Source organism: Roseburia porci (assembly GCF_009695765.1).
Taxonomy (GTDB): Bacteria; Bacillota; Clostridia; order Lachnospirales; family Lachnospiraceae; genus Roseburia; species Roseburia porci.
This window is the reverse complement of sequence record NZ_VUNI01000003.1, coordinates 114,931-172,601: the sequence shown is the minus strand read 5'-3', so window position 1 is coordinate 172,601 and position 57,671 is coordinate 114,931. Positions and strand designations below refer to the sequence as shown.

The 57,671-nt window shown below is 40.7% G+C and carries 55 protein-coding genes, 1 tRNA gene and 1 other annotated feature (1 of these 57 running past the window's edge); of the genes, 50 read left to right on the top strand and 6 right to left on the bottom strand.

Annotated features, from left to right (window positions below; translation table 11 throughout):
- Positions 1-54 precede the first annotated feature (54 nt).
- The 8 genes from FYJ75_RS03395 (at position 55) to FYJ75_RS03365 (ending at position 5,262) form a co-directional block, all read left to right on the top strand.
- On the top strand, positions 55-255 hold the full coding sequence (locus FYJ75_RS03395) for a hypothetical protein (protein ID WP_154428854.1): 201 nt from the start codon (positions 55-57) through the stop codon (positions 253-255).
- Between the two features lie 38 nt (positions 256-293).
- Positions 294-473, top strand: coding sequence for a hypothetical protein (locus FYJ75_RS03390; RefSeq protein WP_154428852.1), 180 nt, complete (start codon positions 294-296; stop codon positions 471-473).
- A gap of 2 nt (positions 474-475) precedes the next feature.
- Positions 476-691 carry a hypothetical protein gene (locus tag FYJ75_RS03385; RefSeq protein WP_154428850.1) on the top strand — a complete coding sequence of 72 codons (216 nt, stop codon included), beginning with the start codon at positions 476-478 and terminating at the stop codon, positions 689-691.
- Positions 692-707: 16 nt separating this feature from the next.
- Positions 708-899 carry a hypothetical protein gene (locus FYJ75_RS03380; RefSeq protein ID WP_154428848.1) on the top strand — a complete coding sequence of 64 codons (192 nt, stop codon included), beginning with the start codon at positions 708-710 and terminating at the stop codon, positions 897-899.
- Positions 900-905: 6 nt separating this feature from the next.
- Positions 906-1,121 carry a hypothetical protein gene (locus FYJ75_RS03375; protein WP_154428846.1) on the top strand — a complete coding sequence of 72 codons (216 nt, stop codon included), beginning with the start codon at positions 906-908 and terminating at the stop codon, positions 1,119-1,121.
- Positions 1,122-1,398: 277 nt separating this feature from the next.
- Entirely contained in the window at positions 1,399-1,530 is a 132-nt protein-coding gene (locus tag FYJ75_RS14585; protein WP_268878577.1) for a hypothetical protein, read from the top strand.
- Between the two features lie 1,257 nt (positions 1,531-2,787).
- Positions 2,788-3,939 (top strand): plasmid recombination protein, encoded by a 1,152-nt coding sequence (locus FYJ75_RS03370; RefSeq protein ID WP_154428844.1) that lies wholly within the window; start codon positions 2,788-2,790, stop codon positions 3,937-3,939.
- Between the two features lie 60 nt (positions 3,940-3,999).
- A complete protein-coding gene (locus FYJ75_RS03365) occupies positions 4,000-5,262 on the top strand; it encodes a tyrosine-type recombinase/integrase (RefSeq protein ID WP_235906993.1) in 1,263 nt (420 codons plus the stop codon).
- 130 nt (positions 5,263-5,392) lie between these two features.
- On the opposite strand, the gene FYJ75_RS03360 is transcribed toward FYJ75_RS03365, so the two are convergent.
- Positions 5,393-5,464 (bottom strand) — tRNA-Glu (locus FYJ75_RS03360).
- A gap of 192 nt (positions 5,465-5,656) precedes the next feature.
- Between FYJ75_RS03360 and rimP the strand changes: the two genes are divergently transcribed.
- From rimP to cls, 15 genes are all read left to right on the top strand, one after another.
- Positions 5,657-6,124 carry a ribosome maturation factor RimP gene (gene rimP, locus FYJ75_RS03355; protein WP_154428842.1) on the top strand — a complete coding sequence of 156 codons (468 nt, stop codon included), beginning with the start codon at positions 5,657-5,659 and terminating at the stop codon, positions 6,122-6,124.
- A 30-nt stretch (positions 6,125-6,154) separates the two neighbouring features.
- Positions 6,155-7,327: a transcription termination factor NusA gene (nusA, locus tag FYJ75_RS03350; RefSeq protein ID WP_154428840.1), complete on the top strand. Its 1,173-nt coding sequence runs from the start codon at positions 6,155-6,157 to the stop codon at positions 7,325-7,327.
- A gap of 2 nt (positions 7,328-7,329) precedes the next feature.
- Complete coding sequence (gene rnpM / locus FYJ75_RS03345; protein WP_154428838.1) at positions 7,330-7,602, top strand: RNase P modulator RnpM; 273 nt, start codon at positions 7,330-7,332, stop codon at positions 7,600-7,602.
- Positions 7,603-7,612: 10 nt separating this feature from the next.
- The gene (locus FYJ75_RS03340; RefSeq protein ID WP_154428897.1) at positions 7,613-7,906 is read left to right on the top strand and encodes a L7Ae/L30e/S12e/Gadd45 family ribosomal protein; all 294 of its coding nucleotides are present in this window, start codon (positions 7,613-7,615) and stop codon (positions 7,904-7,906) included.
- Between the two features lie 17 nt (positions 7,907-7,923).
- Positions 7,924-10,668 (top strand): translation initiation factor IF-2, encoded by a 2,745-nt coding sequence (infB, locus tag FYJ75_RS03335; protein ID WP_154428836.1) that lies wholly within the window; start codon positions 7,924-7,926, stop codon positions 10,666-10,668.
- Positions 10,669-10,682: 14 nt separating this feature from the next.
- A complete protein-coding gene (rbfA, locus tag FYJ75_RS03330; RefSeq protein ID WP_154428835.1) occupies positions 10,683-11,048 on the top strand; it encodes a 30S ribosome-binding factor RbfA in 366 nt (121 codons plus the stop codon).
- A 3-nt stretch (positions 11,049-11,051) separates the two neighbouring features.
- Positions 11,052-11,999, top strand: coding sequence for a DHH family phosphoesterase (locus FYJ75_RS03325; RefSeq protein WP_154428833.1), 948 nt, complete (start codon positions 11,052-11,054; stop codon positions 11,997-11,999).
- A 9-nt stretch (positions 12,000-12,008) separates the two neighbouring features.
- Positions 12,009-12,941, top strand: a complete 933-nt coding sequence (gene truB / locus FYJ75_RS03320) for a tRNA pseudouridine(55) synthase TruB (RefSeq protein WP_154428831.1) — start codon at positions 12,009-12,011, stop codon at positions 12,939-12,941.
- A 1-nt stretch (position 12,942) separates the two neighbouring features.
- Positions 12,943-13,869: a bifunctional riboflavin kinase/FAD synthetase gene (locus FYJ75_RS03315; protein ID WP_154428830.1), complete on the top strand. Its 927-nt coding sequence runs from the start codon at positions 12,943-12,945 to the stop codon at positions 13,867-13,869.
- Positions 13,870-13,871: 2 nt separating this feature from the next.
- Positions 13,872-15,512, top strand: coding sequence for a Na/Pi cotransporter family protein (locus FYJ75_RS03310; protein WP_154428828.1), 1,641 nt, complete (start codon positions 13,872-13,874; stop codon positions 15,510-15,512).
- 89 nt (positions 15,513-15,601) lie between these two features.
- Entirely contained in the window at positions 15,602-16,744 is a 1,143-nt protein-coding gene (locus FYJ75_RS03305) for a C40 family peptidase (protein WP_235906992.1), read from the top strand.
- Between the two features lie 135 nt (positions 16,745-16,879).
- On the top strand, positions 16,880-17,146 hold the full coding sequence (gene rpsO, locus FYJ75_RS03300) for a 30S ribosomal protein S15 (protein ID WP_154428826.1): 267 nt from the start codon (positions 16,880-16,882) through the stop codon (positions 17,144-17,146).
- A 206-nt stretch (positions 17,147-17,352) separates the two neighbouring features.
- Complete coding sequence (locus FYJ75_RS03295) at positions 17,353-19,446, top strand: polyribonucleotide nucleotidyltransferase (RefSeq protein WP_154428824.1); 2,094 nt, start codon at positions 17,353-17,355, stop codon at positions 19,444-19,446.
- Between the two features lie 88 nt (positions 19,447-19,534).
- A complete protein-coding gene (locus FYJ75_RS03290; protein WP_154428823.1) occupies positions 19,535-20,425 on the top strand; it encodes a S8 family peptidase in 891 nt (296 codons plus the stop codon).
- 25 nt (positions 20,426-20,450) lie between these two features.
- Positions 20,451-21,986: a cardiolipin synthase gene (gene cls / locus FYJ75_RS03285; RefSeq protein WP_154428821.1), complete on the top strand. Its 1,536-nt coding sequence runs from the start codon at positions 20,451-20,453 to the stop codon at positions 21,984-21,986.
- On the opposite strand, the gene FYJ75_RS03280 is transcribed toward cls, so the two are convergent.
- The gene (locus tag FYJ75_RS03280; RefSeq protein WP_154428819.1) at positions 21,978-23,177 is read right to left on the bottom strand and encodes a D-alanyl-D-alanine carboxypeptidase family protein; all 1,200 of its coding nucleotides are present in this window, start codon (positions 23,175-23,177) and stop codon (positions 21,978-21,980) included. The two genes, cls and FYJ75_RS03280, sit on opposite strands and share 9 nt — an antisense overlap.
- Positions 23,178-23,327: 150 nt before the next feature.
- Between FYJ75_RS03280 and FYJ75_RS03275 the strand changes: the two genes are divergently transcribed.
- The 14 genes from FYJ75_RS03275 (at position 23,328) to FYJ75_RS03210 (ending at position 37,027) form a co-directional block, all read left to right on the top strand.
- The gene (locus FYJ75_RS03275; protein WP_154428817.1) at positions 23,328-24,077 is read left to right on the top strand and encodes a segregation and condensation protein A; all 750 of its coding nucleotides are present in this window, start codon (positions 23,328-23,330) and stop codon (positions 24,075-24,077) included.
- 20 nt (positions 24,078-24,097) lie between these two features.
- Positions 24,098-24,667 (top strand): SMC-Scp complex subunit ScpB, encoded by a 570-nt coding sequence (gene scpB / locus FYJ75_RS03270; protein ID WP_154428815.1) that lies wholly within the window; start codon positions 24,098-24,100, stop codon positions 24,665-24,667.
- Positions 24,668-24,737: 70 nt separating this feature from the next.
- On the top strand, positions 24,738-25,964 hold the full coding sequence (locus FYJ75_RS03265) for a D-alanyl-D-alanine carboxypeptidase family protein (RefSeq protein ID WP_154428813.1): 1,227 nt from the start codon (positions 24,738-24,740) through the stop codon (positions 25,962-25,964).
- Positions 25,965-26,051: 87 nt separating this feature from the next.
- Positions 26,052-27,488 (top strand): acyl-CoA carboxylase subunit beta, encoded by a 1,437-nt coding sequence (locus FYJ75_RS03260; protein ID WP_154428811.1) that lies wholly within the window; start codon positions 26,052-26,054, stop codon positions 27,486-27,488.
- Between the two features lie 13 nt (positions 27,489-27,501).
- Complete coding sequence (locus FYJ75_RS03255) at positions 27,502-28,224, top strand: OadG family protein (RefSeq protein WP_154428809.1); 723 nt, start codon at positions 27,502-27,504, stop codon at positions 28,222-28,224.
- 17 nt (positions 28,225-28,241) lie between these two features.
- Complete coding sequence (locus FYJ75_RS03250) at positions 28,242-28,613, top strand: biotin/lipoyl-containing protein (RefSeq protein ID WP_154428807.1); 372 nt, start codon at positions 28,242-28,244, stop codon at positions 28,611-28,613.
- Between the two features lie 18 nt (positions 28,614-28,631).
- Positions 28,632-29,780, top strand: coding sequence for a sodium ion-translocating decarboxylase subunit beta (locus FYJ75_RS03245; protein ID WP_328596849.1), 1,149 nt, complete (start codon positions 28,632-28,634; stop codon positions 29,778-29,780).
- A gap of 53 nt (positions 29,781-29,833) precedes the next feature.
- The gene (locus FYJ75_RS03240) at positions 29,834-31,255 is read left to right on the top strand and encodes an oxaloacetate decarboxylase subunit alpha (RefSeq protein WP_154428805.1); all 1,422 of its coding nucleotides are present in this window, start codon (positions 29,834-29,836) and stop codon (positions 31,253-31,255) included.
- A 129-nt stretch (positions 31,256-31,384) separates the two neighbouring features.
- Complete coding sequence (locus FYJ75_RS03235; protein WP_154428803.1) at positions 31,385-32,314, top strand: MurR/RpiR family transcriptional regulator; 930 nt, start codon at positions 31,385-31,387, stop codon at positions 32,312-32,314.
- Positions 32,307-33,536, top strand: a complete 1,230-nt coding sequence (locus FYJ75_RS03230) for a BaiN/RdsA family NAD(P)/FAD-dependent oxidoreductase (RefSeq protein WP_154428801.1) — start codon at positions 32,307-32,309, stop codon at positions 33,534-33,536. Before FYJ75_RS03235 ends, FYJ75_RS03230 begins: the two co-directional genes overlap by 8 nt.
- Before the next feature lie 25 nt (positions 33,537-33,561).
- Positions 33,562-34,233 (top strand): (d)CMP kinase, encoded by a 672-nt coding sequence (gene cmk, locus FYJ75_RS03225; protein ID WP_154428799.1) that lies wholly within the window; start codon positions 33,562-33,564, stop codon positions 34,231-34,233.
- Positions 34,234-34,236: 3 nt separating this feature from the next.
- Positions 34,237-35,091, top strand: a complete 855-nt coding sequence (ispH, locus tag FYJ75_RS03220) for a 4-hydroxy-3-methylbut-2-enyl diphosphate reductase (protein WP_154428797.1) — start codon at positions 34,237-34,239, stop codon at positions 35,089-35,091.
- The gene (gene rpsA / locus FYJ75_RS03215; protein WP_154428795.1) at positions 35,072-36,190 is read left to right on the top strand and encodes a 30S ribosomal protein S1; all 1,119 of its coding nucleotides are present in this window, start codon (positions 35,072-35,074) and stop codon (positions 36,188-36,190) included. Before ispH ends, rpsA begins: the two co-directional genes overlap by 20 nt.
- Before the next feature lie 63 nt (positions 36,191-36,253).
- A complete protein-coding gene (locus tag FYJ75_RS03210; protein WP_154428793.1) occupies positions 36,254-37,027 on the top strand; it encodes a CheR family methyltransferase in 774 nt (257 codons plus the stop codon).
- A gap of 104 nt (positions 37,028-37,131) precedes the next feature.
- Here the strand turns inward: FYJ75_RS03210 and FYJ75_RS03205 are convergent, their stop codons facing one another.
- The gene (locus FYJ75_RS03205; protein ID WP_195838931.1) at positions 37,132-38,223 is read right to left on the bottom strand and encodes a ribonuclease H-like domain-containing protein; all 1,092 of its coding nucleotides are present in this window, start codon (positions 38,221-38,223) and stop codon (positions 37,132-37,134) included.
- Between the two features lie 228 nt (positions 38,224-38,451).
- Here FYJ75_RS03205 and rsxC point away from each other — a divergent pair, with 228 nt between their 5' ends.
- The 7 genes from rsxC to FYJ75_RS03170 all read left to right on the top strand — a co-directional run bounded on the left by rsxC (position 38,452) and on the right by FYJ75_RS03170 (position 45,052).
- Complete coding sequence (gene rsxC / locus FYJ75_RS03200; protein WP_154428789.1) at positions 38,452-39,774, top strand: electron transport complex subunit RsxC; 1,323 nt, start codon at positions 38,452-38,454, stop codon at positions 39,772-39,774.
- Between the two features lie 25 nt (positions 39,775-39,799).
- Entirely contained in the window at positions 39,800-40,747 is a 948-nt protein-coding gene (locus FYJ75_RS03195) for an RnfABCDGE type electron transport complex subunit D (RefSeq protein ID WP_328596848.1), read from the top strand.
- Positions 40,740-41,348 (top strand): RnfABCDGE type electron transport complex subunit G, encoded by a 609-nt coding sequence (locus FYJ75_RS03190; RefSeq protein WP_154428787.1) that lies wholly within the window; start codon positions 40,740-40,742, stop codon positions 41,346-41,348. Before FYJ75_RS03195 ends, FYJ75_RS03190 begins: the two co-directional genes overlap by 8 nt.
- Positions 41,348-42,055: an electron transport complex subunit RsxE gene (gene rsxE, locus FYJ75_RS03185; protein ID WP_154428785.1), complete on the top strand. Its 708-nt coding sequence runs from the start codon at positions 41,348-41,350 to the stop codon at positions 42,053-42,055. Before FYJ75_RS03190 ends, rsxE begins: the two co-directional genes overlap by 1 nt.
- A gap of 14 nt (positions 42,056-42,069) precedes the next feature.
- The gene (locus FYJ75_RS03180) at positions 42,070-42,666 is read left to right on the top strand and encodes an RnfABCDGE type electron transport complex subunit A (protein WP_328596847.1); all 597 of its coding nucleotides are present in this window, start codon (positions 42,070-42,072) and stop codon (positions 42,664-42,666) included.
- A gap of 13 nt (positions 42,667-42,679) precedes the next feature.
- The gene (locus FYJ75_RS03175) at positions 42,680-43,471 is read left to right on the top strand and encodes an RnfABCDGE type electron transport complex subunit B (protein ID WP_154428783.1); all 792 of its coding nucleotides are present in this window, start codon (positions 42,680-42,682) and stop codon (positions 43,469-43,471) included.
- Positions 43,472-43,603: 132 nt separating this feature from the next.
- Positions 43,604-45,052: a CapA family protein gene (locus FYJ75_RS03170; protein WP_195838930.1), complete on the top strand. Its 1,449-nt coding sequence runs from the start codon at positions 43,604-43,606 to the stop codon at positions 45,050-45,052.
- Between the two features lie 8 nt (positions 45,053-45,060).
- Here FYJ75_RS03170 and FYJ75_RS03165 read toward each other — a convergent pair whose 3' ends face one another.
- Positions 45,061-46,110: an FAD:protein FMN transferase gene (locus tag FYJ75_RS03165; protein WP_154428779.1), complete on the bottom strand. Its 1,050-nt coding sequence runs from the start codon at positions 46,108-46,110 to the stop codon at positions 45,061-45,063.
- Between the two features lie 198 nt (positions 46,111-46,308).
- On the opposite strand from FYJ75_RS03165, the gene FYJ75_RS03160 reads away from it, so the two are divergent.
- The 5 genes from FYJ75_RS03160 to leuS all read left to right on the top strand — a co-directional run bounded on the left by FYJ75_RS03160 (position 46,309) and on the right by leuS (position 54,493).
- Complete coding sequence (locus FYJ75_RS03160; RefSeq protein ID WP_195838929.1) at positions 46,309-47,751, top strand: IS110 family RNA-guided transposase; 1,443 nt, start codon at positions 46,309-46,311, stop codon at positions 47,749-47,751.
- Between the two features lie 548 nt (positions 47,752-48,299).
- Entirely contained in the window at positions 48,300-49,826 is a 1,527-nt protein-coding gene (locus FYJ75_RS03155; RefSeq protein ID WP_154428777.1) for a Y-family DNA polymerase, read from the top strand.
- A 222-nt stretch (positions 49,827-50,048) separates the two neighbouring features.
- Positions 50,049-50,549: an acetolactate synthase small subunit gene (gene ilvN, locus FYJ75_RS03150; protein ID WP_154428775.1), complete on the top strand. Its 501-nt coding sequence runs from the start codon at positions 50,049-50,051 to the stop codon at positions 50,547-50,549.
- A 29-nt stretch (positions 50,550-50,578) separates the two neighbouring features.
- The gene (gene ilvC, locus FYJ75_RS03145) at positions 50,579-51,604 is read left to right on the top strand and encodes a ketol-acid reductoisomerase (RefSeq protein WP_154428773.1); all 1,026 of its coding nucleotides are present in this window, start codon (positions 50,579-50,581) and stop codon (positions 51,602-51,604) included.
- 131 nt (positions 51,605-51,735) lie between these two features.
- Positions 51,736-51,979 (top strand) — a binding site (T-box leader).
- Positions 51,980-52,075: 96 nt separating this feature from the next.
- A complete protein-coding gene (gene leuS, locus FYJ75_RS03140) occupies positions 52,076-54,493 on the top strand; it encodes a leucine--tRNA ligase (RefSeq protein ID WP_154428771.1) in 2,418 nt (805 codons plus the stop codon).
- Between the two features lie 61 nt (positions 54,494-54,554).
- Here the strand turns inward: leuS and FYJ75_RS03135 are convergent, their stop codons facing one another.
- Both FYJ75_RS03135 and FYJ75_RS03130 read right to left on the bottom strand, forming a co-directional pair.
- The gene (locus tag FYJ75_RS03135; protein ID WP_195838928.1) at positions 54,555-55,328 is read right to left on the bottom strand and encodes a DUF6062 family protein; all 774 of its coding nucleotides are present in this window, start codon (positions 55,326-55,328) and stop codon (positions 54,555-54,557) included.
- Positions 55,329-56,234 carry a LysR family transcriptional regulator gene (locus FYJ75_RS03130; protein WP_154428769.1) on the bottom strand — a complete coding sequence of 302 codons (906 nt, stop codon included), beginning with the start codon at positions 56,232-56,234 and terminating at the stop codon, positions 55,329-55,331. It abuts the gene before it with no gap.
- A gap of 228 nt (positions 56,235-56,462) precedes the next feature.
- Here FYJ75_RS03130 and leuC point away from each other — a divergent pair, with 228 nt between their 5' ends.
- Positions 56,463-57,671, top strand: partial view of a 3-isopropylmalate dehydratase large subunit gene (gene leuC, locus FYJ75_RS03125; protein WP_154428767.1) — the 5' portion only. It continues 54 nt past the right edge of the window; only the first 1,209 of its 1,263 coding nucleotides appear in the window; the start codon lies at positions 56,463-56,465; the stop codon falls past the right edge of the window.

Sequence of the window (57,671 nt, the reverse complement as noted above, 5' to 3'; positions counted from 1 at the left end):
AATTTAGCAAGTAAATGCGTGTTTCATTTGAATTAGAAAGGTAGGTAAAAATATATGAACGGAATGCAAATTTGGGAAGTAAATGGAATTGATGACTTAAAAGGCACTTGTTTTGCACAGTGTTCTACTAAAGAAAAGGCAGAAAAGGCAATGCAAATTCTTGAAGAAAACGGTTTTGAAGATATACTTGTGGTTGAACAAAGTAGCTTACGATTAGACCAGTTATTGATTGAAGATAAATTAATTCAACTGTAAAAGAAATTCGCATTTCTTTAGAAGATTGGAGGAATAAAATGAAATTTAATAAAGACGACAGAGTATTTCATAGAGGATTAAAAAGATATGGAATATATGTAGATGATGATTGGGCTTCCGATGATAGTTGTTATGTTAAGTTTGACAACGAGGATAATCCGGATGATGTATTGTGTGTATCGAAAAATTGGTTAGATAATAAAGTAAAGGAGAAATAAAAATGGGATTAGAAGAGATTTTAAAAGAACTTGGAGCAGACATTCCCTTTGATGAGAAAGGAGATCTAACTTCAAATGGAGCTGACGCATATGAGAAGTTAATCAATGTAGTAACAGGATTAAATAGTATTGGTGCTATTCAAGAGAAACCAGATGACATTGAAAGTTATTGTGATGAAATAGTGAGATTGGGATCTAATGAATCTAAGATTTCTTAGGAAGGAGTGAAGGGAAATGGCAAAATATACATGTAGCAAGACAAAGGATGAAATTCTTGAAATTATTGCAGAGGAATTTAGAAAAGTAAATAAAGATTATGACAATGCAATGCAGAACGACAATGATAAACTCAAAGAACGGAATCAGGGTAGATATGTAGCAATGTTTGATTTGTTACATAAGTTAGAAATTTATGAAAAGGAGTGAAGCGAAATGACAAGTATTGAAAAGTCAAAAGATGACGCACGGAACTTAAATGAACTCACGGATCACTTGATTAAGCTGATTGAATCGAATGACAAGCGGTTCTCATTTGAATTTTGTGCAGGTGGTACAATGGAGATTTACGACAAAGAAAAAGAAATCGGTTATGCAGTTCACATTGCACCGATTGAATATGATGAAGATGGAAATGCAATAAATTTATAGTAACCGCAAAGGCAGTTAGGAGTATAAATACCTAGCTGCCAATTTATTGCAAGAAACTGCTGTATAATGCCGGAATCTGATGATGACAAAGAAAAGCTGATCATGGCATGGAATAAAAGACCGAGGGACTGAATAATTCAGTCCCTTTTACTACTTTATTCAGCAACATTCTGTCCTGGAATAGTATTCTTTTCTGAAATATTCATTTATTTTTCAAAAATTATCATTTTTGCCCATTATAGATATAGTCAGATTATAAAGCACAGGAGGAAAGATGATGAATGCACTGGAAAGCGATTTTACAGTTGGATCCAGAGTGATGGTATACAATCCATATGGTTCATATGAATACGAATCGGAAGTAACAGGTATTACTCCTGCTGGAAAATATATAAAAGTAGGAAATTAGAGCATCTCCCTTATGACGATGACGGAGACAGTTACCTTCCAGGCGGATGTGCCGACAATCCAAATATATCTGATTTTACACTGTAGGTACAAGGCGGGCTTCGCCCGCCGGAAAAGGTCAGAAAAGTTGAGAAAAAGTTTTTATTTGTGTCAATGGAGTAATGGAGTGCGACCGTTTTGCTCCGGAATGAATATGATCTTATTGATCAAACAGGTATCACTCTAGCTGGGTGATATTTTTTTTATTCTCTTTATCTGTCTCCGCCGCACACAAACCGTATCACCTAGATGATATATCGTGCGGCGTTCGTCACTACCTTTCCTGATATTTTCCAGTTTTCCCATCCTTTCCTTGCAGGCTTATATGCGGTTTGTATCACCTAGCTGGTATGCCTGCAACACTCTGGGGCGGATATCCGTATCACCTAGTTGATATATTCCTCCGCCCCAGCACGGGGAGAACCCACCTATGATACGAATATGTATCACTTAGATGATACGGTTTTGCAGATTCCTGTTTCTCAGATAGTATCACTAAGATGATACATTCTGTACTGGGCGGAATATAGTAACAGTATCACTAAGGTGATACCGCCCAGTGTGCACGCAGATGCTTTTCGTATCACTAAGATGATATGATTTTGCGTGCGGGTGTATCTATATTCGTATCAGCAAGGTGGTACGTTTCGGTATCGGCAAGATGATACAGATAAGAAAAATGGAGAAAAGAATGGTATCAGTAAGATGATACTATCTTTTACACTGGTATCACCTTAATGGTACTGTTTCCTACGGTGTCCGTATCACCTAAATGATACAAGTACAGAAAAGGCAGGTAAAGTCGGTATCCAGCTCATGTGGTGATACCATACCCACACGGCGCGTGAGCTGGCGTGTGATACGGGGCGAAGCAACGGAAACTGCAGAAAATACGAGGAAAGGGATGCGGAGACGTGCGCCCACAGACGTTGATTCCTCTTATGCCATTACAGGGGCGCAAGGGAAACGAAGATAAGAAATGCGAAGGCAAGATAAACGCTGAAAAGGAATGCGAAGCACGTGCGTGCCGACTGGATTGCGGAGGGAAAGGAACTACGGGGAGGCACGGTTTATGGAAACCGAAGAAAAGAAGTGCGAGAATGTGTAACGTAACTACCGTTCGTTTAAACGGTATCGTTTTGAGTGGTATGTATTTTCTTTTTTCTTTTCTATTTTTTATGCCATATTAAAAGTGAAATTTCAGAAAGAGGTATTAATTATGGCAGAGAGAAATTGCTTCCGGGTGGTTCCGATCCGAACAAAAAGTACAATTATAAAAACAATGAAACATAATGAGAGAAAAGAAGGGGAGCAGACTGGAAAACATATTGATCAGAATCTTTCCCAATATAATAAAACTTTATATGGGACTGAAACCTGCGATCTATGGAGAGAGGTTGTAGAAGCAATTCAGGACAAAAGAGTAGATGAAGAAGAATGGCAGGACGTAAAAGATACTATTTACAAAAATGATCTGCGGTTTAAAGATGGGGATAAGATTCGAAAAGATGCGGTTCTTGCAGCAGAGATTGAGGTCCATTATCCAGGAGAAACAAAGAAAGATGAAAATGGCGTTTCCAGGCCAATAGATGAAAAACGATTTGCAGAGTGGGAAAAGGAAACGATTAAATTTATTAATGACAGGTTTGGGGGACCGCAGAAAACAAATGTAAAACAGATTGTAGAGCATATGGATGAAACCGGAAAGCCGCATTTGCATGCGGTATTTATCCCTATGTATACGGATAAAAAGGGACAGCAGCGCCTCAGTTATCACCAGTATATAAACGGCCCAAGGGATCTGGCAAATGTCCAGACAGATTATGCAAAATATGTAGAACACCTTGGCTTTGAACGTGGTTTGGAAAGTTCTGGTTATCAACGTGTTGAATCTTTAAAAAGAGCGAGATCTATTATGACTCAGAATGTCAATGCAACACTTCCTGCTCCGGAAAAAGGCGAATCTGCAAGAGATTATTGGGCGCGTGCAAATTCAGAATATGAAAAAGTCCTGGTGCAAAGAGATATTACAGAAATGAATAATAAGCATTTGTATAAAGAGCGAGAAAAATCAGCACAAAAGGATAAGAAAGTTCATGAACTGGAAGATCAGCTTCAGGAAACAATGAAAAATAATGTAGATATGCAGCAGCAGATCCGTGACCTTCAGCTTGAGCTTATGGAAAGTAAACGCGAAAAGGAGATGGAACGGATTGGAATGGAGTTATACGATGATAAGCAGATTCTTACAGAAGTGTACCAGCCACTAAAAGAACGTTTTATCAGGGAAGGCGAAGCTTATGCTATAGCACATGGTCTTATTTTGGATAAAGATAGGGAAGAAGAGAAAGAGATTAATTTGCAAAAATAAAAGCCATATTTTCTGAGGAGGTTTTTGAAATCTATCACAGAAATATGGGAGGTATCACTGTTGGATATCAGTAGTAATCAGGTTAGTGTGGATTTATTGCAATACGCAGTATCTGAGGGTATAATTGACGTATCATCTGTACTGACGAAGATTGAAAAAATGAAAAGACAGGAAATCTTAAACAAACATACTTACAAGATTTGGCAAGGAAAGGATGGCAGTTGGAAGACTCATTTACCAGATGGGAAAGGAGGGCGTAAACTTGTTAGCAAACGGAAAAGGGAAAAATTAGAAGAGACGATTATTGCATATTATAAGGAAGAAGCAGAGAATCCGACAGTAAAAGAAGTTTTTGACGAATGGAATGATCGGAGGTTGGAACTAAAAAAGATATCTCCGTCAACACATCTCAGAACGGTACAGTTTTTTGAACGTCATTTTATTCGTGATAAGGAAAAGATGGCAAATCAAAAAATAAAAGCTATATCAGCGATGGAATGGCAGGAATTTTTAGAAAAGCAGCTTGCACGGTATGACTTGACTGCTAAGGCCTTTTCCAGTCTTAAAGGAATTGTGAGAGGATTTTTAAAACGTGCTAAAAAGCGAGAACTGATACATTTTAGTGTTGATGAGATGCTGGAGGATCTGGATGTTTCGGAGCGAGAATTTAAAAGAGTGATTCATGAAGATTACGAAGAAGTGTACGACGAAGATGAGACGGAAAAGATGGTAACATATCTAAAAGATAATCTGGATGTACATAATATGGCAATATTGCTTATGTTTGCGACTGGTATGCGGATCGGTGAAATTGTTGCATTAAAACACGAAGATGTCGAAGATGGTTATATTAAGGTGCGTAGGACTGAAACACGTTATAAAGATGCAACTGGACATTATGTTACTACAATCAAAGATTATCCTAAAACAAAAGCAGGAGTACGAAATATTGTAATACCAGACGAAACAGGATGGATAGAGACAAAACTAAAGCTCCTGAACCCGTTTGGCGAATACATCTTCATCCAACCAAAAAATGGCGAACGAATGAAAGCGCAGGCTGTTCGCAGAAGATTGCAGCAATTATGTACAAAGCTTAAAATCTATCAAAAGTCTCCTCATAAAGTAAGGAAAACCTATGGTACGATTCTCATGGATGCGAATGCAGATGATAATCTTTTGTTGCAGCAGATGGGGCATGTGGATCGAAATGTATCGGAACGACATTATCATCGTAATCGAAAGAGTATTGAACAAAAACGAAAAATTTTAGAAAAAATCCCAGATTTAAGGGCAATTGCGAATGAAACAAAAGAAGCATAACCGGAAGCATGGTTAAACTTTTGGTTAAACTTTTTTTAAGCTATTAAAAGATAAGAATTCTGGCAATAAAAAAACACCGCAAAATGCGATGTTTCCTCGGGTTGGGCTGTTTATTAAAAATAACAGTCAGCAGTTCGTACGGGAATCGAACCCGTGATTCCGCCGTGAGAGGGCGGCGTCTTAACCGCTTGACCAACGAACCGTGTATTATAATATCATGTACAAATGAAAAAAGCAAGAGCTTTTTTATATATTTTTCAAGAAATCCTTGCAATGCGTATCGGATAGTGATATTATACTAATTGATAACACGATGACAAGATTGAGAGAGGGCAAAAGTCCTCTCTCAATTCATGTTTTGGCGAATTTATTTAGAAAAGAGGTGCTAGAGAATATGTCAAATGCAAGAGTATATGAAGCAAAAACAGAAGCTTTGATCACTCCGATCATTGAGCGGATGAAGTTTGAACTGGTGGATGTTGAGTATGTGAAGGAAGGAAGTACCTGGTATTTAAGGGCATACATTGATAAAGAAGGCGGAATTACAGTGAATGAATGTGCGGATGTCGCCAGAGAGATGAATGTTCTTTTGGATGAGGAAGATTTTATTCCGGATTCTTATGTGTTTGAAGTGAGTTCTCCAGGACTTGGACGCCCACTGAAAAAAGAGAAGGATTATGTCCGCAACATGGGAAAAGAAGTTGAAATCAGGACATATCGTGCAATTAACCGGAGTAAAGAGTTTTATGGACTGTTAAGAGCATACGATGAGCAGACAGTTACCATTGAGACAGAAGACGGCGAAGAGATGAGTTTCGATAAATCGGACATTGCGTTAATTCGTCAGGCAATACATTTTTAGCGTAAGATAACAATATAGGAGGATAAGATAATGAATAATGAGTTATTAGAAGCGTTAAATATACTAGAACAGGAAAAGAACATCAGCAAGGATACTCTGTTAGAAGCAATTGAGAACTCTCTTGTTACAGCCTGCAAAAACAATTTCGGAAAATCCGATAATGTTAAGGTTGTCATTGATCCTGAAACATGTGAGTTCCATTGCTATCAGGAGAAGACAGTTGTAGAGAATGTGGAAGATCCTGTAATGGAGATTTCGCTTCCAAATGCACAGATGATCAATTCAAAGTACGAATTAGGTGATGTCGTACAGGTTGAAGTAAAATCCAAAGAGTTTGGAAGAATTGCAACACAGAATGCCAAAAACGTAATTCTTCAGAAGATCAGGGAAGAAGAACGTAAAGTGATCTATGATGAGTATTACAGTAAAGAAAAAGACGTTGTTACCGGTGTTGTTCAGCGTTATGTTGGCAAAAATGTAAGCATTAACCTCGGTAAGGCTGACGCTTTGCTTACAGAGAGCGAGCAGATCAAAGGAGAGGTATTCCAGCCGACCGAGCGTATCAAGGTTTATATTGTTGAAGTGAAATCCACTCCGAAGGGACCAAAGATTCTTGTTTCCAGAACACATCCGGAACTTGTAAAACGCCTTTTTGAATCTGAAGTGACAGAAGTAAAAGACGGAATCGTTGAGATCAAGGCAATTTCCCGTGAAGCAGGAAGCAGAACCAAGATCGCAGTATGGTCCAATGACCCGGATGTTGATCCGGTCGGTGCATGTGTCGGTATGAACGGAGCACGTGTAAACGCGATCGTTAATGAGCTTCGTGGTGAGAAAATTGATATTATTACATGGGATGAGAATCCTGCAATTCTGATCCAGAATGCATTAAGTCCTGCAAAAGTAATTTCAGTTATTGCTGACGCAGATGAAAAATCAGCAAAAGTTGTTGTCCCGGATTATCAGCTTTCACTTGCAATCGGTAAGGAAGGTCAGAATGCACGTCTTGCTGCACGTCTTACCGGATTTAAGATCGACATCAAGAGTGAGTCAAAAGCCCGTGAGGATGGAGATTTCATGGACTATGAGAATGACTACGAAGATGAAGAGTATTACGAAGACGAGGAATACAGCGAGGATGCTCAGGCAGATGAAGAAACATTTGCAGAAAATGAGACAGCTGCAGGTAGTGAAGAGGAATAAAAATGAACAGTAAAAAGATTCCTATGCGTCAATGTGTTGGATGCGGTGAGATGAAAGCAAAGAAGGAACTGATTCGTGTGATCAAGACTCCGGAAGAAGATGTTGTACTGGATACAACAGGCCGGAAGAACGGACGTGGTGCGTATATCTGTCCGGATCCGGAATGCTTAAAGAAAGCACGTAAGTCCAAGGGACTGGAAAGATCCCTTAAGACCGCAATTCCGGCAGAAGTGTATGAGAATCTCGAAAAGGAGATGGAAACACTTGCAAAATAAGGCATTATCCATGCTGGGACTTGCAGCAAAATCGGGACATGTGGCCAGCGGAGAATTTTCTACGGAGAAGGCAGTAAAGAGTGGGAAGGCATTTTTGGTAATTGTTTCAGAAGAAGCATCTGAAAATACAAGAAAAATGTTCCGGAATATGACGGATTTTTATTATGTTCCAATGTATATATTTGGAACGAAAGAAGAACTGGGACATTACATTGGCAAAGAATTTCGTGCTTCTCTTGCAATTACAGATGAAAATCTTGCAAAAGCAGTAGAAAAGAAATTGGAAACCTATAAAACTGAATAACGGAGGAAACGTAATATATGGCAAAGATCAGAGTTCATGAACTTGCAAAAGAATTAGATATAAAATCACAGGATATTATAGACATGCTCAGTACAACGGAATATGCAGTAAAAGGAGCAACCAGCGGTGTGGAAGATGCAGCTGCAGCTATGGTACGTAAAAAGTACACAAAAGCTCCGGTAAAAAGCAAAACAGCAGCTCCGGCAAAAACTACTGAAAAAGAGCAGAAAACAACAGAAAAAGACGGAGTAGAACGTCCAAAGAAGAAATCAAGCATTTCTGCAGTATTTAATGCGCAGTACAGTAAGCAGCAGAGACGCCCTGGACAGAATAATAACCAGCAGAGAAATGGCAATCGTAACAACGACCGAAATAATGACCGCAACGGAGAGCGCGGAGGAAGAAGAGATAATTCCAATACGTACTCCAATCCGGCAAGTCATATTATCCGTCCGCGTCCGGTTGGAGAACGTGCAATGAGACCAATCAGTGAAAGAACCGCTGGCAATAATGACAATCAGGCAGAGACACGTCCGGTACGCACTCAGGAGGAAAGAGGCCAAAGACCTCAGAATGACAGAGGAAACGGCAGACCTCAGAACGACAGAAATAATAACCGCGGTGATCGCAACAATGGATATAATAACCGTAATAATGATCGTAATAACGACAGAGGAAATGGTTATAATAATAACCGCGGCAATGACCGTGGAAACGGCAATTATAATAACCGCAATAACGGTTCAGGCAATCGTTTCAACAATAATGACCGCAACAATTCGCGTGGACGTTTCGATAAGGAAATGGATAAATTCAACAAGGAGGCAGCTTCTGTTGAAGATGTAAGAGGCAAGGAAAGCCGTGATCGTGGAAACAACCGCAACAATAACAAACATCAGGATCATGATAAACTCGGTAAACGTCAGGAAAATTATGTAAATCTTGAAAAGCACGGCGGAAGAAAGAAACCTCAGCAGCAGCCACAGCAGCCAAAAGAGGATGAAGATGTAATCAAGACAATTACGCTTCCGGAAAAACTGATGATCCGTGAACTTGCTGACAAGATGAAGATCCAGCCTTCGGTTATCGTTAAGAAACTGTTCTTAAAAGGACAGATGGTAACGGTAAACCAGGAAGTGGATTTTGAAACAGCAGAAGAGATTGCACTGGAGTTTAATTACATCTGTGAGCCGGAAGTAAAAGTTGATGTGATCGCAGAACTTCTGAAAGAGGATGAAGAACCGGAAGACAAAATGGTTCCACGTCCACCGGTTGTCTGTGTTATGGGTCATGTTGACCATGGTAAAACATCTCTGTTGGATGCAATCCGCTCGACAAGAGTGACAGACCGCGAGGCTGGTGGTATTACACAGCACATCGGTGCATCAGTTGTTGAGATCAATGGTCAGACGATCACATTCTTAGACACTCCTGGACATGAAGCGTTTACCGCAATGCGTATGCGTGGTGCAAATGCAACAGATATTGCAATCCTGGTTGTTGCAGCAGACGATGGTGTTATGCCACAGACAGTTGAGGCAATTAACCATGCCAAGGCTGCAGGGGTTGAGATTATTGTTGCTGTAAACAAGATTGATAAGCCAAGTGCGAATATTGATAAAGTAAAACAGGAACTTTCCGAGTATGAACTGATTCCGGAAGACTGGGGTGGAAGCACAATCTTCTGTCCGGTATCTGCACATACACATGAAGGTATCGAGAATCTGTTAGAGATGATTCTGTTAACAGCAGAAGTACTGGAGTTAAAAGCCAATCCAGACCGTAATGCAAGAGGTCTTGTTGTTGAGGCCCAGCTTGATAAGGGACGTGGTTCTGTTGCAACTGTTCTTGTACAGAAAGGTACATTGCATGTAGGAGATCCAATTGCATGTGGAAGCAGCTATGGTAAAGTACGTGCGATGATCGATGATAAGGGAAGAAGAGTAAAAGAAGCTGGCCCATCTACTCCGGTAGAGATCCTTGGACTGAATAATGTTCCGGATGCCGGTGAGACATTCGTAGCAACCGATTCAGATAAAGAAGCAAAAGCCTTTGCTGATACCTATATTGCTGAAGGCAAGAATCGACTGATTGAAGAGACAAAATCCAAGATGTCTCTGGATGACCTGTTCTCTCAGATCCAGTCTGGTAATATGAAAGAACTTGACATTATTGTAAAAGCGGATGTACAGGGATCTGTTGAGGCCGTAAAACAGTCACTTGTAAAACTTTCCAATGACGAAGTTGTTGTCAAGGTAATCCATGGTGGAGTTGGTGCAATCAACGAATCCGACGTTATTCTTGCTTCTGCATCTAATGCAATCATTATCGGATTTAATGTTCGTCCGGATCCGGTTGCAAAAGTTACTGCAGACAGAGAAGGCGTAGATGTAAGATTATACAAAGTTATCTACAACGCAATCGAAGATGTGGAAGCTGCCATGAAGGGTATGTTAGATCCGATCTTCGAGGAGCAGGTAATCGGTCATGCTGAGATCAGACAGATCTTCAAAGCTTCCGGAGTTGGTAATATTGCCGGTTCCTATGTTCTGGATGGTAAATTCGAAAGAGGATGCAGCGTACGTATCAGCAGAGAAGGAACACAGATCTTTGAAGGCGCTTTAGCATCATTAAAGAGATTTAAAGATGACGTTAAGGAAGTAAAAGCCGGATTTGAGTGTGGTCTTGTATTCGAAGGATTTAACGATATCCAGGAACTTGATGTTGTAGAAGCTTATAAGATGGTAGAAGTACCAAGATAGAAAGCAGGAATCAGATGAGAAAAAACAGCATTAAAAATATTCGTGTAAACGAAGAAGTACACCGCGAACTGAGTAATATCATTCGCGGTGAGATCAAGGATCCACGGATCAACCCGATGACAAGCGTGGTTGCAGTGGAAGTCGCTCCGGATTTGAAGACGGCAAAAGCATATATCAGTGTCCTTGGAGATGAACAGTCTCAGAAAGATACACTTGCCGGACTTCGTTCCGCAGAGGGATTTATCCGTGTGAAACTGGCGAAATCCATTAATTTAAGAAATACGCCGGAAATCAAATTTATCCTTGATCAGTCAATTGAATATGGTGTAAACATGTCGAAAAAAATTGATGATGTTACAAAAGATATCAAAGAGGACTAGAAAATGACAAATCTTGATGAAGTGATTCAGGGAATGCATTCGATTGGAATCGCAGGACATGTAAGACCGGACGGGGACTGTGTTGGTTCCTGTCTGGGAGTATATAATTATATCCGAACATATTATCCGGATATTGATGTGTGTATTTATCTTGAGCCAATTCCGAATATTTTTAAATTTATGAATGATTCATTCCAAATACGCAGTGAATATACAGATGAGATTATATTTGATCTTTTTATTGCGCTGGACTGCGGGGATGCCGGAAGACTGGGAGAAGCCAATAAGTACTTTGAATCTGCACGTCATACCGTATGTATCGATCATCATTTGAGTAATCAGTCTTTTGCGGAACAGAATTACATTTTCCCGGAGGCAAGCTCGGCAAGTGAACTTGTGTTTGAACTGCTCGATCCTGAGAAGATTACAAAAGAGATTGCAGAATGCCTTTACACAGGCATTGTGCATGATACCGGAGTATTCCAGTATTCCTGTACTTCGGCAAAGACCATGAATATTGCCGGAATTCTTATGGATAAGGGAATTGATTATTCCAGAATTATCGATGAGACTTTTTATGCGAAAACATTTGAACAGAATCAGGTGCTTGGGTATGCATTGTTAAACAGCCGGCTTTATCTGGATGGAAAGGTGATTGCAAGCTGTGTGACAGATGAGGTAATGCACACATATCATGTGCTTCCAAAACATCTGGACGGAATTGTCAGCCAGCTGCGCGTAACCAAAGGGGTTGAAGTTGCCATTTTCCTTTATCAGACTGGTGACAACAGCTTTAAAGTGAGCACAAGGGCAAGTGGCGATGTGAATCTTGCAGAGATTGCCATGAAATTTGGAGGCGGCGGTCATGCAAAAGCTGCCGGATTTTCAATGGATGGTGATCCGGAACAGATCATTGGACTTATCAATGAAGAAATTAAAAAACAACTATAGGAATGAAAAATGGTTAGCGGAATCATAAATGTATATAAAGAAAAAGGATTTACATCCTTTGACGTTGTGGCAAAGATGCGTGGTATTTTTCATCAGAAAAAAATCGGACACACAGGCACGCTTGACCCGGATGCGGAAGGGGTTCTTCCTGTCTGCCTGGGAAAAGCGACCAAAGTGTGTGATCTGCTCACCGAAAAGGACAAGGTGTATGAGACAGTTCTTTTACTTGGAACAGACACGGATACACAGGATATTTCGGGAACAATCCTGAATTCTTCGAGCGTAGATGTGACAGAGGAACAGGTGAGAAAAGTAATTGCTTCTTACATCGGAGCGTATGATCAGATACCACCAATGTATTCTGCCCTTAAAATAAATGGACAGAAGTTGTGTGATCTTGCCAGAAAAGGAATTACGGTTGAACGTAAAGCGAGACCTGTAACCATATATGAAATTGAGATTCTGGGTATGGATCTTCCAGAAGTACATATGCGCGTGCATTGTTCCAAGGGAACTTATATAAGGACACTTTGCCATGATATTGGACAGACACTTGGCTGTTATGGCTGTATGAAGTCTTTAATACGGACAAAAGTAGCTGGATTTACGCTGGATAAGGCGTTGCATTTATCAGAAGTGGAGAAAGCAGTGAAAAAATTGTCGGCTGCGGCACCACCTGAAACATGGAACTATGAAACATTTCGGGAATTACTTTATCCGGTAGATTATGTGTTTGACCGATATCCTGAGATAACCGTGTTAAAAGAGGCAGAAAAACCATTGATCAATGGCAACCGGATATCTGCGGAATTTGTCAAAGAACAACCGGAACATACTGCAGAATTATACAGACTTTATGATTGGAATCAGAAATTTATCGGCTTATATGAATGGCAGAAAATGACGAATGAATATAAACCGGTAAAATTGTTTATGGAATAATATGAAATATATAAGAGATACGCTTGATTTTAGTGTGAAAGAGCCATCCGCGATCACACTCGGAAAGTTTGACGGACTTCACAGAGGACACGAGCTTCTGATGGAAAATCTGCTGAATCAGAGTGCCGAGAACGGATATCGCTCCATTGTCTTTACCTTTGACATTCCACCGACTCGAAAAACGGGAAAAGTGGAAGCACAGGTCCTTACAACAAATGAAGAAAAATATCATATTTTTGAAGAGACAGGAGTCGATTATCTGATTGAATGTCCCTTTACAAACGAAGTGATGTGCATGGAACCTGAGAAGTTTGTGCGCTGGATTGTATCGGCGCTTCATGTAAAATGCATGATCGTCGGAAAAGATTTTCATTTCGGACACAACAGAGGCGGCGATTACAGACTTCTGGAAAAGCTTTCAGGGGAGTTGGGATATCGTGTTATCGTTTTAGAGAAAATACAGGAAGATGGACGGGATATCAGCAGCACATTTGTGAGGGAAGAAATAAAAAAAGGTGCAATTGAAAAAGCAAATCATCTGCTCGGATATGAATTTTTTGTAAAATCCAGGGTGATTCATGGAAAACAGATTGGACGAACCATAGGAATTCCAACGATTAACATGACACTTCCACCGGAGAAGATCCTCCCGCCAAACGGAGTGTACATAACCCGGGTGATTATTGGGGAACAGTGGTATCAGGGAGTCTCCAATGTCGGGTGTAAACCAACAATTGCAGGAAACAATCCGATCGGAATAGAAACCTATATTATTGACTTTTGTCAGAACTTGTATGATAAAATTGTGACGATACAGTTTCTTCACTATATCAGACCAGAAATGAAATTTGATTCAATTGATGATTTAAAGCATCAGATGAATTGTGACATTGCCAAAGCAGAGAACTATTTCTCTAAAAAGGAGTAGACATGGACTTGTTTTTTAATTTAGTAGCTGGATTAGGATTATTTTTATTTGGAATGAACTTCATGAGTCAGGGTATGCAAAAGGCCGCCGGAACAAAAATGCGTGGTCTGATTGATGCCATGACAAAGAACAAATTTATTGCTGTTGTATTTGGTGCGATATTTACTGCTGTGATTCAGTCATCCGGAGCAACAACGGTTATGGTTGTCAGTTTTGTAAATGCCGGATTAATGTCTCTGGAACAGTCAGTTGGAATTATTTTTGGTGCCAATATCGGTACAACGATCACTGCACAACTTGTTTCGTTAAAACTCACAGCGATTGCACCGTATATCTTGCTGATCGGTTCCGTTATGATGGTATTTTTCAAAAAACCGGAAGTGAAGAAGATTGGTGAGATCGTTCTTGGATTTGGATGTCTGTTTCTGGGTATTTTCCTGATGACAGCCGCGATGGATTCTTTGAAAGAATTCCCAAGTGTTTTAGACACACTTGCCAAACTAAGTAACCCATTCCTTGGAATTCTTTTAGGATTCGTGATCACTGCAATCCTTCAGAGTTCTTCTGTTACGGTCAGCATTATTCTTATGATGGCAGGACAGGGGTTAATCGGACTTCCAATCTGTCTGTTTTTTATTCTGGGATGTAATATTGGTTCCTGTACACCGGCGGTGCTTGCGAGTCTGAGTGGAAATAAGGATTCTAAGAGAGCAGCACTCATTCATGTGATGTTCAATGTGTTTGGTATGATTATTCTTGGAATTATTCTGCTCCTGGGAATGGATGCGGTATTAAAGCTTCTTTATGCTATTTCCGGAAGCAGCATCAACCGTTGTGTGGCCAATGCGGATACATTGTTTAAAGTGTTCCAGACGGTCATCTTTTTCCCGGTTTCCCATTGGTTTATTAAACTGGCCAATATGATTATTCCTGGTGATGACAAAGTGGACAGCGAGTATCATTTACAGTACATCGGCATGAAAAAGACTTTCGTGCCGGCAACAGCTGCTGTAGAAGCAATTCATGAGATCAATCGTATGGGTAATCTTGCAATCGATAATTTAAATCATGCAATGGAAGCGTTCTTTGAAGAAGATGAAGAAAAACTGGCAGGTGTTTATGAACAGGAACATCTGATTGACTTCTTAAATGACGAGATCACCAATTATCTGGTGCGGCTTGTTCAGTATGAACTGCCAACAGAAGATTCTGAACGTATCGGAAGTCTTTTCCATGTGGTAAGCGACATTGAGCGAATCGGTGATCATGCCGAGAACATTGCAGATGCTGCAACACAGCGTTACCGGGATAAGATTGAATTCTCCAAAAAGGCAGACCGGGAACTTCTGGAAATGTATACCGAGGTCGTAGATCTTCTGAAAAAGGCATTAGCGATGTTTACAACGGGAAATGCATCTGCGCTGGATGAAATTGTCAGTGAAGAAAATGATATTGACCATATGGAAAGAACACTCCAGAAAAATCATGTCAAGAGAATGGCAAAAGGAAAATGTTCTCCGGTTGCAGGCATGATGTTTACGGATCTGATTTCCGGACTTGAGAGAATTGGAGATCATTCTACGAACATTGCATATTCTATTCTGGAAAGTGATCCGGATGAGGATGAAGAAACTGTATCATAAATATTACAAAGATGTTACGAATGTGTTGACAATGTGAGACGCGATTGTTATACTGACAAAATGTGAACTGAAGTACTTAGGAGGATAATATGAGGCACATAAAGAAAATCAGAGCAGGCGCAGTAATTCTTTTTGCTTCTGCAATCACGATCTGTGGTACCATTCAGAACCATATGCAGGTTGAACAAAGTGAGCCGGTCTTTGCAGTTGGAGCAGCAAAGGCACTTAGCGTTGAAAATACAGAGCCGTTAACATTGACTTCCGGAGTCGCAAATGTATTGAGTGACTATGAAGGAGAAAAAAGTGTGGGAGAGATTGCTGTGGCGAAGAGCCAGACAAATATGGTTACAGCAGGTCAGCAGGAAGAACCACAGGAGGAAGATACAGATATCTGCGGATACAGTAATCTTGGAATCGCAGTTGTAGATGACACATTGAATATTCGTGAGAATGCTTCAACAGACAGTGACATTGTTGGAAAGATGACACCGAATGCGGCTTGCGAGATCGTAGGCACAGAAGGTGAGTGGACACAGATTACATCCGGAAACGTAACCGGTTATGTAAAGAGTGAGTATATTGTTTCGGGAGATGAGGCCCGCACAATAGCAGAAGGAGAGAAAAAACTGATTGCTACTGTGAATACAGATACATTAAGAGTCCGTACACAGGCAACAACAGATGCGGAAATTCTTGCGCTCGTTGGAAACGGAGAGCAGATCACCGCGTTATCACAGGCTCAGGATGGATGGGTACAGGTTGAGGTTGATGATGTGCAGGGATATGTTTCCGCTGAATTTGTTGATCTGAGCGAGACACTTCCGACGGCACAGTCCATGACGGAATTAAAATATGGATCCGGTGTATCGGATGCAAGGGTTTCACTTGTCGCATATGCATGTCAGTTTGTCGGAAATCCTTATGTATGGGGTGGAACCAGCCTGACGAATGGCGCAGATTGTTCCGGATTTACATTATCAATCTTTGCAAAATATGGAATCTATCTTCCACATTCTTCGCGGGCACAACCGAATTGTGGAACAATCATCAGCGCGTCGGATGCACAGCCGGGAGATCTGTTCTTCTACGGAAGTGGAAACAGTATCAGCCATGTGGCAATTTACATCGGAAATGGACAGATTGTACATGCAAGTAATGAGACGACTGGTATTATCATTTCAAATGCATTTTACCGGACACCAATCTGTGTTTCGAATGTCCTTGGAAACTAATAAAAAAACAACTTTACAATACATAAGGACTATGTTACACTAGTCAAGTATGAGTTAGCCCATATTCGGTCGATGGACACTCCGACCTTCCGCTGAGTATACAGGGCGATTAGAAAATTAAAGGAGGATCACAACATGATCGCAAAAGAAAAGAAACAGGCAATTATCGCTGAATACGGAAGAACACCGAACGATACTGGATCACCAGAAGTTCAGGTTGCAATCTTAACAGCAAGAATTCAGGAGTTAACAGAGCATTTAAAAGTTAACCCAAAAGATCATCATTCAAGAAGAGGTATGTTAAAGATGATCGGACAGAGACGTGGATTATTAGCATACTTAAAAGAGCTTGATATCGAGAGATATCGTTCTCTGATCGAGCGTTTAGGTCTTAGAAAATAATTGCTATATGAATAGAGCGGGGTTTTTATTCCGCTCTATTTTTTTTTGAACATTTACTTGCAAGCAGGAAAGTGTTCGTTTAAACTTATCTATTGACAGAAGAACTTGCCGGGACCACTGAAGAATATATGGAATTCCGTATACTGTTCAGTAGTTTCGGACCTTCTGCAATAATTTAGGCTATCAGGCATGAAAAGGAGAACAATATGTACAAAAGTTATTCTATGGAACTTGCCGGCAGAACACTCACGGTAGATATCGGAAGAGTGTGTGCTCAGGCAAATGGCGCAGCGTTATTAAAATATGGTGAAACAACCGTGTTATCTACTGCAACAGCATCAGAAAAACCAAGGGATGGAATTGATTTCTTCCCATTGAGTGTGGAATATGAAGAGAAAATGTATTCTGTTGGTAAGATCCCGGGTGGATTTAACAAACGTGAGGGAAAAGCATCTGAAAATGCAATCCTTACATCCCGTGTTATCGACAGACCAATGAGACCGTTATTCCCGAAAGATTACAGAAATGACGTCACCTTAAACAACATGGTAATGTCTGTTGATCCGGAGTGCCGTCCAGAGATCGTTGCAATGATCGGAGCAGCCCTTGCTACAACAATTTCCGATATTCCATTTGATGGTCCATGTGCAATGACACAGATGGGACTGGTAGATGGTGAATTTGTTGTTAACCCATCTCAGAAAGACTGGGATGAAGGAGACCTTCAGCTGACCGTTGCTTCTACAAGAGAAAAAGTAATCATGATCGAGGCTGGCGCAAATGAAGTACCAGAAGCCAAGATGATTGAAGCAATTTATAAATGTCATGATATCAACCAGACAATCATTGCTTTTATTGATAAGATTACAGCAGAAGTAGGAAAAGCAAAACACGAGTATACAAGCTGCGCAATTCCGGAAGAAATGTTTGCAGCCATGAAAGAGATCGTTACACCAGAACAGATGGAAGAAGCTGTTTTCACAGACGAGAAACAGGTACGTGAAGAGAACATCCGTCAGATTACAGAGAAGCTGGAAGAGGCGTTTGCTGAGAATGAAGAGTGGCTTGCAGTACTTGGAGAGGCTGTTTATCAGTATCAGAAAAAGACTGTCCGTAAGATGATCTTAAAGGATCATAAACGTCCGGATGGAAGAGCAATCAATCAGATCCGCCCATTAGCAGCTGAAGTTGATCTGATCCCTAGAGTACATGGTTCTGCAATGTTTACACGTGGACAGACACAGATCTGTGATGTTGTTACACTTGCTCCGTTATCTGAGGTTCAGAAGATTGACGGACTGGATGCAAATATAACAACCAAGAGATATTTACATCAGTATAATTTCCCGGCATACTCAGTTGGTGAGACAAAAGTTTCCAGAGGACCAGGAAGACGTGAGATCGGTCATGGAGCACTTGCTGAGAAAGCACTTGTTCCGGTATTGCCTTCCGTAGAAGAGTTCCCATATGCAATCCGTGCAGTGTCTGAGACTTTTGAGTCCAACGGATCAACATCCATGGCTTCTACCTGTGCATCCTGTATGTCACTTATGGCAGCTGGTGTTCCAATCAAGAAGATGGTCGCTGGTATTTCCTGCGGTCTTGTAACCGGTGATACAGATGATGATTATGTTGTTCTGACTGATATCCAGGGACTTGAAGATTTCTTCGGAGACATGGACTTTAAAGTTACCGGTACACATGATGGTATTACTGCAATCCAGATGGATATCAAGATTCATGGTCTTACAAGACCGATTGTAGAAGAAGCAATCGCAAGAACAAGAGAAGCCCGTCTGTATATTATGGATGAGGTTATGAGCAAAGCAATCTCAGAGCCTAGAAAAGAAGTAAATGAATGGGCTCCAAAGATTGAACAGATCCAGATCGATCCTTCCAAGATCGGCGATGTCGTTGGTCAGAAAGGTAAGACAATCAATGAAATCATTGCAAGAACAGAAGTTAAGATCGATATTACAGATGATGGTTCAGTTTCGGTATGTGGAACAGATAAAGACAAAATCCAGAAAGCAATCGACATGATCAAAATCATCACAACGGATTTCGCAGAAGGACAGATTCTTACCGGTACGGTTGTAAGCATCAAAGAATTTGGCGCTTTCATCGAATTTGCTCCTGGTAAAGAGGGAATGGTTCATATTTCCAAGATTGCAAAAGAAAGAATTAACCATGTGGAGGATGTACTGACACTTGGAGATAAGGTTACGGTTGTGTGCCTTGGAAAAGACAAGATGGGAAGAATCAGTTTCTCAATGAAAGATGTTCCGGAAAATAAATAATTTTTTTAAAAGGGCAGGCGGTTTCGCCTGTCTTTTTTAGTGCAATTCCCTGTTTTTCTGCATAAGATAGAAAAAAACATATTTTGAAATGAAGCGAGTAAAAGAGATTGTTCATGCAGGAAAGGTATATCAGGCTGGATATACGGGAAAGAATATAAAGATTGCGGTATTAGACACAGGAATTGCAAAACACCCGGATCTGACGCACCGGGATATTTATTTTTTGGATATGGTGAATCACAAACACAGCATGTACGATGACAATGGACATGGAACGCATGTAGCCGGGATTCTTTGCGGAGATGGAAGAATGAATCGGCAACGGATCAGCGGAATGGCACCAGGTGCGGATCTGGTTGTGATCAAAGTCCTGGACAAAAACGGAAACGGGGAGACAGAAGATGTGCTTCGCGCACTGGAATGGGTCATTCATAATTATCGAATTTATAATATACGGTTATTGAATTTTTCCGTTGGATTCCTTCCGGGAGCAGATATGGAAGAACAGAGAAAAATACTGGATGCTGTGGAAGAATTGTGGGATCTTGGAGTTATGGTTGTAAGCGCTGCAGGAAATAACGGACCATCCGGGAACTCAATCACGGTGCCTGGTATTTCAAGAAAAATCCTTACGGTCGGAGCAAGTGATGATCTGACCGCAAATACGATCTCAACGCCGAGAGGATACAGCGGAAAAGGACCTACCGGCTGCTGTATTGTAAAACCTGAAGTGCTGGCTCCTGGAACACGTATCATAAGCTGTGATAACAGGAGCAACGGATATTCCATAAAAAGCGGTACGTCAATGTCGGCACCGGTTGTTTGTGGTGCACTTGCGCTTGGAATGGAAAAAAATCCATATTTTTATCCGGAGGACTGGAAGCTGATGCTTTATGATTCGGTCTGGCCAAGAGGAACAGAGATTCATCAGAAATCATGGGGAATCCTCCATGTTGATAATCTTTTGCAAATGAATTAAAATAGAATGACGGAGGCTGGAACGAATGAAAAGAGTAACTCATGGAATTTTTAGTAAACTTGCAATCGGAGCATGTGCGATCATTCTTCAGTTTGTCTGGCTGATTATGATCATGTATGCAGCCAGTGAAAGATTTTCGGAAATTAACTTTGTTTTTCATATTATCTCGGTCATTCTGGCACTGTATCTGGTTGACCGCGATATCAAACCATATAATAAATTATCGTGGATTTTTATTATCTTATGGATGCCGATCATCGGCGTAACCTGTTATTTTTTACTTGGAAGATCAGAACTGACAAGAGGAAACAGGCGGAGACTATCTGAAGTGATCCGTCATACGGAAAAATATGTGACGCAGGATCCAGATATTGCAGAACAGTTAAAAACAGACAATTATGAGGCATATAAGCAGTCACGGTATCTTACCGATTATGCAGGTTATCCTTTATGCCATGAGGAGGATACGGAATATTTCTCCTGCGGGGAAAAGGTGTTTGCACGCCTTCTGGAAGATTTAAAGAGCGCAGAAAATTTTATTTTTCTGGAGTTTTTTATCATAGAACCAGGTTATATGTTCGATACGATTGTTGATATTCTTGAACAGAAGGCAGCGGAAGGCGTTAAGATCCGTCTGATCTATGACGATGTCGGATGTATTAATACACTTCCTTCAAAATACTACCGGAGATTACAGAAAAAAGGAATCCGATGTGCATCGTTTAATCCATTCCGCCCGTTTCTGTCGGTGGTTATGAATAATCGTGATCACAGAAAAGTGGTTGTGATCGACGGAAAGATCGCATATACCGGTGGCTTTAATCTTGCTGACGAGTACATCAACCGTGTGAAGAGATTTGGCTATTGGAAAGATGCCGGAATCCGGATTACCGGAGAAGGTGTCTGGAATTTTACGGTAATGTTTATGCAGATGTGGAATTATATCGTGCGTGGAGATGAGCCGTGCGATCCGTATCGTGTGTCATATGACAACAAACAGAAAAAAGATAGTACCGGAATGATCCAGCCTTATGCAGATTCGCCGTTGGATCATGAGAATGTAGGAGAAACGGTATATTTAAATATCATTAACAGAGCAAGGAAGTATGTATACATTTTCACGCCTTATCTGATCATTGATTCCGAAATGTCCACTGCACTGATCAATGCAGCAAAAAGCGGTGTCGATGTCCGGATTGTAACACCTGGAATACCGGATAAAAAGCTGGTTTATTTGCTGACACAGTCTTATTATGAGCAGCTGATCCGTGGCGGCGTGCGCATTTTCCAGTACACACCTGGGTTTATTCATTCGAAATGCTTTGTATCGGATGATGAATACGCAGTTGTCGGCACGGTAAATCTGGATTACCGCAGTCTGTATCTGCATTTTGAATGTGGAGTATGGATGTACCGGGCAAAAGCAGTTGCAGGAGTAAAGGAGGATGCGCTGCGGACATTTGATGAATGTCAGGAGATTTCCCTGGAATTCTGCACACAGCGCAATTTTATTGTGCGTCTGATTCAAAGCGTTTTACTCTTGTTTGCTCCATTACTTTAATAACAGCATGGAGAGACAGTCCAGATAGCAATCAGCGAGAGTTGCTGCAGGGACTGTTTCTTTTGCTATGATATCGACACTGCCGAGCAGACGTTTTCCAATATGAAATTCGATGCATCCAACGGTGTCTCCTTTTTTGACAGGGGCCTCTAACGAATCCGGGATGTGAAGTTCTTTTGTGATTTCTTCCGAAGAGCTTCCATCTGTGATCACGTATTGAAAAGGTGAAGCATAGGCGAGACCGATGGAATCCTGCTTTCCTCTGGAAACAGTCAGGTCCGGTAATTTTGAATCCAGAGGATCGGAATAGACCTGACAATGGGCAAATCCGTAGTCGAGAAGGGAAACGGCTTCTTTGTTGCGGATTTTGGAATTTTCTTCGGCCATGACAACCGCTATCAGATTTATATGATCACGTGTTGCTGTAGCCGAAAGACAAAAACCGGACTGGCTGGTATAGCCGGTTTTTAAACCTGTGCAATAGCTGTATTGCCGCAGTAATTTATTGGTATTGGTGAGTCCGAAGTCGGAAGTTCCTTTTCGCGTTGTGTGGGTAATGTGATCCATCCAGATCGTGCAGTAATCGTGTATTTGTGGATGATTATTGGATAATTCCCTGGACATAAGGGCAATATCATGGGCACTGGTAAGATGACCGTCGGCTTCCAGACCACAGCAGTTGACAAATGTGGTGTCATTCATATTCAGGGTTTTGGCTTTCTCGTTCATGTGAGCAACAAAGGCTTCTTCGGTTCCATCTATGTATTCTGCCATCGCAACGGCTGCGTCATTTGCACTTGCAATACTGATACATTTGATCAGATCATTTACAGTCTGGGTTTCACCAGTTTCCAGATAGACCTGGGATCCGCCCATCTCTGAGGCATGCTCAGATACGGTAACGGTATCGTCGGAATGAATCTGTCCTTTTTCAAGTGCCTCAAAGATAAGAAGAAGCGTCATGATCTTTGTTACACTGGCGGGGCGAAGACGTTCATGGGAATTTTTTTCGTAGAGAATCGTACCGGTATCTGCTTCCATTAAAATCGCAGAAGGGGCTGCAAGGGAAAGTGCGTCTTCGGAATCAGCGGTATTTTCAGAACCGGCTTCTGCTGCAAAGCAGGTGGCAGCATTGCAGGTAAGCAGCGAAAGTATTAGAAACAAGGCTAATAAGGCTGAAATATATTTCATATTTGTCTCCTCCAATCAATACAATATATAGGATAGGCTCATCCAATATGTGACTAAATATGGAAAATTGCTTGAAATTTGAGAACCTACAAGTTAAAATATTATGTGGCATATCTGCCTTTTGATAAACATATGGGGTAAAGAGAAGATATGGAATTAAATGTAAAACTGCAGGTGTTTGAGGGACCGCTTGACCTTCTTTTACATTTGCTGGAAAAGAATAAAGTAAATATATATGATATTCCGATCGTTGAGATTACAAGCCAGTATATGGAATATATTGAAGAGATGAAAAGACAGGATCTGAATGTCATGAGCGAGTTTCTTGTAATGGCTGCGACACTGATTGATATCAAGTCTAAAATGCTCCTTCCCAAAGATCCAAAACAGGAGGAAGAGGAAGAAGATCCGCGTGCGGAACTTGTCCAGCAGCTTCTGGAATATAAAATGTATAAATGTATGGCTTTTGAATTAAAGGACAGGCAGATCGATGCGGAAAAGATCATGTATAAAGCACCTACGATTCCAAAAGAGGTAATGGCGTATGAAGAGCCGGTTGATTTACAGGAACTGATGTCGGATGTGACGCTGGCAAGACTGAATGAGATCTATAAAAGCATCATGAAAAAACAGGCGGACAAGATTGATCCGGTGCGTTCCAAATTTGGAAAAATCGAGAAAGAAGAGGTCTCACTGGAAGATAAGATGGTATATCTGGAAGAATATGCAATGAATCATGAGCATTTCAGTTTCCGCAATCTTCTTGAAGCGCAGGCTGGAAAGATCGAGATCATTGTTACATTTCTGGCAATCCTTGAACTTATGAAAACCGGGAAAATCATAATCTCCCAGGAATATATATTTGATGATATTAAAATAAAATCCAAAATTGCGGCATAACACCGTATGACAGGGGTAATATGAGTAATGTAAATTATGAAGCAGCAATCGAGGCAATCCTTTTTACAATGGGCAATTCCGTTGAACTGGAGCAGATTGCAGATGCACTGGAACTTGATAAAAAGAAAACAAAAAAGATTATAGAAAACATGATGGAACAGTATAAGGATGACAACAGGGGAATCCAGATCGTGGAATTAGATGGTTCCTATCAGATGTGTACCAAGACAGAGATGTATGAGTATCTGATCCGTATTGCAAAACAGCCGAAAAAGAGGGTTCTTACGGATGTTTTGCTTGAAACGCTTTCCATCATTGCGTACAAGCAGCCGGTTACGAGAATGGAAGTAGAAAAGATCCGTGGAGTTTCGTGTGGACATGCAATCAGCCGTCTGATCGATTATAATCTGGTCTGTGAACTTGGAAGACTGGATGCACCTGGGAAACCATTACTTTTCGGAACAACAGAAGAATTTCTAAGAAGCTTCGGAGTGAATTCGATTGAGGATCTTCCGGTTTTGAATCCGGTACAGATTGAAGAATTTAAACAGGAAGCGGAAGAAGAGATGCATGTTAAGATGGACATCTGACCGCCGGATCAGTAATTATGAATAACGGACATACCGTAAGTCATATATATTTCAAAAAAACGGAATATATATGGCTTCTTTTTATAAATGTAAACAAAAGGTTGCATTGCTGTTATCGTTTCTGCTTTTATTATCTATTGTGCCCAAAGAACATATTTACGCAGAACCGATCGGGGAATCGGAATTGTATTCAAAATCGTGTGTCCTTATGGATGGGGACAGTGGAAGAATTCTTTATGGGAAAAACGCGGATCAGCCACTTGCAAATGCGAGTACGACCAAAATACTGACGTGCATTGTAGCACTTGAATATGGGGATATGGATGGAACGGTTACCATATCGGAAAATGCGTGTGGACAGCCAAAGGTACATCTTGGAATGCACAAAGGCCAGCAATTCCGGATCAAAGATCTGCTCTATGGCCTGATGCTGGAATCATTCAATGACTGTGCAGTTGCTATCGCTGAATACATATCTGGTTCTGTAGAAGATTTTGCAGCTTTGATGAATACAAAAGCAGAAGAAATAGGCTGCAAAGACAGCTATTTTATAACACCGAACGGACTGGATGCCAAAAATGACAATGGGTTTCATCATACTACGGCAGAGGATCTTGGACGGATCATGAGATACTGTGCATGGGAATCTGATAAATCCGGGGAATTTCGGGAGATTACGCAGACGGCAAATTACAGTTTCTGTGACCTGGATGGCAAAAACTATCAGTGTACGAACCATAATGCATTTTTAAATATGATGAACGGTGTCGTTTCTGGAAAGACCGGTTTTACCGGAAATGCCGGGTATTGTTATGTGGCAGCACTCGAATTGGATGGGAAAAAGCTGTGTATTGCGCTTCTTGCATGTGGCTGGCCCAATAACAAAACATATAAGTGGAGTGATGCAAAAAAGCTTTTTCAGTATGGACTTGATCATTACGAAAAAAAGAATATTATCAGTATTCCGGAACTGGATTCTGTCGTTGTGAAAAATGGATTTGAACCGTCTGCCAGTCTGGAAAAATGGGGGACAGATATAGAATTTATTCCGCAGGCAAAAATAGAGAAGAAAGAAGCCTGGTATCTGGTGTCAGAAGAAGATCAGATCCGGACGGATGTTGAACTGATGCCGGAAATGACACTGCCGGTAAAGAGCGACACTCAGATTGGAAAAGTACGGATTCTGATCAATGATCAGGTGATGGAAGAATATGCCCTTATCGCAGGAAAAACCGTGGAACCATGGACATTTGCAGAACTTTTCCACAGTATCATGATGAAGTTTCTTTTTCTGTAAATCGCTATTATTGTTGAAAATGATATGGAAAACTTATATAATGAAAACATAGATATATATTAATCTAAACATAATGGAGGGCATAAAATGAGTAGTAACAAAGAGAACTTGGCAATGCAACGTATTGCTAAGTTGGTCGACGAGAACAGTTTTATGGAAATTGGTTCTCATGTAACCGCACGTAGCACAGATTTTAATCTGAGCGCGGATCAGACACCTTCCGATGGTGTAATCACCGGTCATGGATTAGTTGATGGCAATCTGGTATTTATTTACAGCCAGGATGCTGCTGTCCTTGGTGGTACGATCGGAGAGATGCATGCAAAGAAAATTGCATCCGTATACGATATGGCAATGAAGATGGGCGCACCAGTCGTTGGATTTGTTGACTGTGGAGGAATCCGTCTTCAGGAATCCGTAGATGCACTGGATGGATTTGGTCAGATCTATGCAAAAGAAGTGGCTGCATCAGGTGTAGTTCCACAGATCTGTGGCGTATTTGGTAATTGCGGAGGAGGACTGGCAGTTGTGCCTGCTTTATGTGATTTTGCTTTTATTGAAGAATCAAACGGCAAAATGTTTATGAATTCTCCGGATTCCATTAAAGGAAACCGCGTTGAGAAGTGTGACACATCATCAGCAAAATTCCAGAGTGAGGAAAATGGATGCATTGACCGCTATGGAAGTGAAGATGAGATCATTGCAGAGATTCGTTCTCTTATCACAATGCTTCCTCTGAACAATGAAGGGGATGTTTATACGGAAGAATGTGATGATGATTTAAACCGTATCTGTAACAGTATGGATACCATGAAAGGAGATCCGAGATACTTATTGTCTGAGATCTCAGATGGACATGCATTCTTTGAAACCAAATCAGAGTATGCAAAAAATATGGTTACCGGCTTCGTAAAATTAAACGGAATGACAGTTGGTGCTGTTGCAAACTGTACAGAAGTTTATGATGAAGAGGGAAATAAGACAGAAGAATTTGCAAATTCTCTTTCTGCCCGTGGATGCGAAAAAGCAGCTGAATTCGTACAGTTCTGTGATGCATTTTCAATCCCTGTACTGACATTGACCAATGTAAGCGGATTTAATCCATGCAAATGCACAGAAAAGAGACTTGCAAAAGCACTTGCAAGAATGACCTATGCATTTGCAAATGCAACAACTGCAAAAGTAAACCTTATCACAGGTGAAGCATATGGCAGCGCATATGTTTCCATGAATTCCAAATCAATCGGTGCAGATCTTGTCTATGCATGGAATGATGCAAAAGTTGGAATGATGGATGCGGATCTTGCAGTTAAGATTATGTATCCGGATGCAAAGGCAGATGAACTTTCCAAGAAGGCTGCTGAATATGAAAAACTTCAGTCTACTGCAGAAGCTGCTGCCCGCAGAGGATACGTGGATCGTCTGATTGCACCGGAGGATTCCAGAAAATATCTCGTTGCGGCATTTGAAATGCTTTATACCAAATACGTAAACGAGCCGGAAAAGAAACATGGCACAAAGTAGAAAGGTGAAGTTTATGAAAAAGAAATTAGCATTGATTCTGAGCCTTTGCTTTATTCTGCTGACATTGGGTGCGTGTGGGACAGATCCGAAAGATGTGGACTATAACGGAGTAAGTTATAACCAGCTGCAGGATTATTCGGCAAATCTCATTACTTCCCTGACCGGATATAGCAGCAGCGATCTGGATTCACTCCTCTCTGATAACAGCAATCTGGATGAAAAAACAAGCAATATGGTTCAGAAATGGAAAGAGACAGTTGCAGATATCGGAGATTATCAGGGAACAGGAGAGTTTTCAATTGATAAATCCGGAAATACACTGACAACAGATCAGATTCTTCATTTTGAAAAAAGAGATGTCGATTTTCAGGTAGTAATTAACTACACTGATATGACAGTTACCGGATATTCGGTTGAACCGGTGTACAGCCTTGGTGAAAAGATGGAAAAGGCGGGAATGAACACGGTTATTTCCATGTGTGTGGTATTTGCAGTACTTATTTTAATCAGTCTGATTATCTATGCATTTAAGATTTTCCCATATCTTGAGAAAAAGAAACAGGAAAAATCCGAACCGTCCGTTGCAAAAGACCCGGTTGTTACACAGATCGAGCAGAAAGAAGAACAGCAGCTGGCAGATGATAACGAACTGGTTGCAGTTATTGCAGCTGCAATTGCAGCAAGCACAGGAACTTCTACAAGTGACTTTGTAGTTCGTTCAATTAATAGAAGATAATTCAGGAGGACTTTGAAATGAAAAATTATACAATTACCGTGAACGGAAACGTTTATGACGTTACTGTAGAAGAGAATGGAACATCAGCAGCTACAGCACCAGCAGCACCGAAAAAAGCAGCAGCTGCACCTGCAGCGCCAGCAGCAAAACCAGCAGCAAATGCCGGAGCAGGAAGCATTAAGATCGAGGCTGGAGCAGCAGGAAAGGTATTTAAATTAGAGAAAAATGTCGGAGATGCAGTGAAAAAAGGAGATACCGTTTTAATCCTTGAAATCATGAAGATGGAGACTCCGGTTGTTGCTCCACAGGATGGCGTTGTCGCAAGCATTGATGTAGCTGTTGGAGACGCTGTAGAATCCGGAGCACTGCTTGCAACGTTAAACGAATAATCCGAGGAGGTAGTTATTGTGAGTTACGTAGGTGAAACATTATCAAACCTCCTACATCAGACAGCCTTTTTAAACCTGACATGGGGAAATTATGTGATGATTGCAGTTGCATGTGTTTTCCTGTTTCTTGCGATTAAAAAGGGATATGAGCCATTACTTTTAGTTCCGATTGCTTTTGGTATGCTTCTGGTAAATATCTATCCGGATATCATTGCATCACCAGAGGAGACAAGCAATGGCGTAGGCGGTTTACTTTATTATTTTTATACACTGGATGAATGGTCCATTCTTCCGTCACTGATTTTCCTTGGAGTAGGAGCGATGACCGATTTTGGACCGCTGATTGCCAATCCGATCAGTTTCCTTCTTGGAGCAGCTGCCCAGTTTGGTATTTTCTCCGCTTATTTCCTTGCAATCATTCTTGGATTTAATGATAAAGCTGCAGCCGCAGTTTCCATCATTGGAGGAGCGGACGGACCAACATCGATCTTCCTTGCAGGAAAGCTTGGTCAGACCGGATTGATGGGACCAATTGCAGTAGCTGCATATTCTTATATGGCTCTTGTACCGATCATCCAGCCACCAATTATGAAATTATTTACAACGAAGAAAGAACGTGCGATCAAGATGGAGAATCTTCGTCCGGTAAGCAAAAAGGAGAGAATTCTTTTCCCGATTGTTGTTACGATTATTGTATGTACGATTCTTCCTACAACCGCACCACTTGTTGGTATGCTGATGCTCGGAAATTTATTCCGTGAATGTGGAGTGGTTCGTCAGTTACAGGAGACAGCATCCAATGCACTTATGTATATTGTTGTAATTCTTTTGGGTACATCGGTAGGTGCAACGACCAGTGCAGAGGCATTCTTAAATTGGAGCACGATCAAGATCGTTATTCTCGGTCTTGTTGCCTTTATGGTTGGAACAGCAGCCGGAGTACTGTTTGGTAAACTGTTATGTTTCATTACAAAAGGCAAGATCAATCCTTTGATCGGTTCGGCAGGTGTATCTGCTGTGCCAATGGCCGCACGTGTATCTCAGAAAGTGGGTGCAGAAGAAGATCCAACCAACTTCCTGTTAATGCATGCGATGGGACCAAACGTTGCCGGCGTTATCGGAACTGCGGTTGCAGCCGGATGCTTCATGGCAATTTTTGGAATTTAATAAACTCTGTTTTTCAGGGTGATTCGATGTTTAGTATTTAGGAGGATAAATCAATGTCAGCAGAGACAAAGAAACCCGTTAAGATTACGGAAACTATCTTGCGTGATGCCCATCAGTCCATGATTGCGACTCGAATGACAACAGAGCAGATGCTTCCGATTGTTGATAAAATGGATAAAGTCGGCTATCATGCAGTGGAATGCTGGGGTGGTGCAACATTTGACGCCTGCCTTCGTTTCCTGAAAGAAGATCCTTGGGATCGTCTTCGCAAATTAAGAGACGGCTTTAAAAATACAAAATTACAGATGCTTTTCCGTGGTCAGAATATTCTTGGATATCGTCCATATGCAGATGATGTTGTTGAATATTTTGTACAGAAATCAATTGCCAACGGAATTGATATTATTCGTATCTTTGACTGCCTGAATGATCTTCGTAATCTTCAGACAGCAGTAACTGCTACGAATAAAGAAAAAGGACATGCACAGGTGGCTCTTTCTTATACACTTGGTGATGCTTATACACTGGATTATTGGACAGAGATGGCAAAACGCGTAGAGGATATGGGCGCTAACTCTTTGTGTATCAAAGATATGGCCGGACTTCTTGTTCCTTATAAGGCAGATGAACTGGTTCATGCATTGAAGGAAGTTGTAGATATTCCAATCGAACTTCATACACATTATACATCCGGTGTGGCTTCCATGACTTATCTGAAAGGTGTAGAGGCAGGATGTGACATCATCGATACCGCAATGTCACCGTTTGCGCTTGGAACCAGCCAGCCGGCTACAGAGGTTATGGTTGAGACATTTAAAGGAACACCATATGATACCGGCCTGGATCAGAAACTTCTGGCTGAGATCGCAGATTATTTCAGACCAATGAGAGAGGAAGCACTTAAGAGCGGATTAATGAATCCGAAGGTATTAGGTGTTAATATCCAGACATTATTATATCAGGTACCAGGTGGTATGCTTTCCAACCTGATCTCCCAGCTGAAAGAGCAGGGTGCAGAAGACAAATACGAAGAGGTATTAAAAGAAGTACCACGTGTTCGTAAAGACCTTGGGGAGCCACCTCTTGTTACACCTTCTTCACAGATTGTTGGAACACAGTCCGTATTTAATGTACTGATGGGTGAAAGATATAAAGTTGCAACAAAAGAGACAAAAGAAGTACTGGAAGGAAAATATGGTCAGACGGTAAAACCTTTCAATCAGGAAATCGTAGACAAGGTACTTACTGCAGATGAGAAAGCTTCCAGCATTACATGCCGTCCGGCAGATCTTCTTGAGCCGGAACTTGCTAAGATTGAATCCGAAATGAAGCAGTGGAAACAGCAGGATGAGGATATTCTCTCTTACGCATTGTTCCCACAGGTAGCAACCGAATTCTTTAAATATCGTCAGGCCCAGCAGACACAGGTGGATGCAAAAGCCGCAGATACAAAGAACGGAGCTTATCCGGTATAAAACAGAATAAACCATGTATTTTAGAGAGCTTATTTCAGATGGAATTTGGAATAAGCTCTCTTTTTTGCGTTGCAAGATCAACATTCTCTGCTATAATAAATATATTACACGTAAAACAGAGAGGATCATATGAGCAATACAAACGACTTGTTGAATCGGATTAATAATTCCTACAGTGCAATGAGTAAAGGACAGAAACTCCTTGCAACATATATTACAGACAATTACGATAAGGCAGTTTTTCTGACCGCAGCAAAAATGGGAGAAATCGTCGGGGTAAGTGAATCCACGGTAGTAAGATTCGCCACACACCTTGGCTATAAAGGGTATCCGGAATTTCAGAAGGCTTTAGAGGAACTTGTGCGGAACAAGCTGAACTCCATCCAGCGCATGGAGGTTACTTACGGAAGAATCAGCCAGTCAAAGATCTTAGAGACCGTATTGCAGTCGGATGCGGATAAGATCAAATCAACTCTGGAAAAAATTGATCAGAATGCGTTTGAGATGGCGGTAAATACCATTCTGGATGCAAAGAATATTTATATTGTCGGAATCCGAAGCTGTGCGCCTCTCGCAAGTTTTATGGCATTTTATTTTAATCTCATGTTTGACAATGTCAGATTACTGCATACGAGCAGTTCGAGTGAACTTTTTGAACAGATGGTCCGGATCGGAAAAGATGATGCTATCATTGGAATCAGTTTTCCAAGATATTCCATGCGTACTTTAAAGGCACTGGAATTCGCAAATAACCGGAATGCAAAGGTGATAACGATTACAGACAGTGTGCATTCGCCGATGAATCTTTATTCTTCCTGCAATCTGATCGCAGACAGCGACATGGCATCGATTGTGGATTCGCTTGTTGCGCCGCTCAGTGTGATCAATGCGTTGATTGTTGCACTCTGCATGAAAAAGCAAAAAGAGGTGGCAGGTACGCTGACCATGCTTGAAGATATATGGGATGAATATCAGGTATACGAGAATGATGAAATCAATTATATCGATGATTCCATCAAGATGCGTTATGCCAGATTAGAGGATGCAGATCATGAGTAAGATAATTGCAATAGGCGGTGGCCCGGCTGGAATGTTTGCAGCGATTACGGCTGCCGAAAAGGGACATAAAGTAGTTTTAATTGAAAAAAATGAAAAACTTGGGAAAAAGTTATTTATAACAGGAAAGGGCCGGTGTAACATCACAAATGCATCAGATATTGACGTATTGTTTCAAAATGTGATGAGTAACCGCAAATTTCTGTACAGTGCATTTTATGGCTATGATAATGAACAGGTAATCCGTTTTTTTGAAAGCCATGGACTGCCTGTGAAAACAGAACGTGGAAATCGTGTTTTCCCACAATCCGATCATTCTTCGGATGTAATTGCATGTCTGACAAAGGTCCTGAGACAGCTTAAAGTAGAGATTCTGCTCCATACGGAAGTGGCAGAGATCATTGCCGGTGAAGATGGTGCAGGAGGGGTGATACTGTCAGATCAGACAAAGCTTTTGGCAGATGCAGTGATTGTTGCAACCGGTGGCGTTTCCTATCCGCAGACCGGATCTACGGGAGATGGATACCGTTTCGCAGCCCAAACTGGACATCAGATCATAACGCCGGTTCCTGCGCTTGTTCCTTTTGAGATAAAGGAATCCTGGGTGAAAAAGTTACAGGGACTCTCTTTGAAGAATACGGCAATCCGTATATATTCCGGAAAGAAAATGATCTATGATGACTTTGGAGAAATGCTTTTTACGCATTTTGGAGTTAGTGGTCCGATGATATTGTCGGCAAGTGCGTCCATAAAACCAACGTATTTTGAAAATGACCTGCAGCTGGTGATTGACTTAAAGCCGGCACTTGATACAGAACAGCTGGACAAACGTGTGTTACGTGAATTTGAGGATGCGAAAAACAAGCAGTTTAAGAATTCAATTCACAAGCTGTTCCCGGCGAAAATGATCCCGGTTATCATTGAACTGAGTGGTATTCATCCGGATAAAAAGGTGAATGAAATATCCAAAGAAGAGAGAACGGCTTTTGTTCATCTGATTAAAAATCTGCCGATGACAATCACCGGAGTAAGGGATTTTAAAGAAGCCATCATTACAAAAGGCGGGGTGTCTGTGAAAGACGTTGATCCATCCACGATGGAATCAAAGAAATGCAGGCATCTGTATTTCTGCGGAGAGGTTTTGGATCTCGATGCAATGACAGGAGGATACAATCTTCAGATTGCATGGTCGACTGGACATCTTGCAGGGGAAAGTGTTGAATAATAACAGGAAAAGGAAGGAATTATATATGAAATACAATATTGCAATTGATGGACCGGCAGGAGCCGGAAAAAGTACGATCGCGAAGAAACTCGCGGCGGATCTGGGATATATTTATGTAGATACAGGCGCTATGTACCGCGCTATGGCATATTATTTCATCCAGAATAAGATTGCGGCAGATAATGAGAAGGCGGTTGCAGAAGCATGCGCAGATGTTGATATTACGATCCAGTACAAAGACGGTGAACAGCAGGTACTGTTAAATGGAGAGAATGTAAATGGTGTGATTCGTAATGAAGAAGTTGGAAATATGGCATCTGCTACAAGTGTTTATCCGGTTGTGAGAACAAAGCTTGTGGATCTGCAAAGACAGCTGGCACAGAAAGAGAATGTTATCATGGACGGCCGGGACATCGGAACCGTTGTTCTTCCGGACGCAAATGTGAAAATTTACCTGACTGCAGGAAGCAGAGTACGGGCAGAGAGAAGATATAAAGAACTTCAGGCGAAGGGCGTCCACTGTGATCTGGATGAGATTGAAAAGGATATCATCGATCGTGATTACCGGGATATGCACCGTGAAACTTCACCGTTAAAACAGGCGGATGATGCTGTTTGTCTGGATTCTTCCAATCTTGATATTGACGGAGTTGTATCAGAAATGAAAAAAATAATTCAAAGTAAGGCACAGGTGTAGTTTATGAATGTAAAACTTGCAAAAAGTGCAGGATTCTGTTTTGGAGTCAAACGGGCAGTAAATATGGTATATGACCGGATCGGGCAGACAGATATGCCGATTTATACCTATGGTCCGATCATTCATAACGAAGAAGTGGTAAAGGATATGGAATCCAAAGGAGTGCATGTTGTGGAGGATCTTTCGGATCTGGCAACGCTTCCGAAAGGAATCATCATTATCCGTTCACATGGAATCAGCAAATCAGAATATGATCAGATGCAGGAAGCCGGATTTGAAATTGTTGATGCAACCTGCCCGTTTGTTCTTAAGATCCACAGACTTGTAAGAGAATACAGTATGAAAGGGCATTATATTATTATTGTGGGCAATGAAAATCATCCTGAGGTACAGGGAATCCGCGGATGGGTGGAAGAAAGTGGAGTTTCCATCATTGCAACAAAGGAAGATGCTGACAATTTTGCCCTGCCGGATGCAGTTCCGGTAACAATTGTGTCGCAAACGACATTTAACTACAATAAATTTCAAGAATTAGTTGAAATTATCACGAAAAAAGGTTATGATATAAATGTTTTAAATACAATCTGTAATGCAACAGAAGAACGACAGACAGAAGCCCGCAGCATCGCAAAAGAATCGGACGCGATGATTGTAATCGGCGGAAAGAGTAGTTCAAATACACAGAAGTTATTTGAAATATGTAAAAATGAATGTGCAAATACTTACTATATACAAACGAGTAGCGATATGGATTACACAAAGTTAAGATCCATCAATAACGTAGGTATTACCGCAGGGGCGTCAACCCCAAACAATATTATTGAGGAGGTTTCAAAGAATGTCAGAAATGAGCTTTGAACAAATGCTGGAAGAATCTTTAAAAACAATAAGAAATGGAGAAGTGGTAGAAGGTACCGTTATTGATGTGAAGCCTGATGAGATCGTATTGAACATCGGATACAAATCAGATGGAATTATTACCCGTAATGAATACACAAATGAATCCAATGTAGATCTTACAACAGTTGTTAATGTTGGTGACACACTGGAAGCCAAAGTTATCAAAGTAAACGATGGTGAGGGACAGGTACTTCTTTCTTACAAACGTCTTGCAGCTGAAAAAGGAAGCAAGAGATTAGAGGAAGCATTTGAGAACAAAGAAGTTTTAACAGCAAAAGTAAGCCAGGTATTAGATGGCGGTGTTTGTGTTAATGTTGATGAGACAAGAGTATTTATTCCTGCAAGTCTTGTATCTGATACTTATGAGAAGGATTTATCAAAATTCAAAGATCAGGAGATCGAATTCGTAATTACTGAGTTCAATCCAAAACACAGAAGAATTATCGGTAACAGAAAAATGCTCTTAGTTGCTAAGAAAGCTGAGCTTCAGAAAGAGTTATTAGCTAAGATCAAAGTTGGCGATGTGATTGAAGGAACTGTTAAGAATGTAACAGATTTCGGTGCATTTATTGATCTTGGCGGAGTAGATGGATTACTTCATATTTCTGAAATGTCATGGGGAAGAGTTGAGAATCCAAAGAAAGTATTCACAGTTGGACAGACTGTACGTGTATTTATCAAAGATATCAATGATACAAAGATTGCACTCAGCATGAAATTCCCGGAAGAGAACCCATGGAATGGTGCAGCTGAGAAATATGCTGTTGGCAATGTTGTAAAAGGCAAAGTAGCACGTATGACAGATTTCGGTGCTTTCGTTGAGCTTGCTCCTGGAGTAGATGCTTTACTTCATGTTTCGCAGATTTCAAAAGAGCACGTTGAAAAACCATCTGATGTTTTATCTGTTGGCCAGGAAATTGAGGCTAAAATCGTTGACTTCAACGAGGAAGATAAGAAGATCAGCCTTAGTGTAAAAGCAATGTTTGCACCAGAAGAGACTGATGCGGATACTGCAGATGTTGATATTGAGAAAGTGGCATCCGAGACAGAAGAATAATATAAATTAACAAAAGGCTGCCTGTTATTAGGCAGTCTTTTGTTTTATACGCGGGGGGATTCTATGTTAACAAATTACGAAAAATTCAAAGGTGACGTTTTAAAACTTACCAATATTGATCTCAATTGCTATAAAGAAAAGCAAATGAAGCGAAGAATTGATACGTTGATCACAAAGAATAAAATTGACAGTTATGATAAATATGTGGAACTGATCAAAAAAGATAAAGAGAAGTTCGAACAGTTTATTAATTTCCTTACGATTAATGTTTCGGAATTTTACAGAAATCCGGATCAATGGAAGCTTCTTGACAAAGATGTTTTTCCTCTGCTTTTGAGTAAAAGCAAAAGCTTAAAGATCTGGAGTGCAGCATGCTCTACCGGAGATGAACCATATTCGCTTGTTATGGCATTATCCAGACATCTGCCGCTTTCCAGTATCAGGATTATCGCAACAGACATTGACAAACAGGTATTACAGCAGGCTCAGGTGGGCTTATACAATGAAAAAAGTATTGCATCCGTTCCGGATGATCTGAAAAAAAAGTATTTTACCAAGGTTGGATCTTCCTATCAGATTTCGGATGAGATTAAGCGTTGTGTGCAGTTCAAGGAACATAATCTGTTAAAAGATCCATATCCAAAGGACTGCGATCTGATTGTGTGCCGCAATGTTGTAATTTATTTTACAGATGATGCCAAAAATGAGATTTATAAGAAATTCTATGCGTCTTTAAAGAGCCAGGGTGTGCTTTTTATCGGAAGTACAGAGCAGATTATGAATTATAAAGAGATTGGATTTGACAGAATGAGTTCATTCTTTTTCCAGAAAATGTAATTTTGAGATTATTTTATGGAAAAGCCGTTGTGCAGGGAGACGATCCCTGTACAGCGGCTTTTTGCAATCTGAAAATCCTTTTGCATAGATATCAGCCGAAGGCATCATGTGCGAAGCGCATGATGTAATAAATGCTGAATATAGTTATGTAATTGTACACCTGAGTTTAACCACTCATCGGTAAGCTCAAAATAACTGATCCTGTCATTTCGGTTTTCTTTAAATTCCGGTGTGATGATGGACTCGAACTGTGGAAGAAACTGGCCTTCTTTTCGTGTGTAGCAGTTGGACGCTTTGGCTTTTTCGCGGAATTCTTTATCGACAAAAGCTGCAACACTTTTATGAATCGCCACATCTTCAGCTGGAAGATAATAATAATCTTTATAATTGTCATAGAAGAAATGAAGTTCCCCGACATAGACCGGAATACTTAAGATTACTTCATTCTGGTTTCCCTGTAAAAAAAGCTGTGGCAGCTGGCAGGAAACTTTTTGCGGAAATGCATATTTTAGATGAATGGTTAAAGAAAATACCGAAGATTCGGAAAATGTATCATCGTTTAAAATCTGGCAGTCGGATATCTGGTAATTTCCGCGGAAAAATTCACCATAGGAGAGCACTGGCAGAAGATCGAGCATGCCAAGCACATCTTCATAGTTATGTAAAAGCAGTAATTGCAGGGCCTCCTTTTCGGGATGGAGACAATAATTGTGATATATTTCAATCAGCTCGCCGCCGGTATAGGTGTCTTCGCGGTCGATTTCAAGAAAAGTTTCTATGGTTTTTTGCTTGTAATTGGGCAGATTCAGAAGAAATTTCAGTTTGGATACAGACTTGAAGATATCGATAAAGTGAAAACTGTCAAATTGTTCCGGAATCTCGAATTCATGACATTTTGCTTTTAGATATGGAATATCAAAACCAAGACCGTTAAATGTGATGATGGTCTGATAATGGGAAAGCAGATTCATAAATTCAGAAAGAATCTGGGATTGTTCTTCTTTTTGTTCCGCAAAGAATTGCGTGATACAGACTCCGGACTGATCGCGTGTCGCACATCCAATCAGATAAAGAGAGGTTCTTGCAGGAGAGAAGCCTGTAGTCTCAATATCGAAAAATATAACATCTTCTCTAAATATATCATTCGCAATTTCAGTGAAATGAATGTCGGTAAGCAGCTTGCGTGTGATTTTCATAAATTCCCTTTCTTTTATATGTCTATTACACAAAAACATTATTTGGATATCGTATATATTTGTTAAAATTATAACACAAAGAAAACAAAAATGGTTACAAAAGTACTAAAAAAAGAACAAGAAATATGGCGATTTTATTGCCCAAATGTGCTATAATTTTACTAAAGTTTAGCTATGTTTTATCACTCATAGTTCAACAAATAAAATCAAGAAAGTGGGGCACAAAAAATGGGTTTAAAAACATTTAAAGGCGGCGTTCATCCTTATGAAGGCAAAGAATTAGCCAAGGATGCGCCAATCAAAGAAGTTTTGCCCAAAGGCGAACTGGTATTTCCGGTATCACAGCATATCGGGGCACCAGCAACACCGATTGTTGCTGTAGGAGATGCAGTATTAAAAGGACAGAAGATTGCAGAAGCTGGCGGTTTTGTATCTTCACCAATTTATTCTTCTGTATCAGGTACAGTGAAAGCCATCGAACCAAGACGTGTTGCTGTTGGAGATATGGTGAACTCAATCGTGATCGAGAGTGATGGAGAATTTAAAGAGGTTCCGTTTACACCGGTCGATGATGTGACATCATTATCAAAAGAGGAGATTATTGGAAAAGTAAAAGAAGCCGGTGTTGTTGGTATGGGTGGTGCCGGATTCCCAACACATGTAAAATTGTCTCCGAAAGAGCCGGAAAAAATCGAGTATATCATTGCAAACTGTGCAGAATGTGAACCATATCTGACCGCAGATTACAGAAGAATGCTTGAGAATCCGGAAGAACTTGTTGCTGGCATGAAGATCATTCTTCAGTTATTTGACAATGCAAAAGGTGTATTCGGTGTAGAGAATAACAAACCGGACTGTATTGAGAAATTAAAAGAGCTGACGAAGGATGAGCCACGCATGGAAGTGTGCGAACTTATGACCAAATACCCACAGGGTGGTGAGCGTCAGCTGATTTATGCTGTAACAGGCAGAGCAATCAATTCTAAAATGCTTCCGGCAGATGCAGGCTGCATTGTCGATAACGTTGAGACAATTATCTCAATTTATAATGCTGTTAAACTTGGAATACCTGTTATGAAACGAGTATCAACCGTTACAGGTGATGCAATTGCCAATCCGGGCAATTTCCTTTACAGCATCGGAACAAGTTATTCAGAACTGGTAGAAGCTGCTGGTGGTTTTAAAGTACAGCCGGAGAAAATTATTTCAGGCGGACCTATGATGGGATTTTCAATGTTCAGTCTGGATATTCCAACTACAAAGACATCTTCATCCATTCTTTGCCTTGGCAAAGATGCAGTAGCGGCAAATGAACCGATTGCCTGCATTAACTGCGGAAGATGTGTAGAGGCATGTCCTGAGCAGCTGATTCCTTCCAGACTTGCTAAATTTGGCGAGAGAGGACTTATGAAGGAATTTGAAGACTGGCATGGTCTTGAATGTATTGAATGTGGAAGCTGCAGTTATGTATGTCCTTCCAGAAGACAGGTTGCACAGTCTGTAAAAACTATGAAGAAATTAGTTTTGGCTGAAAAGAGAAAGAAAAAATAAATCATAGAGAAAGAGGTGGATTATTGTGAGTGATTTATATCAGGTATCATCATCACCACATGTTCGTGCCAAAGATTCCACGAGCCGGATCATGCTTTATGTGATTATCGCATTACTTCCAACCAGCTTATTTGGAATATATAATTTTGGCTTTAAAGCATTGCTTTTAATTTTAATTACCATTGCAAGCTGTGTAGCTACAGAATGGGTATTTAATAAGATTGTACATAAAAAGAATACGATCGATGATCTGAGTGCTGTTGTAACAGGACTTCTTCTTGCACTGAACCTTCCGGTGGCACTTCCTTGGTGGGAAGCTGTGATCGGTGGTGTATTTGCAATTGCTATTGTAAAAATGATGTTTGGCGGATTAGGACAGAATTTTATGAACCCTGCACTTGGTGCAAGATGTTTCCTTCTGATCGCTTTTGCCGCTGATATGACAAACTTTACAACCGACACTTATACAGGAGCAACTCCTCTTGCGCTGATCCGTAATGAAGGACTTGGATCTGTAAATGTAATGGATATGTTGATTGGTAACACAGCAGGTACAATCGGTGAGACCTCTGTAATCGCAATCCTGATCGGTGCAATTATTCTGATTCTTACCGGTGTGATCGATCTGAAGATCCCAGGTGCATACATTATTTCATTCGCTGTATTTATTTTATTATTCGGCGGACATGGTTTCGATGTAAACTATCTTGTTGCTGAACTGTGTGGCGGTGGACTTATGCTTGGTGCATTCTTTATGGCAACCGATTATGTAACATCTCCGATCACCCCAATGGGCAAGATCATTTTTGGTATCAGCTGTGGTATTTTGACCGGAATTTTCCGTTGCTTTGGAGCAAATGCCGAGGGTGTTTCTTTTGCAATCATTTTAAGCAACCTGTTTGTTCCTCTGATTGAGAAAGTTACGGTTCCAGCTGCATTTGGACTGGTAAAGGAGGCAAAGAAGAATGAATAAAAAAATTGTACATGACGCTTTGATCTTAACAGCTTTTACTTTAGTTCTTGGACTGATCCTTGCAGTTGTATATGGTATTACAAAGGCTCCGATTGATGCAGCAAATCTTGAAGCAAAACAGGAAGCATACAAGGCTGTATTTGATGACGCGGCTTCTTTTGAAACACAGGAATACGATGAGGATGCTGCAAACAGCATGGTATCAGAAGCTGGATACAATGATACGATCGATGATGTGGAAAGTGCACTTGATGCAAACGGCGAAACACTTGGATATGTTATTACAGTAACAGCTAAGGATGGAAGCCAGGGAAGCATTACATTTTCTGTTGGAATCCAGAATGATGGAACAGTAAACGGATATTCCATTACAGACATTTCCGAGACACCAGGTCTTGGTATGAAAGCAGAAGAGGAGGATTTTTACAGCCAGTTTGAAGGTAAAAATGTTTCTTCTTTCACAGTTGTAAAACAGACTCCGTCATCCGATGATGAAATTGAAGCAATCACAGGTTCTACCATTACATCCAAAGCCATGGCAAACGGTTGTAATGCAGCAATCTTATACTTCCAGAACGAGCTTAAGGGAGGTGCTGAATAATGAATAAGAATGTAGAACGTTTATATAATGGTATTATCAAGGAAAATCCTACATTTGTACTGATGCTTGGTATGTGTCCTACACTTGCCGTTACATCTGGTGCGATCAATGGACTTGGAATGGGACTTTCCACAACTGTTGTACTTATTTTCTCAAACCTGCTGATTTCAGCATTCCGTAAGGTGATTCCAAACGGTGTGCGTATGCCGGCATACATTGTAATTGTTGCGTCACTTGTAACAATTGTACAGTTTTTACTGCAGGCTTATATCCCGGTTTTATCGTCAGCGCTGGGTGTTTATATTCCTCTGATCGTTGTAAACTGTATCATTCTTGGACGTGCAGAAAGCTATGCTTCTAAGAATCCGGTTGTTCCTTCAATCTTTGACGGACTTGGAATGGGACTTGGTTTCACTGTAGGACTTACAAGTATCGGTCTGATCCGTGAATTCCTTGGAGCAGGAACTTTATTCAACAAACCGGTTCTTTCTGCAATCCCTGGATTTACACCGATTACAATCTTTATTATGGCACCTGGAGCATTCCTTGTACTTTCATTCCTCGTAGCCGGAATGAATATCATCCGTAAGAAAATGGATGCAAAAGGAAAACCACTTGCAAAACCTTCTGGATGTCTTACCGGTGATTGTGCACATTGTGGACAGTCTGCAACATGTACAGGTAAGTCTGAAGAGAAGAATGATTAAGGAGGGACATTACAGTGAAAGAATTATTACTTATCGCAGTTGGATCTGCAATTGTTAATAACGTTGTATTAAGTCAGTTCCTTGGTATCTGTCCTTTCCTTGGTGTATCTAAGAAAGTGAATACAGCAGCTGGTATGGGTGGAGCTGTAATCTTTGTTATTACAATTTCTTCATTTATTACCGGTCTGATTTACAAATTTATCCTTGCTAATTCTTTTTTGATCAGTAAGGGAATTGACCTGACTTATTTAAAGACGATCGTATTTATTTTAGTTATCGCAGCTCTTGTTCAGTTTGTTGAAATGTTCTTAAAGAAATCTATGCCGGCACTTTATAAATCGCTGGGTGTATATTTACCACTGATCACAACAAACTGTGCTGTACTTGGTGTTGCACTGAACTGTGTTACATATGAGTACACAATACTTGAAGGTGTAGTATATGGATTTGCAACCGCAGTTGGATTCTTTATTTCAATTGTACTAATGGCTGGTATCCGTGAAAAAATTGAATATAATGATATTCCAAAGACTTTCCAGGGTACAGCGATCGTACTGATCACTGCATGTCTGATGTCTATCGCCTTCATGGGATTCTCAGGTATGATTTAGGAGGAATGAATAAATGAATATTACAGCAATTATTGTTGCAGCTCTTATCGTTGGCTGCGTAGGTGCTATCATTGGATTTTTCCTCGGAATCTCTGGCGAAAAATTCAAAGTAGAAGTGGATGAACGTGAAGAAGCGATTATTGGCGTTCTCCCTGGTAATAACTGTGGTGGTTGTGGTTATGCCGGATGTTCCGGTCTTGCCGCTGCAATCGTAAAAGGTGAAGCACCGGTAAACCAGTGTCCTGTTGGTGGTGCACCGGTAGCTGCCAAGGTCGGCGAGATCATGGGTGTTGCTGCAGAAGAGGGCGTAAGAAAAGCTGCTTTTGTAAAATGTGCAGGAACCTGTGAAAAAGCAAACAAAGATTATGAATATACAGGTGTGGAAGATTGTGCTGCTATGGCATTTGTTCCAAATGGTGGACCAAAATCCTGCAATTATGGATGTCTTGGTTTTGGTAACTGTGTGAAAGCCTGCCCGTTTGATGCAATTCACATTGTAGACGGTATTGCACTTGTCGATAAAGAACAGTGTAAAGCTTGTGGTAAATGTGTTGCTGCATGCCCGAAACATCTGATTGAACTCATCCCGTATGATTTCAAACATGCAGTACAGTGCAGTTCCAAGGATAAAGGTAAAGATGTTATGAAAGCCTGCTCCGTTGGATGTATCGGATGTCATTTGTGCGAGAAGAACTGTCCGTCAGATGCAGTTCATGTTGTTGATAACATTGCATACATTGATCAGGAGAAATGTACAGGATGTGGCATTTGTGCAGAGAAATGTCCAAAGAAGATTATTCTGTAATTTATAATCAATGAAATAGTAAAAAGAGAGACAGTGTGATATAATTCACCTGTCTCTTTTGCTTTATAGAAAAATTGCCATATAACTTTCGATAAAGCAAATTTGTATTGAGATGAATAAATGGAGCTGGTTATGAAAAAAACAAAAGAAAAAACGATGTTAGCCATTTTTGCTATTGGATTTACGGCTTTGTGCGGATGTTCCGATACACACAAAACTGTTTCTACAGAAGAGTTGCAATGTAAAACTACGGAGAGTGTAACAGAGGCATCTGCAACATCGGAATACACAGACGAAGAAATCGCACAGATGCAATCCGATGTAATACAGGCATTTCAGAGTTTAAAAGATGAATTTGGAGATGAAGAACAGATTCAGAATTTTTCAGAATATCTGATAGAAAATTATGATCCGGCCAGGATTGCCCAAGTTGCAGATGAATGGCATACGCAGTTAATTAATAATGGTACAGAGGATTCAGCGGATGAGAATGCTTATCATGAGTTAAGTCAGAATTTATATAAAGAAACCGGTAAATCACTTTATGTATTGTGGAATGAATTTCAGGGCATTTTAGAGGATGAAACAGTGGCAAATGCGCATAATATTTATTTTAAAGAAGCAGAAGAATCGGAAATACAGATTTCTTTTGCCGGCGATATCTGTCTTACCGAAGATGGCTTTGTGATCGATCATTATGATGAGGTAAACGGAGATCTTTCCCAGTGCATTTCGGATGATATTGAGAATGTTACAAAAAATGCAGATATTTTTATGTTAAACCATGAATATCCGGCAAGTGAGAGAGGGACTGCTTTGGCAGGAAAATATTATACATTCCGGGCAGAGCCGCAACGGGAAGAAATTTTGAAGGAACTTGGAACTGATATTGTAAGTCTTGCAAATAATCATATTTATGATTATGGAGCAGACGCACTTATGGATACTTTTCAATGCCTGAGAGATGAAAATATTCCATATGTTGGCGCAGGAGCCGATATGGAAGAGGCAAAAAAGCCGGTATATTTTATTATATACGGGATGAAGATTGGCTTTGTGGCAGCAAACCGCTCTGAGAAAATTATTTATACTCCGGAAGCAGGAGAAAATACGCCAGGAGTAGTACGCATGTATGACACTGCGATGATGGATGAGATTATTTCAGAAGCATCCAAAGAATGTGATTATCTGATTGCATATCTGCATTGGGGAACTGAAGATTCTCCTTATTATGAGGAATATCAGAGAAATATTGCAAAAGAATTTATCGGTCAGGGAGCAGATGCAATCATTGGCGGGCATCCTCATGTGCTGCAAGGGGTAGAATATATAGAAGGAAAACCCGTGGTATACAGTCTTGGAGATTTCTGGTTCAATTCAGAGACAAAGTATACAACTGTGCTGAACCTGAAAGTGGATATGGAAGGATTAAAAGAAATGTCACTTCTTCCATGCAGACAGGAAAATTATACGACGCATATGCTTTACGGTGAAGAAGCCTCACAATTTTATGATTATATGAGGGAACTTTCGCCAAATGCAGGGATAGATTCTGCAGGTGTGGTATCACCTGCAGAATAAAGAGGCTCTTACTCTGAAAGTTCTGTGAAAGGAATATCTTTTCCGATTCCGGATGAGGTGTGGATCTGGTAGTCATCTGTGATAAAGATGGCTTCGGTATCCGGCATGGATTCGATCAGCTGCATTCCGGCATCGAGTCCAAGAGCAAAGCAGGTTGTGCTTAATCCGTCACCGTCAACGGAACGATCGCTGATGATCGTTACTTCATAAAGATTATTGTCACATGGATATCCGGTTTTAGGATCGAGGATATGATGATATAATTTACCGTCAATTTTATAGTAGCGTTCATATACACCGGATGAAACGACGGATTTGTCTTTTACATCGACTGTTGCAATGGATGTGCCGTCTTTTGCAAATGGTTTTTGAATGCCGACCTTATATGCAGCTCCCGTGGATTTTTCACCGATCGTAAGTACATTACCTCCAAGGTTGATGATGCCGGAGGTGATCCCTTTTGAATTGAGATATTCTTTCATGCGGTCAGCAATATAACCTTTTGCAATTCCGCCAAGGTCAAGTTCGGAATCCGGGTCCGTCAGCATAACCTGATTGCCGTCAATGACGATATTTTTATAATTCACATGTGCGAGATCTGACTGGATATCCGCATCGGATGGAAGCACCGAGGCATCCGTCTCGTTATCCTCGGAAGTGAGATTTTCGGCAATATCACTGAAATCCCAGAGATCACTTAATTTTCCGATTGTAATATCAAACGCCCCATTGCTGACATCTCCGTAAAGAATGCCTTCTTTGATCAGTTCGAGGGTTTCATCACTTACCGTAACATAAGAACCGGAACCGGCATTGGAATTAATCTGGGAAACTTCGCTGGAATCAATGGTATTGGAAAAAAGATTTTCATATTTGTGAGCAAGTTCAAAACAGTCATCAATATACTGTTCGGAATTTGTACCGTATAGGGTTATTTTTATAATCGTATCAAAATAAAATCCGGATTTGCTGACGGAGGCATTTGGATTGCTGCAACCACCACAAATAGCAGTAAAAAGCATCATACAGCAGATCAGAATAGAAAGTTTGCGTTTCATAAAAGTGCTCCTTTTGTATTATATTTAGAATACAATAGCACAGTTTTACGACACGTACAATGCTTTGAAAATAAAAACAGGAGCTTCCTGTATACTTTAAAGAGCAAAAGGAATTGACCAAAAAGAATACCTCAAGTAAATTTAGATTATTACTGACCTGCCAGTTGGTAAAATCTAAAAACACAAGAGGTATTCAAGATGAATGTTAAAGCAAGAAGAACAAAAAAGCAAGTAAATGTAGAAAATCAGGCAATAAAGCTTCTGTCAAAAGAAGAATTGGGCAGGAAAATAAAGGTGATTAAAAAAGAACTGAGATCCTATACATGGCGAGACTTGGAAACAAACGGTAAGTTTGCCAAGAACGATAAACTCTCCTTCATTACGGATGACATGCTTATAGTAGGATGCGATATAGGCAGTGAGAATCATTATATCAGGGCAATCGATGTCAGGGGAAGGGAGTTAAGCCGTGGAGCATTTGAATTCAGCAATACTTCAGAAGGCTTTGAAAATGCCAAGGCATGGGTGCTGGCACTTGCGGCAAAACACGATAAGAAACAGATAGTACTGGGTCTTGAACCGACAGGTCACTACTGGTTTGCGTTGGCTGCATGGATGATTTCAAACGGAATCAGCGTTGTCCAGGTAAATCCATATGCCGTAAAGCAGAGCAAAGAAATCGAAGATAACAGCCAGCTCAAGGACGACAGAAAAGATCCGAAACTGATCGCAAATCTTGTGAAAGATGGAAACTACGGAATGCCTTATCTTCCAGAAAAAGTTTACGCAGACATGAGAAGACTCTCAATGTTCAGGGATCAGCTTACCGAAGACAGGATAAGAAATATCAATCGTCTTCACCGGGAATTGAAAATCTATTTTCCAGAATACATGGACGCATTTGGAAAAATAGACGGAGCATTTACTCTGGAAGTACTGAAAGTATCAGCTATCCCAGCGGATATTACAGCACTGGGAGTAGAAGGCATGAAAAATATCTGGCATAATGCAAAATTAAGAGGACGCGGTTACAGCAGAGCCAATGAAATCGTGAGCTATGCAGAGAAAAGTGTTGGATTAACGGATGGAACGGATGCAGGGCGTGAAGCAGTGAAATGGTATGCGGAACAGATACTGAAGCTGGATGAGCAGCTTGCTGTGATTGAAAGTACTTTACATGAAAAATGCATGGAAATACCTTACGCAGAAAAAATACTTGAAATCAAAGGTGTAGGTGAAAACATACTGGCTGGAATACTGGCAGAAATGGGAGATATCAGCAGATTTGATGATGTGAAGGAAATCCAGAAGCTAAGCGGTATGGGGCTGGTGGCATGCAGTTCAGGCAAGCATAAAGGACAGACAAAAATCAGCCACAGAGGACGCAAGAGACTTCGGTATTGGCTGTTCCAAGCGGCAAAGTCAGCGGTGTCGCATGCAGATGAATTTAAGCAGCTACATGAGTACTATACAACGCGAACCAACAATCCGCTGAAAAAGATGCAGTCACTGGTTGTGATAGCCTGCAAGATACTGAGGGTGATTTACACAATCCTGAAGACAGGGACAACTTATGATCCGCAGAAACTGTTGAAAGACATCAAACATCCGGCAGCTTCACAGGCATCAATGGCAGCATAGCAAATAAAATAAAAGAAGTAACTCCAGAACTCTGTCGAGTGGCTGATGGAAGGCATCGGAGACTGGACAGGGTTCTGGAACAGAAACCCGTAAACGATGGAGTCCGGAACGGACTGCATCTGCAAAAGACCAACAGTAAGCTGTAGAGGTATAGCGTCCACTGAGTAAATCAGTACCACGACAGGTGAATGTAGGTCAGTAACAAATCAAACACAAAAACAAGAGCTGTAGCCGGCATCGGTTTTTACCGTGGGGCATGACCCCGTCTAGGAGCTTGGCTGGCACTCAGTGTATGGTAGGTGGGACGAAGGAAGTTGGGATACGATCCCCTTAGACACGGAATGTTCATCATCATAGTTGATCAGAGGGAAAACAGCCTTTATAAAGCAAACAACAGGGATGCTTTAAGAAGTGTACCCATTAATCAGCTATTCGGTACAAGATACTACGATATCCATCACTTTCGGCTCTTGTTTTGAGGTAAATAAATATCGTCAAAGCCAGTAAAATCAATAGATTTAGGCTTGACAGAATAGGAAGGGAAGAATATGAGCCGGGAACATATCTATATCGCAATCGATTTAAAGTCTTTTTATGCATCGGTCGAATGCCGGGAACGTACGCTTGATCCGCTTACCACCAACCTGGTAGTTGCGGATGCATCAAGAACAGAAAAAACAATCTGTCTTGCGGTATCTCCGGCTCTGAAAAAATTCGGAATTCCGGGAAGAGCGCGGCTGTTTGAAGTTGTTCAAAAGGTAAAGGAAGTAAATGACGAGCGGAGAAGGAAGGCGCCGCGGAAGACATTTGAAGGATCATCTTATTCGGAGACAGAATTAGACAAGCATCCGGAATATAAACTGGATTATATTGCGGCACCGCCGAGGATGGCTTTGTACATGAAATACAGTACAAAAATATATCATATCTATCTCAGATATATTGCGCCGGAAGATATCCATGTGTATTCCATTGATGAAGTTTTTATCGACGCGACGCACTATCTGAACACTTATCAGATGACGGCAAAACAGCTGGCGAAAAAGATCATACAGGAGATTTTGGAAGAAACAGGGATTACAGCAACGGCGGGCATCGGAACGAATCTGTATCTTTGCAAAATTGCAATGGATATCGAAGCAAAGCATGTAGCTCCGGATACGGATGGTGTACGTATCGCAGAACTCGATGAAAACACATATCGGAAGAAATTATGGAATCACAGACCATTAACAGATTTCTGGCGCGTGGGAAGTGGCTATCAGAAAAAGCTGGAACAGCTTGGAATATTTACGATGGGAGATATTGCAAGATGCTCACTTGGAAAAGAACACGATTATCACAATGAGGAATTATTATACGAAACCTTTGGTGTAAATGCAGAACTTCTGATTGATCATGCGTGGGGATATGAACCGGTCACAATCGATGAGATTAAAGCATACAAACCGGATAACAACAGTATCTGTTCAGGGCAGGTGTTACAATGTCCTTATGAATTTGAAAAGGGGAAACTGATTGTCCGTGAAATGACGGAACTTCTGGTTCTTGATCTTGTCGATAAACGCTATGTGACAGATCAGCTGGTACTGACGATTGGCTATGACATTGAGAATCTGAAAAATTCAAAACGGGCTGGCAGATATAAGGGCGAAATCGTGACAGACCGTTATGGAAGAAAAATCCCAAAACATGCACATGGAAGCACAAATCTGGAGCATTACAGTTCGTCAACAGAAGAGATTATGTCTAAGGTCATGCAGTTATATGATAAAATCGTAAGTCCGGATCTTCTGATCCGCAGAATAACGATTACAGCAAATCATATTATAAGAGAAGAGCAGATTCCGGCTGCAGAATCATTTGAGCAGATAGACCTTTTTACGGACTATCATAAAGTAGAGGAAGAACAGGAACAGAACAGGAAAAAGAGAGAAAAGGAACGGAAACTTCAGGAGGCAATGCTATCGGTCAAAAAGAAGTATGGGAAGAATGCAATGTTAAAAGGAACGAATCTGCAGGAGGGTGCTACAACAATAGAAAGGAACCGGCAGATTGGAGGACATAAAGCCTGAAAACGGGAACATTATGAACTCGGATTATGGGTAAAATTACCTGTAGAAATAGTAAGAAAGAAATTTGAAAATTTATTAGATATTCCTGCAAATTATAGCAGGTTTATGTCTTGACAAAGATGAGTTATAAGTCTACAATCTGATTGTGTGAGTGAAACAAATGAATCTATTCACAATCTGAACAGGTTCATGGTAACAAAAAGGAAGGTAGAAGGTTTTCGAATGAAAAGACTTGTTTTATCTCTTTTAGTTGAAAACAATCCAGGTGTAACAAGCAGAATTTCAGGTTTGTTCAGCCGGAGAGGATATAACATTGACAGTTTTTCCTCAGGAGTAACTGCGGATCCGAGATATACGCGGATTACGATCGTTGCAAGCGGCGAAGAGCAGATTCTTGAGCAGATCGAGAAACAGCTTGCAAAGCTGGAAGATGTGTTGGACATCAAGAAATTAGAGCAGGGGTCCTCTGTTACAAGAGAACTGATCCTGGTCAAGATTCGTGCAAAAGATACAGAGCGTCAGCCAATTTTAAATGTAACGGAGATCTTCCACGGTAAAGTTGTGGATGTCACAATGGATTCCATGGTGATTGAATTGACCGGACATCAGGATAAACTCGATGCATTTTTGGATCTTTTACAGGAATATGAGATTCTCGAACTTGCGAGAACCGGTATCACAGGACTTACAAGAGGTTCTGATGATGTAATATTTTTAGATTAGGCTATTATTTAATTTAGGAGGAAATAAAAATGGCAGAAGCAAGAATGTTTTATCAGGAAGATTGTAACTTATCTTTACTGGAAGGAAAAACTGTAGCCATCATTGGATATGGCAGCCAGGGACATGCACATGCATTAAACTTAAAAGAGTCTGGAGTAAATGTAGTAATCGGACTTTATAACGGAAGTAAATCCTGGGCAAAAGCTGAGAAACAGGGATTTAAGGTATACACAGCAGCTGAGGCTGCAAAACAGGCTGATATCATCATGATCTTAATCAACGATGAATTACAGGCTGATATGTACAAAAAAGACATCGAGCCAAACCTTGAGCCAGGTAACATGTTAATGTTTGCTCATGGTTTCAACATCCATTACGGATGCATCAAACCACCAAAGGATGTCGATGTTACAATGATCGCTCCAAAAGCTCCAGGACATACTGTTCGTTCTGAGTATCAGGCTGGAAAAGGAACTCCTTGCCTTGTAGCTGTTGAGCAGGATGCAACAGGAAAAGCTTTAGATATTGCTTTAGCTTACGCTTTAGGTATTGGTGGAGCAAGAGCTGGTGTTCTTGAGACAACATTCAGAACAGAGACAGAGACAGACCTCTTCGGAGAGCAGGCTGTACTTTGCGGTGGTGTTTGTGCATTAATGCAGGCAGGTTTCGAAACACTTTGCGAAGCTGGATATGATCCAAGAAATGCTTACTTTGAGTGTATCCATGAGATGAAACTGATCGTAGACTTAATCTACCAGTCAGGATTTGCAGGAATGAGATATTCTATTTCTAATACTGCTGAATACGGTGATTATGTAACAGGTCCTAAGATCGTTACCGAGGATACAAAGAAAGCTATGAAGAAAGTTCTTGCTGATATCCAGGATGGTTCTTTCGCAAAAGAGTTCTTACTTGACATGTCTCCAGCAGGACGTCAGGTACACTTCCAGATGATGAGAAAGAAAGCTTCTGAGCATCCATCAGAGAAAGTCGGAGAAGAGATCCGTAAGCTTTACAGCTGGAACAATGAAGATGACAAATTAGTAAACAACTAATCCGAACATCGATTTTGTAGAATACATATTTAAAACCCCGGCAGAGATTCTGCTGGGGTTTTTCAAAAAACGTGAAAACATTTAGTTGACAAAAATTTGAACTATGGTAAAATAAATCTGTTATTTGAATAAAGAAAGCTAGGAAAAGGAATAGTAGAGTCCCGATCGACTTTCAGAGAATTGTCGTATGGTGCAAGACAGTAGCGTAAGGATTTGAACTCGCCTTGGAGCTTCTGAGCGGAAGACCTGCCAGGATTAAGAATGGGAGTGTTGTGTAGGTTCAGACGGGTGATTGGCGTTAACGATTATGAGTGCGTATTTTAAGTGAATACGAAACAGAGTGGTACCACGGAGAGAACAGTCTTCGTCTCTAGGATCGGATGATCCGGTTGAGACGGAGGCTTTTTTAATTCTGAAAAGGAAAGCAGATAAGCACGCAGCAATGCGGAGCTTTTTATAAAGGAGGAAATTATGTCAGAAGTTTACAACCACAAAGTTGTGGAAAAGAAATGGCAGAAAGTCTGGGATGATGAGAAAGCATTCGCAGCACCCCAGGATTACACAAAGCCGAAATACTATGCATTGGTTGAATTCCCATATCCATCCGGACAGGGACTTCATGTTGGTCATCCAAGACCATATACGGCACTTGATATTGTGGCACGTAAGAGAAGAATGCAGGGATACAATGTTCTTTATCCAATGGGATGGGATGCATTCGGTCTTCCAACCGAGAATTATGCAATCAAGAATAAGATCCATCCAAAGATCGTTACCGAAAATAACGTAAAACATTTTAAAGAGCAGCTTCATTCTCTTGGCTATTCTTTTGACTGGGATCGTGAGATTAATACAACAGATCCGAATTATTACAAATGGACACAGTGGATCTTCTTAAAATTATTCAAAGCCGGTCTTGCATATAAGAAAGAAATGCCGATCAACTGGTGTACTTCCTGTAAAGTAGGACTTGCCAATGAGGAAGTTGTAAATGGTGTATGCGAGCGATGCGGAGCACCTGTTGTCCGCAAGGTAAAAAGCGAGTGGATGCTTAAGATCACTGATTATGCAGATAAGCTGATCGAGGGCTTAAATGATGTAGATTATATCGAAAGAGTAAAAGTCTCACAGAAGAACTGGATCGGACGATCTACCGGTGCAGAAGTGGATTTTGCGATTAAAGGAAAAGAAGAAAAACTTCGTATTTATACAACAAGATGTGACACCTTATTTGGTGTTACTTACATGGTTGTTTCTCCAGAACATCCATATCTCGACAAATACAAGGATGAGATCAAAAACTGGTCTGAAATCGAGGCATATCGTGAAGCTGCATCCAGAAAATCTGATTTTGAGCGTGCAGAACTTGCAAAAGACAAAACCGGTGTTGCAATCGATGGACTTACTGCAATCAATCCGGTAAACGGCAAAGAAATTCCAATCTGGGTTTCTGATTATGTACTTATGAGTTATGGTACAGGAGCAATTATGGCTGTTCCTGCACATGATGAAAGAGACTGGGAATTCGCAAAGAAATTTAATCTTCCAATGCTTCAGGTTGTTGCAAAGAATGGAGAAGAAGTAGATATTAGCGAAGCAGCATTTACAGATGTTGCAACCGGTGTCCTGATCAACTCCGATTTCCTGAATGGACTTGAAGTAAAAGATGCCAAGGAAAAAATGATCAAATTCCTGGAAGAAAAAGGAATTGGTACTGCAAAGACCAATTATAAACTGCGTGACTGGGTATTCTCACGTCAGAGATATTGGGGTGAGCCAATCCCGATCGTTCACTGTGATAAGTGTGGATATGTTCCAATCGATGAGAAAGATCTGCCATTGCTTCTTCCGGAAGTTGAGAGCTATATGCCAACAGACAATGGTGAATCTCCACTTGCAGCAATGACAGACTGGGTTAACACAACATGTCCATGCTGTGGCGGACCTGCGAAAAGAGAGACTGACACCATGCCACAGTGGGCAGGATCATCCTGGTATTTCTTAAGATATACAGATCCTCATAATGACAAAGCACTTGCAAGCCCGGAGGCATTAAAATACTGGCTGCCTGTTGACTGGTATAATGGCGGTATGGAGCATACAACACTGCATCTTCTTTATTCCAGATTCTGGCATAAATTCTTATATGATCAGGGTGTAGTTCCAACACCGGAACCATATCAGAAGAGAACTTCCCATGGAATGATCCTCGGAGAAAACGGTGAGAAAATGTCAAAATCCAGAGGAAATGTTGTCAATCCGGATGACATTGTAAGGGAATATGGAGCTGATACATTAAGAACTTATGAAATGTTTATCGGAGCATTCGACCTGGCAGCTTCCTGGTCAGAAGATGGCGTAAAAGGCTGCCGCAGATTCCTCGAGCGTGTATGGAAACTTCAGGATATCATGACAGAGGAAGAAGGATATTCCAAAGATCTTGAAACAAAGATGCACCAGACAATTAAGAAGGTTTCCTACGATTTCGAAAATCTGAAATACAACACAGCCATTGCAGCAATGATGTCTCTTTTGAATGACTTTTACAAAAAAGGTTCTATTACAAAAGGAGAATTTAAGACACTTATCATTCTGTTAAATCCGGTTGCACCACACATTACAGAAGAGTTGTGGCAGACGATTGGCTGTGAGGGCAGAGTATATGAACAGACATGGCCGGAATATGATGAAGCCAAAACAGTGGAAGCCAATGTTGAGATTGCTGTCCAGATCAACGGAAAGACAAAAGGTACACTGATGATCGGAAAAGATGATCCGAAAGATGATGTTATTGCGAAAGCAAAAGAAAGCATCGCAGATAAACTGACCGGTAATATTGTAAAAGAGATTTATGTACCTGGACGTATTGTAAACATTGTTATGAAATAAGATTCATACGAATATTATTGAAAGTAAAAAGATACCTCATCGGGTTGCCCGATGAGGTATCTTATTTCTTATATTGATGCGGTGGAAGAGAAGGATCAGATCCTTTTAATTTCTGCATTCCCCGTTGAATGGCATCTTTTGAATCTTTCCAGTCGGCATCTTTGTTGCGATAGTCATATTTTTCGATAAACCAGGAGACATCTTCATAAAGACGCTCCATATTTTCCTGCATCAAAGGAAGCACGGTGTCATAAAACGAAGTAAGCTCTTCACCAGAAAGATTCTGATCAGCAGCCTCGCACAAAAGGCCGAAGTGCGTCAGACAAAATCCTTTTGTCTGGGAAAGCTTTGAGCGGAAACCGGCATCTTTTTTATACATCTGAAAGAACGTGTTGAGGTAATCATCAAACGTTCTTTTGACCATATTGCAGATGAAGCAGGAGCGTTCTTTCTGATCAATCCACCATTTAATGGAATTGGATGACTGCTCTGATGAAGCATTCTTTCGGAAAAATCCGCTTTTTTTGCCGGAAGCAGACGGTTTGAAACGAGAAAATTCTTTTGTCATTTCATCCAGAATGCGTTTGTAGTGTGTTTTTAAGATCCAGGCATTGCCGAGCGCATTTCCATAATCAAACATCTTCTTGAAATGGGCACGGCAGAATCCGGCTTTATCTGTCATCTCACGAATATCGGCTTCCATATAAGAGGCGCCATGTCCAAGGACAAAATCCATTGCGTGATTTTCGGTTTTTCTTTCAATATAACAGAAAGGACATTCGCCGGCATGTTCCATTGCCTCGGAAATGGGGATGGTATGAAGCTGTTCTTTCATTTATGATTCCTCCGGATGATAATTTTCATAAAAATCAATAAATGTCTGTAATGATTTGGATGGTTTCAGATTGCTTTTGTAGGCAAATCCCACTTCACGTTCATGGATTGGTATACCCAGTGGGATTTCGGTGAGTGTTCCATCTTCCAGTTCTTTTTTGACAAAGCTTTTAATTACACAGGCAACTCCGACACCGATTTTTGCAAAATCGATGAGAAGATCCATATTTGAGATGTCGATGGAGTCGGCAACAGTAATCTGATTTTCCTGTAGATAATCATCGATATATTGTCTTGTCATGTTGTTCTTATCAAGAAGCATAAGCGTAGAGTTCTGCAAAATTTCATCCTCTTTGATTCCGCGCTGACTTAAATGTGAAAGATAATCTCCGGTAGCAACAAAAATATCTTTGATATTATCCAGATAATAAAACTGGATATTTTTCAGGTTGTCAGGTTTACCGATCAGACCAATATCAATTTTATTGTCATCCAGAAGTTTTAAGGTTTCATTGGTGGACTGGCAATTGATGGAAATACTGATGTGAGGATTGCGTTTGATAAATTCTTTTAAATATGGTAGCAGCATGTATTTACAAAGGGTTGTACTCACTCCGATGCGCAGATGACCAACACCAAGTTCAATAGAGCGTTTTAATTTATCCTCGCCGAGCGTCAGGGTTTCAAAAGCGTCTCGGACATGTCCATAGAGCAGATTTCCCTCTTCTGTTAAAACGACGCCGCGCGAACTGCGGGAAAAAAGTTTGCAGCCAAGACTTTCCTCAAGCTTTTGGATGGATTTACTGATTGCAGGCTGACTGATATACAGTTCTTTCGCAGCTTTTGAGATGTTTCCTGCATTTGCGACCGTATAAAAAATACGATAAGACGAAAGATTCTGATTCATGATTTGCTCCTTCTTTCTTTTCAATCTGTATTCAGTATACCATGAAACTGAGTTATGGTAAATATATTTATTATGTATTTTCATTATAGAAAAGCATATGCTAGAATTTCATACAAGGATAGTTGCATAAGCTTTCACTCACACATTCAAAAGCATCGGCAGAGAATGCGGATGCATAATTTTTTATGCAGCTGGAATGATTAGTAATTTTATAGGAGGAATCACGTAATGGGAATGACAATGACACAGAAGATCCTTGCAGCTCATGCAGGTCTGGAATCTGTTCAGGCCGGACAGTTAATAGAAGCTGAGCTTGATCTTGTCCTTGGAAATGATATTACATCACCGGTCGCAATACATGAAATCGACAAAATGAAAGTGGATGGTGTATTTCACAAAGACAAAATTGCTTTGGTAATGGATCATTTTGTTCCAAACAAAGATATTAAATCCGCTCAGCACTGTAAATGTGTTCGCGAATTTGCCTGCAAGAATGAGATTAGTAACTTTTATGATGTAGGAGAAATGGGAATTGAACATGCACTATTACCAGAGAAAGGTCTTACTGTTGCTGGCGATGTAATTATCGGAGCTGATTCCCATACATGTACCTATGGCGCACTTGGTGCATTTTCTACTGGTGTTGGTAGTACGGATATGGCTGCGGGAATGGCAACCGGTAAAGCATGGTTTAAAGTTCCGTCTGCATTAAAATTTGTCCTGACCGGAAAACCAGCAAAATGGATCAGCGGTAAGGATATTATTCTTCACATTATCGGAATGATCGGTGTTGATGGTGCACTTTATAAATCTATGGAATTTACAGGGGATGGAATCCAGTATCTGAGTATGGATGATCGCCTTACAATTGCGAATATGGCAATTGAGGCAGGCGGTAAGAATGGTATTTTCCCAGTAGATGACCTTACAAGAGCATATATGAAAGAGCATTCCAAGAGACCGTTTGTAGAATATGAAGCAGATGAAGATGCTGAATACGATGCAACATACACAATTGATCTTAGCACTTTAAAACCAACTGTATCATTCCCTCATCTTCCGGAAAATACAAGAACGATTGACGAAGTCGGTGATGTAGCCATCGATCAGGTTGTGATTGGTTCCTGCACAAACGGACGTATGGATGATCTCAGAATTGCAGCAAAGGTATTAGAAGGCAAAAAGGTTAAGAAAGGTCTTCGTGTAATCGTTATTCCGGCAACACAGAAAATCTATCTTCAGGCAATGGAAGAAGGGTTGCTTCGTACATTTATTGAGGCAGGAGCAATTGTAAGTACTCCGACCTGTGGACCATGTCTTGGCGGATATATGGGCGTTCTTGCAGAAGGAGAGCGTTGTGTATCTACAACCAACCGTAACTTTGTGGGACGTATGGGACATGTTGATTCTGAGGTATATCTTGCAAGCCCGGCAGTT

Coding starts and splice junctions, on each gene's coding strand:
- infB (WP_154428836.1), top strand. CDS start 7,924: ATGGCAAAGATCAGAGTTCATGAACTTGCAAAAGAATTAGATATAAAA.
- FYJ75_RS03170 (WP_195838930.1), top strand. CDS start 43,604: ATGAAAAAAACAAAAGAAAAAACGATGTTAGCCATTTTTGCTATTGGA.
- FYJ75_RS03370 (WP_154428844.1), top strand. CDS start 2,788: ATGGCAGAGAGAAATTGCTTCCGGGTGGTTCCGATCCGAACAAAAAGT.
- ispH (WP_154428797.1), top strand. CDS start 34,237: ATGAATGTAAAACTTGCAAAAAGTGCAGGATTCTGTTTTGGAGTCAAA.
- FYJ75_RS03280 (WP_154428819.1), bottom strand. CDS start 23,177: ATGAAATATATTTCAGCCTTATTAGCCTTGTTTCTAATACTTTCGCTG.
- rbfA (WP_154428835.1), top strand. CDS start 10,683: ATGAGAAAAAACAGCATTAAAAATATTCGTGTAAACGAAGAAGTACAC.
- FYJ75_RS03375 (WP_154428846.1), top strand. CDS start 906: ATGACAAGTATTGAAAAGTCAAAAGATGACGCACGGAACTTAAATGAA.
- rpsA (WP_154428795.1), top strand. CDS start 35,072: ATGTCAGAAATGAGCTTTGAACAAATGCTGGAAGAATCTTTAAAAACA.
- FYJ75_RS03315 (WP_154428830.1), top strand. CDS start 12,943: ATGAAATATATAAGAGATACGCTTGATTTTAGTGTGAAAGAGCCATCC.
- scpB (WP_154428815.1), top strand. CDS start 24,098: ATGAGTAATGTAAATTATGAAGCAGCAATCGAGGCAATCCTTTTTACA.
- FYJ75_RS03260 (WP_154428811.1), top strand. CDS start 26,052: ATGAGTAGTAACAAAGAGAACTTGGCAATGCAACGTATTGCTAAGTTG.
- FYJ75_RS03255 (WP_154428809.1), top strand. CDS start 27,502: ATGAAAAAGAAATTAGCATTGATTCTGAGCCTTTGCTTTATTCTGCTG.
- rnpM (WP_154428838.1), top strand. CDS start 7,330: ATGAACAGTAAAAAGATTCCTATGCGTCAATGTGTTGGATGCGGTGAG.
- cls (WP_154428821.1), top strand. CDS start 20,451: ATGAAAAGAGTAACTCATGGAATTTTTAGTAAACTTGCAATCGGAGCA.
- rpsO (WP_154428826.1), top strand. CDS start 16,880: ATGATCGCAAAAGAAAAGAAACAGGCAATTATCGCTGAATACGGAAGA.
- FYJ75_RS03265 (WP_154428813.1), top strand. CDS start 24,738: ATGGCTTCTTTTTATAAATGTAAACAAAAGGTTGCATTGCTGTTATCG.
- truB (WP_154428831.1), top strand. CDS start 12,009: ATGGTTAGCGGAATCATAAATGTATATAAAGAAAAAGGATTTACATCC.
- FYJ75_RS03380 (WP_154428848.1), top strand. CDS start 708: ATGGCAAAATATACATGTAGCAAGACAAAGGATGAAATTCTTGAAATT.
- FYJ75_RS03160 (WP_195838929.1), top strand. CDS start 46,309: ATGAATGTTAAAGCAAGAAGAACAAAAAAGCAAGTAAATGTAGAAAAT.
- FYJ75_RS03175 (WP_154428783.1), top strand. CDS start 42,680: ATGAATATTACAGCAATTATTGTTGCAGCTCTTATCGTTGGCTGCGTA.
- FYJ75_RS03275 (WP_154428817.1), top strand. CDS start 23,328: ATGGAATTAAATGTAAAACTGCAGGTGTTTGAGGGACCGCTTGACCTT.
- FYJ75_RS03205 (WP_195838931.1), bottom strand. CDS start 38,223: ATGAAAATCACACGCAAGCTGCTTACCGACATTCATTTCACTGAAATT.
- FYJ75_RS03390 (WP_154428852.1), top strand. CDS start 294: ATGAAATTTAATAAAGACGACAGAGTATTTCATAGAGGATTAAAAAGA.
- cmk (WP_154428799.1), top strand. CDS start 33,562: ATGAAATACAATATTGCAATTGATGGACCGGCAGGAGCCGGAAAAAGT.
- FYJ75_RS03135 (WP_195838928.1), bottom strand. CDS start 55,328: ATGAAAGAACAGCTTCATACCATCCCCATTTCCGAGGCAATGGAACAT.
- FYJ75_RS14585 (WP_268878577.1), top strand. CDS start 1,399: ATGAATGCACTGGAAAGCGATTTTACAGTTGGATCCAGAGTGATGGTA.
- FYJ75_RS03235 (WP_154428803.1), top strand. CDS start 31,385: ATGAGCAATACAAACGACTTGTTGAATCGGATTAATAATTCCTACAGT.
- FYJ75_RS03395 (WP_154428854.1), top strand. CDS start 55: ATGAACGGAATGCAAATTTGGGAAGTAAATGGAATTGATGACTTAAAA.
- ilvN (WP_154428775.1), top strand. CDS start 50,049: ATGAAAAGACTTGTTTTATCTCTTTTAGTTGAAAACAATCCAGGTGTA.
- rimP (WP_154428842.1), top strand. CDS start 5,657: ATGTCAAATGCAAGAGTATATGAAGCAAAAACAGAAGCTTTGATCACT.
- nusA (WP_154428840.1), top strand. CDS start 6,155: ATGAATAATGAGTTATTAGAAGCGTTAAATATACTAGAACAGGAAAAG.
- FYJ75_RS03305 (WP_235906992.1), top strand. CDS start 15,602: ATGAGGCACATAAAGAAAATCAGAGCAGGCGCAGTAATTCTTTTTGCT.
- FYJ75_RS03210 (WP_154428793.1), top strand. CDS start 36,254: ATGTTAACAAATTACGAAAAATTCAAAGGTGACGTTTTAAAACTTACC.
- FYJ75_RS03295 (WP_154428824.1), top strand. CDS start 17,353: ATGTACAAAAGTTATTCTATGGAACTTGCCGGCAGAACACTCACGGTA.
- FYJ75_RS03385 (WP_154428850.1), top strand. CDS start 476: ATGGGATTAGAAGAGATTTTAAAAGAACTTGGAGCAGACATTCCCTTT.
- FYJ75_RS03165 (WP_154428779.1), bottom strand. CDS start 46,110: ATGAAACGCAAACTTTCTATTCTGATCTGCTGTATGATGCTTTTTACT.
- FYJ75_RS03290 (WP_154428823.1), top strand. CDS start 19,535: ATGAAGCGAGTAAAAGAGATTGTTCATGCAGGAAAGGTATATCAGGCT.
- FYJ75_RS03240 (WP_154428805.1), top strand. CDS start 29,834: ATGTCAGCAGAGACAAAGAAACCCGTTAAGATTACGGAAACTATCTTG.
- FYJ75_RS03130 (WP_154428769.1), bottom strand. CDS start 56,234: ATGAATCAGAATCTTTCGTCTTATCGTATTTTTTATACGGTCGCAAAT.
- FYJ75_RS03325 (WP_154428833.1), top strand. CDS start 11,052: ATGACAAATCTTGATGAAGTGATTCAGGGAATGCATTCGATTGGAATC.
- leuS (WP_154428771.1), top strand. CDS start 52,076: ATGTCAGAAGTTTACAACCACAAAGTTGTGGAAAAGAAATGGCAGAAA.
- FYJ75_RS03155 (WP_154428777.1), top strand. CDS start 48,300: ATGAGCCGGGAACATATCTATATCGCAATCGATTTAAAGTCTTTTTAT.
- FYJ75_RS03340 (WP_154428897.1), top strand. CDS start 7,613: ATGCTGGGACTTGCAGCAAAATCGGGACATGTGGCCAGCGGAGAATTT.
- rsxC (WP_154428789.1), top strand. CDS start 38,452: ATGGGTTTAAAAACATTTAAAGGCGGCGTTCATCCTTATGAAGGCAAA.
- FYJ75_RS03310 (WP_154428828.1), top strand. CDS start 13,872: ATGGACTTGTTTTTTAATTTAGTAGCTGGATTAGGATTATTTTTATTT.
- FYJ75_RS03250 (WP_154428807.1), top strand. CDS start 28,242: ATGAAAAATTATACAATTACCGTGAACGGAAACGTTTATGACGTTACT.
- ilvC (WP_154428773.1), top strand. CDS start 50,579: ATGGCAGAAGCAAGAATGTTTTATCAGGAAGATTGTAACTTATCTTTA.
- FYJ75_RS03190 (WP_154428787.1), top strand. CDS start 40,740: ATGAATAAAAAAATTGTACATGACGCTTTGATCTTAACAGCTTTTACT.
- FYJ75_RS03230 (WP_154428801.1), top strand. CDS start 32,307: ATGAGTAAGATAATTGCAATAGGCGGTGGCCCGGCTGGAATGTTTGCA.
- rsxE (WP_154428785.1), top strand. CDS start 41,348: ATGAATAAGAATGTAGAACGTTTATATAATGGTATTATCAAGGAAAAT.